The organism is Candidatus Baltobacteraceae bacterium (genome assembly GCA_036559195.1).
GTDB lineage: Bacteria > Vulcanimicrobiota > Vulcanimicrobiia > Vulcanimicrobiales > Vulcanimicrobiaceae > JALYTZ01.
Window position 1 is genome coordinate 1 of sequence record DATBTN010000063.1, and the last position, 55,477, is coordinate 55,477.

62 protein-coding genes, 6 tRNA genes and 1 pseudogene (1 of these 69 cut by a window edge) are annotated in these 55,477 nt (G+C 62.7%); 10 read left to right on the plus strand and 59 right to left on the minus strand.

The annotated features are described in order from the left end of the window. The coding region (locus tag VIG32_10205; GenBank protein ID HEY8298382.1) for a hypothetical protein at positions 1–308 on the plus strand (308 nt) is incomplete at its 5' end. On the opposite strand, the gene VIG32_10210 is transcribed toward VIG32_10205, so the two are convergent. From VIG32_10210 to VIG32_10345, 28 genes and pseudogenes are all read right to left on the minus strand, one after another. Further along, a complete protein-coding gene (locus VIG32_10210) occupies positions 287–877 on the minus strand; it encodes an aminodeoxychorismate/anthranilate synthase component II (GenBank protein HEY8298383.1) in 591 nt (196 codons plus the stop codon). The genes VIG32_10205 and VIG32_10210 overlap by 22 nt on opposite strands. Next, a complete protein-coding gene (locus VIG32_10215; GenBank protein HEY8298384.1) occupies positions 874–2,220 on the minus strand; it encodes a chorismate-binding protein in 1,347 nt (448 codons plus the stop codon). The genes VIG32_10210 and VIG32_10215 overlap by 4 nt, the downstream gene beginning before the upstream one ends. A 249-nt stretch (positions 2,221–2,469) precedes the next feature. Next, a complete protein-coding gene (locus tag VIG32_10220; protein ID HEY8298385.1) occupies positions 2,470–3,111 on the minus strand; it encodes a hypothetical protein in 642 nt (213 codons plus the stop codon). Continuing rightward, positions 3,108–3,569, minus strand: a complete 462-nt coding sequence (fliJ, locus tag VIG32_10225; GenBank protein ID HEY8298386.1) for a flagellar export protein FliJ — start codon at positions 3,567–3,569, stop codon at positions 3,108–3,110. The genes VIG32_10220 and fliJ overlap by 4 nt, the downstream gene beginning before the upstream one ends. Further along, positions 3,569–4,888, minus strand: a complete 1,320-nt coding sequence (gene fliI, locus VIG32_10230; GenBank protein HEY8298387.1) for a flagellar protein export ATPase FliI — start codon at positions 4,886–4,888, stop codon at positions 3,569–3,571. The genes fliJ and fliI overlap by 1 nt, the downstream gene beginning before the upstream one ends. Before the next feature lie 5 nt (positions 4,889–4,893). After that, complete coding sequence (locus tag VIG32_10235) at positions 4,894–5,733, minus strand: FliH/SctL family protein (protein ID HEY8298388.1); 840 nt, start codon at positions 5,731–5,733, stop codon at positions 4,894–4,896. Then, positions 5,734–6,816, minus strand: coding sequence for a flagellar motor switch protein FliG (fliG, locus tag VIG32_10240; protein HEY8298389.1), 1,083 nt, complete (start codon positions 6,814–6,816; stop codon positions 5,734–5,736). Between the two features lie 3 nt (positions 6,817–6,819). Further along, on the minus strand, positions 6,820–8,487 hold the full coding sequence (fliF, locus tag VIG32_10245; protein ID HEY8298390.1) for a flagellar basal-body MS-ring/collar protein FliF: 1,668 nt from the start codon (positions 8,485–8,487) through the stop codon (positions 6,820–6,822). A 151-nt stretch (positions 8,488–8,638) separates the two neighbouring features. Continuing rightward, positions 8,639–9,901: an adenylosuccinate synthase gene (locus VIG32_10250; GenBank protein ID HEY8298391.1), complete on the minus strand. Its 1,263-nt coding sequence runs from the start codon at positions 9,899–9,901 to the stop codon at positions 8,639–8,641. A gap of 24 nt (positions 9,902–9,925) precedes the next feature. Beyond that, the gene (locus tag VIG32_10255) at positions 9,926–11,227 is read right to left on the minus strand and encodes a glycoside hydrolase family 125 protein (GenBank protein HEY8298392.1); all 1,302 of its coding nucleotides are present in this window, start codon (positions 11,225–11,227) and stop codon (positions 9,926–9,928) included. A 28-nt stretch (positions 11,228–11,255) separates the two neighbouring features. After that, positions 11,256–11,768: a hypoxanthine phosphoribosyltransferase gene (hpt, locus tag VIG32_10260; GenBank protein HEY8298393.1), complete on the minus strand. Its 513-nt coding sequence runs from the start codon at positions 11,766–11,768 to the stop codon at positions 11,256–11,258. Beyond that, entirely contained in the window at positions 11,765–12,097 is a 333-nt protein-coding gene (locus VIG32_10265; protein HEY8298394.1) for a hypothetical protein, read from the minus strand. Before VIG32_10265 ends, hpt begins: the two co-directional genes overlap by 4 nt. 10 nt (positions 12,098–12,107) lie before the next feature. Next, on the minus strand, positions 12,108–13,265 hold the full coding sequence (locus tag VIG32_10270) for a HAMP domain-containing sensor histidine kinase (protein HEY8298395.1): 1,158 nt from the start codon (positions 13,263–13,265) through the stop codon (positions 12,108–12,110). Continuing rightward, entirely contained in the window at positions 13,234–13,923 is a 690-nt protein-coding gene (locus VIG32_10275; protein ID HEY8298396.1) for a response regulator transcription factor, read from the minus strand. The genes VIG32_10270 and VIG32_10275 overlap by 32 nt, the downstream gene beginning before the upstream one ends. 40 nt (positions 13,924–13,963) lie before the next feature. Further along, positions 13,964–14,353 (minus strand): hypothetical protein, encoded by a 390-nt coding sequence (locus tag VIG32_10280; protein HEY8298397.1) that lies wholly within the window; start codon positions 14,351–14,353, stop codon positions 13,964–13,966. Positions 14,354–14,635: 282 nt separating this feature from the next. Continuing rightward, positions 14,636–15,121, minus strand: coding sequence for a regulatory protein RecX (locus VIG32_10285; protein ID HEY8298398.1), 486 nt, complete (start codon positions 15,119–15,121; stop codon positions 14,636–14,638). Further along, a pseudogene (gene recA / locus VIG32_10290) lies at positions 15,121–16,158 on the minus strand (recombinase RecA). The gene VIG32_10285 and the pseudogene recA overlap by 1 nt, the downstream one beginning before the upstream one ends. Before the next feature lie 155 nt (positions 16,159–16,313). Continuing rightward, positions 16,314–17,231, minus strand: a complete 918-nt coding sequence (gene ftsY, locus VIG32_10295; protein HEY8298399.1) for a signal recognition particle-docking protein FtsY — start codon at positions 17,229–17,231, stop codon at positions 16,314–16,316. Between the two features lie 4 nt (positions 17,232–17,235). Next, on the minus strand, positions 17,236–17,841 hold the full coding sequence (locus tag VIG32_10300) for a HutD family protein (GenBank protein ID HEY8298400.1): 606 nt from the start codon (positions 17,839–17,841) through the stop codon (positions 17,236–17,238). A 4-nt stretch (positions 17,842–17,845) separates the two neighbouring features. Further along, positions 17,846–18,637: a phytanoyl-CoA dioxygenase family protein gene (locus VIG32_10305; protein ID HEY8298401.1), complete on the minus strand. Its 792-nt coding sequence runs from the start codon at positions 18,635–18,637 to the stop codon at positions 17,846–17,848. Next, the gene (locus VIG32_10310) at positions 18,638–18,955 is read right to left on the minus strand and encodes an EscU/YscU/HrcU family type III secretion system export apparatus switch protein (GenBank protein ID HEY8298402.1); all 318 of its coding nucleotides are present in this window, start codon (positions 18,953–18,955) and stop codon (positions 18,638–18,640) included. Continuing rightward, positions 18,952–20,595 carry a flagellar hook-length control protein FliK gene (locus VIG32_10315; protein HEY8298403.1) on the minus strand — a complete coding sequence of 548 codons (1,644 nt, stop codon included), beginning with the start codon at positions 20,593–20,595 and terminating at the stop codon, positions 18,952–18,954. The genes VIG32_10310 and VIG32_10315 overlap by 4 nt, the downstream gene beginning before the upstream one ends. After that, entirely contained in the window at positions 20,595–20,918 is a 324-nt protein-coding gene (locus VIG32_10320; GenBank protein ID HEY8298404.1) for a hypothetical protein, read from the minus strand. The genes VIG32_10315 and VIG32_10320 overlap by 1 nt, the downstream gene beginning before the upstream one ends. 26 nt (positions 20,919–20,944) lie before the next feature. Continuing rightward, positions 20,945–21,778, minus strand: coding sequence for a FliA/WhiG family RNA polymerase sigma factor (locus VIG32_10325; protein HEY8298405.1), 834 nt, complete (start codon positions 21,776–21,778; stop codon positions 20,945–20,947). A 64-nt stretch (positions 21,779–21,842) separates the two neighbouring features. Next, positions 21,843–22,898, minus strand: a complete 1,056-nt coding sequence (locus tag VIG32_10330) for a chemotaxis response regulator protein-glutamate methylesterase (protein HEY8298406.1) — start codon at positions 22,896–22,898, stop codon at positions 21,843–21,845. Further along, entirely contained in the window at positions 22,888–23,712 is an 825-nt protein-coding gene (locus tag VIG32_10335) for a CheR family methyltransferase (protein HEY8298407.1), read from the minus strand. The genes VIG32_10330 and VIG32_10335 overlap by 11 nt, the downstream gene beginning before the upstream one ends. Before the next feature lie 12 nt (positions 23,713–23,724). After that, complete coding sequence (locus tag VIG32_10340) at positions 23,725–24,747, minus strand: ABC transporter permease (GenBank protein HEY8298408.1); 1,023 nt, start codon at positions 24,745–24,747, stop codon at positions 23,725–23,727. Between the two features lie 3 nt (positions 24,748–24,750). Beyond that, positions 24,751–25,947, minus strand: a complete 1,197-nt coding sequence (locus tag VIG32_10345) for an NAD(P)/FAD-dependent oxidoreductase (GenBank protein ID HEY8298409.1) — start codon at positions 25,945–25,947, stop codon at positions 24,751–24,753. A gap of 92 nt (positions 25,948–26,039) precedes the next feature. On the opposite strand from VIG32_10345, the gene VIG32_10350 reads away from it, so the two are divergent. The 4 genes from VIG32_10350 (at position 26,040) to VIG32_10365 (ending at position 32,000) form a co-directional block, all read left to right on the plus strand. Further along, positions 26,040–26,591 (plus strand): inorganic diphosphatase, encoded by a 552-nt coding sequence (locus VIG32_10350; GenBank protein HEY8298410.1) that lies wholly within the window; start codon positions 26,040–26,042, stop codon positions 26,589–26,591. A 105-nt stretch (positions 26,592–26,696) separates the two neighbouring features. After that, positions 26,697–28,835, plus strand: coding sequence for a sodium-translocating pyrophosphatase (locus tag VIG32_10355; protein HEY8298411.1), 2,139 nt, complete (start codon positions 26,697–26,699; stop codon positions 28,833–28,835). Positions 28,836–28,974: 139 nt separating this feature from the next. Beyond that, positions 28,975–29,868, plus strand: coding sequence for a M48 family metalloprotease (locus VIG32_10360; protein ID HEY8298412.1), 894 nt, complete (start codon positions 28,975–28,977; stop codon positions 29,866–29,868). A gap of 80 nt (positions 29,869–29,948) precedes the next feature. Further along, on the plus strand, positions 29,949–32,000 hold the full coding sequence (locus tag VIG32_10365) for a M13 family metallopeptidase (protein ID HEY8298413.1): 2,052 nt from the start codon (positions 29,949–29,951) through the stop codon (positions 31,998–32,000). A 46-nt stretch (positions 32,001–32,046) separates the two neighbouring features. On the opposite strand, the gene VIG32_10370 is transcribed toward VIG32_10365, so the two are convergent. From VIG32_10370 to VIG32_10435, 14 genes are all read right to left on the minus strand, one after another. After that, positions 32,047–32,823: a TPM domain-containing protein gene (locus tag VIG32_10370; protein HEY8298414.1), complete on the minus strand. Its 777-nt coding sequence runs from the start codon at positions 32,821–32,823 to the stop codon at positions 32,047–32,049. Beyond that, on the minus strand, positions 32,820–33,191 hold the full coding sequence (locus VIG32_10375; protein ID HEY8298415.1) for a TPM domain-containing protein: 372 nt from the start codon (positions 33,189–33,191) through the stop codon (positions 32,820–32,822). The genes VIG32_10370 and VIG32_10375 overlap by 4 nt, the downstream gene beginning before the upstream one ends. Then, the gene (locus tag VIG32_10380; protein ID HEY8298416.1) at positions 33,191–33,811 is read right to left on the minus strand and encodes a LemA family protein; all 621 of its coding nucleotides are present in this window, start codon (positions 33,809–33,811) and stop codon (positions 33,191–33,193) included. The genes VIG32_10375 and VIG32_10380 overlap by 1 nt, the downstream gene beginning before the upstream one ends. A 17-nt stretch (positions 33,812–33,828) precedes the next feature. After that, positions 33,829–34,362, minus strand: a complete 534-nt coding sequence (locus VIG32_10385; GenBank protein ID HEY8298417.1) for a hypothetical protein — start codon at positions 34,360–34,362, stop codon at positions 33,829–33,831. A gap of 70 nt (positions 34,363–34,432) precedes the next feature. Further along, positions 34,433–34,804, minus strand: a complete 372-nt coding sequence (gene rplL / locus VIG32_10390) for a 50S ribosomal protein L7/L12 (GenBank protein ID HEY8298418.1) — start codon at positions 34,802–34,804, stop codon at positions 34,433–34,435. 18 nt (positions 34,805–34,822) lie between these two features. Then, on the minus strand, positions 34,823–35,356 hold the full coding sequence (rplJ, locus tag VIG32_10395; GenBank protein ID HEY8298419.1) for a 50S ribosomal protein L10: 534 nt from the start codon (positions 35,354–35,356) through the stop codon (positions 34,823–34,825). Positions 35,357–35,768: 412 nt separating this feature from the next. Next, complete coding sequence (gene rplA / locus VIG32_10400; protein HEY8298420.1) at positions 35,769–36,476, minus strand: 50S ribosomal protein L1; 708 nt, start codon at positions 36,474–36,476, stop codon at positions 35,769–35,771. Continuing rightward, entirely contained in the window at positions 36,476–36,901 is a 426-nt protein-coding gene (gene rplK, locus VIG32_10405) for a 50S ribosomal protein L11 (protein HEY8298421.1), read from the minus strand. The genes rplA and rplK overlap by 1 nt, the downstream gene beginning before the upstream one ends. A gap of 95 nt (positions 36,902–36,996) precedes the next feature. Continuing rightward, positions 36,997–37,377: a VOC family protein gene (locus tag VIG32_10410; protein ID HEY8298422.1), complete on the minus strand. Its 381-nt coding sequence runs from the start codon at positions 37,375–37,377 to the stop codon at positions 36,997–36,999. 6 nt (positions 37,378–37,383) lie between these two features. Next, the gene (gene nusG / locus VIG32_10415) at positions 37,384–37,899 is read right to left on the minus strand and encodes a transcription termination/antitermination protein NusG (protein HEY8298423.1); all 516 of its coding nucleotides are present in this window, start codon (positions 37,897–37,899) and stop codon (positions 37,384–37,386) included. Positions 37,900–38,126: 227 nt separating this feature from the next. Continuing rightward, positions 38,127–38,408, minus strand: coding sequence for a preprotein translocase subunit SecE (gene secE / locus VIG32_10420; GenBank protein HEY8298424.1), 282 nt, complete (start codon positions 38,406–38,408; stop codon positions 38,127–38,129). A 24-nt stretch (positions 38,409–38,432) separates the two neighbouring features. Then, positions 38,433–38,508 (minus strand) — tRNA-Trp (locus VIG32_10425). Between the two features lie 11 nt (positions 38,509–38,519). Further along, positions 38,520–38,684 (minus strand): 50S ribosomal protein L33, encoded by a 165-nt coding sequence (rpmG, locus tag VIG32_10430; GenBank protein HEY8298425.1) that lies wholly within the window; start codon positions 38,682–38,684, stop codon positions 38,520–38,522. A 135-nt stretch (positions 38,685–38,819) separates the two neighbouring features. Next, a tRNA-Arg gene (locus tag VIG32_10435) sits at positions 38,820–38,893 on the minus strand. 70 nt (positions 38,894–38,963) lie between these two features. Between VIG32_10435 and VIG32_10440 the strand changes: the two genes are divergently transcribed. Both VIG32_10440 and VIG32_10445 read left to right on the plus strand, forming a co-directional pair. After that, positions 38,964–39,896 carry a GAF domain-containing protein gene (locus VIG32_10440; protein HEY8298426.1) on the plus strand — a complete coding sequence of 311 codons (933 nt, stop codon included), beginning with the start codon at positions 38,964–38,966 and terminating at the stop codon, positions 39,894–39,896. Positions 39,897–40,043: 147 nt separating this feature from the next. Then, positions 40,044–41,213: a hypothetical protein gene (locus VIG32_10445; GenBank protein ID HEY8298427.1), complete on the plus strand. Its 1,170-nt coding sequence runs from the start codon at positions 40,044–40,046 to the stop codon at positions 41,211–41,213. Between the two features lie 80 nt (positions 41,214–41,293). Here the strand turns inward: VIG32_10445 and VIG32_10450 are convergent, their stop codons facing one another. The 5 genes from VIG32_10450 to VIG32_10470 all read right to left on the minus strand — a co-directional run bounded on the left by VIG32_10450 (position 41,294) and on the right by VIG32_10470 (position 43,014). Then, positions 41,294–41,650 carry a VOC family protein gene (locus tag VIG32_10450; GenBank protein HEY8298428.1) on the minus strand — a complete coding sequence of 119 codons (357 nt, stop codon included), beginning with the start codon at positions 41,648–41,650 and terminating at the stop codon, positions 41,294–41,296. Positions 41,651–41,673: 23 nt separating this feature from the next. After that, positions 41,674–41,748, minus strand: a tRNA-Thr gene (locus tag VIG32_10455). 560 nt (positions 41,749–42,308) lie between these two features. After that, a tRNA-Gly gene (locus tag VIG32_10460) sits at positions 42,309–42,382 on the minus strand. 8 nt (positions 42,383–42,390) lie between these two features. After that, positions 42,391–42,475: transfer RNA gene (locus VIG32_10465), tRNA-Tyr, on the minus strand. 89 nt (positions 42,476–42,564) lie between these two features. Further along, positions 42,565–43,014 (minus strand): GNAT family N-acetyltransferase, encoded by a 450-nt coding sequence (locus VIG32_10470; GenBank protein ID HEY8298429.1) that lies wholly within the window; start codon positions 43,012–43,014, stop codon positions 42,565–42,567. Between the two features lie 87 nt (positions 43,015–43,101). Between VIG32_10470 and VIG32_10475 the strand changes: the two genes are divergently transcribed. Both VIG32_10475 and VIG32_10480 read left to right on the plus strand, forming a co-directional pair. Further along, a tRNA-Thr gene (locus tag VIG32_10475) sits at positions 43,102–43,185 on the plus strand. 23 nt (positions 43,186–43,208) lie between these two features. Continuing rightward, a complete protein-coding gene (locus VIG32_10480) occupies positions 43,209–43,547 on the plus strand; it encodes a hypothetical protein (protein HEY8298430.1) in 339 nt (112 codons plus the stop codon). A gap of 215 nt (positions 43,548–43,762) precedes the next feature. Here the strand turns inward: VIG32_10480 and sigH are convergent, their stop codons facing one another. The 12 genes from sigH to VIG32_10540 form a co-directional block, all read right to left on the minus strand. Next, complete coding sequence (gene sigH, locus VIG32_10485) at positions 43,763–44,404, minus strand: RNA polymerase sporulation sigma factor SigH (protein HEY8298431.1); 642 nt, start codon at positions 44,402–44,404, stop codon at positions 43,763–43,765. A 152-nt stretch (positions 44,405–44,556) separates the two neighbouring features. Beyond that, entirely contained in the window at positions 44,557–45,360 is an 804-nt protein-coding gene (gene rlmB / locus VIG32_10490) for a 23S rRNA (guanosine(2251)-2'-O)-methyltransferase RlmB (GenBank protein ID HEY8298432.1), read from the minus strand. Then, positions 45,342–46,787: a cysteine--tRNA ligase gene (cysS, locus tag VIG32_10495; GenBank protein HEY8298433.1), complete on the minus strand. Its 1,446-nt coding sequence runs from the start codon at positions 46,785–46,787 to the stop codon at positions 45,342–45,344. Before cysS ends, rlmB begins: the two co-directional genes overlap by 19 nt. Further along, entirely contained in the window at positions 46,768–47,442 is a 675-nt protein-coding gene (gene cysE, locus VIG32_10500; GenBank protein ID HEY8298434.1) for a serine O-acetyltransferase, read from the minus strand. Before cysE ends, cysS begins: the two co-directional genes overlap by 20 nt. 36 nt (positions 47,443–47,478) lie before the next feature. Next, positions 47,479–48,066, minus strand: a complete 588-nt coding sequence (locus VIG32_10505; protein HEY8298435.1) for a hypothetical protein — start codon at positions 48,064–48,066, stop codon at positions 47,479–47,481. Positions 48,067–48,100: 34 nt separating this feature from the next. After that, positions 48,101–48,574 carry a 2-C-methyl-D-erythritol 2,4-cyclodiphosphate synthase gene (gene ispF, locus VIG32_10510; protein ID HEY8298436.1) on the minus strand — a complete coding sequence of 158 codons (474 nt, stop codon included), beginning with the start codon at positions 48,572–48,574 and terminating at the stop codon, positions 48,101–48,103. 3 nt (positions 48,575–48,577) lie between these two features. Then, positions 48,578–49,522: a 2-C-methyl-D-erythritol 4-phosphate cytidylyltransferase gene (gene ispD / locus VIG32_10515; protein HEY8298437.1), complete on the minus strand. Its 945-nt coding sequence runs from the start codon at positions 49,520–49,522 to the stop codon at positions 48,578–48,580. Between the two features lies 1 nt (position 49,523). Beyond that, positions 49,524–50,624, minus strand: a complete 1,101-nt coding sequence (locus VIG32_10520; GenBank protein HEY8298438.1) for a PIN domain-containing protein — start codon at positions 50,622–50,624, stop codon at positions 49,524–49,526. Beyond that, complete coding sequence (gene hemW / locus VIG32_10525; GenBank protein HEY8298439.1) at positions 50,597–51,721, minus strand: radical SAM family heme chaperone HemW; 1,125 nt, start codon at positions 51,719–51,721, stop codon at positions 50,597–50,599. Before hemW ends, VIG32_10520 begins: the two co-directional genes overlap by 28 nt. Positions 51,722–51,724: 3 nt before the next feature. Continuing rightward, a complete protein-coding gene (locus tag VIG32_10530; GenBank protein HEY8298440.1) occupies positions 51,725–52,576 on the minus strand; it encodes a DegV family protein in 852 nt (283 codons plus the stop codon). A gap of 10 nt (positions 52,577–52,586) precedes the next feature. Then, positions 52,587–53,597: a phosphate acyltransferase PlsX gene (gene plsX, locus VIG32_10535; protein HEY8298441.1), complete on the minus strand. Its 1,011-nt coding sequence runs from the start codon at positions 53,595–53,597 to the stop codon at positions 52,587–52,589. Continuing rightward, positions 53,590–55,182 (minus strand): DAK2 domain-containing protein, encoded by a 1,593-nt coding sequence (locus VIG32_10540; protein HEY8298442.1) that lies wholly within the window; start codon positions 55,180–55,182, stop codon positions 53,590–53,592. Before VIG32_10540 ends, plsX begins: the two co-directional genes overlap by 8 nt. A 137-nt stretch (positions 55,183–55,319) precedes the next feature. Here VIG32_10540 and rpmB point away from each other — a divergent pair, with 137 nt between their 5' ends. After that, positions 55,320–55,477, plus strand: partial view of a 50S ribosomal protein L28 gene (gene rpmB / locus VIG32_10545; GenBank protein ID HEY8298443.1) — the 5' portion only. 34 nt of this gene lie beyond the right edge of the window; the window shows 158 of its 192 coding nt (coding positions 1–158); it begins with the start codon at positions 55,320–55,322; the stop codon falls past the right edge of the window.

Below are 55,477 nucleotides of genomic sequence, written 5' to 3' on the forward strand. Positions count from 1 at the left end.
CCGATGGACCGGCGGGGCACCTCGAACTTTTGTCGCTGCGTCTTTATAATCCGCAAACGCGGACGTGGAATCTCTACTTCGCCACGAACCGCGTGGGCGTGGTGAGCGACGCGATGACCGGCTCGTTCAAAAACGGTCGCGGGGTCTTCTTCAGCAACGATACGCTGAACGGAAGGGCCATTTTGGTTCGCTTTAGAGTCGATTCGTTCTCCCCGACCTCGGCACGCTCCGACCAATCGTTCTCAAGCGATGGCGGAAAGACGTGGGAAGTCAACTGGATCAACGATTACACGCGGATCTCACGGTAAGAGCGTAGGAAATTGCGGGCGATGCGGTCGCCGTGCTCGCTGAGGATCGATTCCGGGTGGAATTGCACGGCGACGATCGGCAGCGTGCGGTGCGCGACCGCTTGAATGACGCCGTCGTCGCTGTGCGCGGTCACGATGAGTTCAGCGGGGAGCGATGCGGGCTCGATGCACAGCGAGTGATAGCGCGTTGCGGTAAAGGGCGTCGGAACGCCCCCGAAGAGTCCGGTGCCGTCGTGGTGGATCGGCGACGTCTTCCCGTGCATGAGCTGCGGCGCGTGTCCGATGCGGCCGCCGAAGATCTCACCGACCGCCTGCAAGCCAAGACAGACGCCGAGTACCGGTTTGCGCGTCGCAGCCGCCGCGCGCAGCATAGCAAGCGTCGCCGGAACCTGACCGGGGTTCCCAGGCCCCGGCCCGACGACTAGCGCCGAGTAGTTGGCAAGCAGCGCGGGCTGCAGGCGCGCGTCGTCGTTGAGCATCACGTCGACCGTCGCCCCTTGCGAGACGAGCAGATGCACCACGTTGTACGTAAACGAATCGTAGTTATCGACGAACAAGAGATCGCTCATCGCGCGCACCCGCCCGCGTCGCCATCGAGACCGAGCACGGCGCGAACGATGCGCGTCTTGTGCAGGATCTCGTCGTACTCGGCCGCCGGATCGCTGTCGGCGACGATCCCGGCCGAGGCTTGCCAGTAGGCGACGCCGTCGCGCACGTGCACGCTGCGCAAGGTGATGCACGAATCGAAGTCGCCGCCGTCGGACCAGCGGCCGATGCTGCCGGCATAAAACCCGCGCGCAACCGGCTCGAGCTCGTCGATCAATTGCATCGCTCGAACTTTGGGCGTGCCGGTCACGGTTCCCGCCGGAAACCCGGCGGCGAAGAGATCGAGCCCGTCGCACTCCGCGCGCAGCGTGCCGGTAAGGTCCGAAACGATATGCATGACGTGGCTGTACCGCTCGATCTGCAGCAGTTCGGTCGGGCGGACGCTCCCGTACTCGCAGACCGCGCCCAAGTCGTTGCGGCCCAGATCGACCAGCATGACGTGCTCCGCTCGCTCCTTTTCGTTCGCCAGCAGCTCGGAGGCGATAGCCGCATCTTCACGCTCGTCGGATCCACGCGAACGGGTTCCGGCGAGCGGGCGGATGCGCGCCTTGCGTCCTTCCAGCCGCACGAGAAACTCGGGCGAAGCCCCCAGAACTTCGCCGAACGGCGTCTCCACGTAAAACATATACGGCGACGGATTGATCGAGCGCAGCGAGCGATACAAATCGAGCGCCGTGCCGTCAAAGCGTGCTCCGAAGCGGATGCCGAGCTGCAACTGATAAACGTCGCCGTCGTAAACGCACGTTTTAACCCGAGCGACGAGCGCGAGGTAGTCGTCGCGTGCGATCGATTGCGCGACCGGCTCGACGCCGCGTACGGATGCCGGGAGACGCGGCGCCGTTTCCAGCAGCGACCGCACGTATCCGTCGATGCGCCGTTCCAACGCGGCGGCGTCGTCGCCGCTCGTCCAGATGGTGAGGCGATCGGTAAAGTGATCGAAGATCAGCCAGGTCGCCGGAATCGCCACGTAGGCCGCCGGCATTGCCGGCGCGCTCGCGGCTCGCTCGGGCAATCGCGCGAACGGACGTGCGGCGTCGTAGGCAAACGCAACGAGCGCGCCGCCGAGCGGAGCGCTTTCGCCGATCGCCCGATGCGCGTTCACGAACGCGCGAACCTCGTTCAACAATTCGGGACCGCCCTCGAACGAGCGCGTCTGCCGGTACTCGACGCCGACGAACGAGTACCGCGAGATGCGTCCGCCGGTCTCGACGCTCTCGAGCAAGCACGACGCACCCGGCGTCGCAAGCGCCATATAGGCGGCGATGGGGGTGAACACGTCGGACGCGATCGTCCGCGTAATAACCATACCTTCTCCCTCGACTCACCCTGCAAAAAAGAAAAACGCCGCCCGGCATACCGGCGGCGTTCGATCTTCACCCTCGAAGGCGCGCGGAAATTACCGGCCGGAACGGACCGAAACCTGCCACCACCACGAAAGTACCAAGCGCATCGACGACCAGAATAGCCGATCGACGCCGGAAATTCCTGCGTGGCTAGAGCAGGTGGTTCGGCTCGCGGCTTTCACTTACACCATGCGCCGCACAACGGGGACGAGCTAGCGGCGCAGTTCCGGGTGTTCCTGCGTTAGCGCCGCCGCGTAGGCTGGCGGAACGTTTTCGAGAATCGCGCCGGCTGCGTCGGGCGACATGAGGGCGAAAATGCGTGCGACGTAAGCCAGGGGCAATTTTTGCACGACTTTCGCCGCGGCCTCGGCGTCCATCGATCCCCACTCCTGCGCCGTTCGACGCATGTCGGGCGTTCCGCTTTGGGCCAAGTCTTCGGTTTGCGCCGCCGGCTGCGCGATGGAAGCCCCGGCCGATTGAACGTTGTTCGCCTGCGACTCGCGCGGCGCCGGAGCCTGTGCTTGCGCGGCCCGCGTCTGCGCCTGGTTCAATTGCGTCTGCAGCGAGGAGATGCGTTTGTCGCGATCGGCCGTCTGCGTCTTTTCCACGGCGAGTTGCTTCTGCAGCGCGATGATCTGGCGATTTTGATCGGTGATCGTCTGGTTCTGCGCGGCGAAATGCAGCGGAGCGCCGACTGGGGCGGCCGCGCGCCATGCGGGCGCGAGCGGTCCGGTCGCGATCCAGTGCTGCGATGGCGGCCACGTAAATGCGCCGACTACGATCGCGAGCGCGATAACGGGCACCGCTATCCGCTTCCAGGGGAACTGCTTCCGGCGACGGCGGGTGACGATCACGAGAGACCTCCGGGCGCTTGCTGGGCGCGGCTATAGCGGCGTTCGTTGGCGTCGTCGGCGTCGCGTTGTTCGAGCCGGCTTTCGAGCGCCACGAATTGTTCGTATTTGCGCGTTTGCAGTTTTTCGATCGCCTTGCGATCCTTGCTTGCGTCCACGAGCAGTTCGCGCGCGCGCTCGAACTCGGCGCGGCGCGTTGCTACGACGCGCTCTTGGGCCGTAATCGCGCGATCGAGAAAATCCAGGTGGGCGTAGTGCAGGCGCAGCTGCTCGCTCGTAAACTCGCGATGATCTTCGCGCAAGGTCGTGGTATGGCGGCGAAACTCCGCATTGAGCCGCGCCAGTTCGTCCTGCGCGAGCGTCAATTCGCGCTGCCGAGCCGCCAGTGCTTGCGCGCGTTCGTCTTCGATGCGCTCGCGCTGATCGAGCACGGGTTTTAGCGCGAAGGTGAACTTCTTCATCACGCCACGCCCATCAATTGATTGACGGTCTGTTCGTACGATGACGACTCGTAGACGCCTTGTCGCAGGAAGTGCCGGATCGACTCAATCTTCGAGAGCGCCAAATCGACTCGCGGATTGCTGCCCGGAACGTACGCGCCGATGTTGATCAGATCTTCGGCGTCGCGGTAGGTCGCCATCACGTCGCGCACCGCGGACGCGGCCGAATGCTGGTTTTGATCGACCACGTCGGGCATCACGCGGCTGATGCTGCCGAGGACGTCGATCGCGGGGTAGTGGTTCGCCGCCGCGAGCTGGCGCGAGAGAACGATGTGTCCGTCGAGAATCGAACGCACTGCGTCGGCGACCGGCTCGTTCATATCGTCGCCGTCGACGAGCGTGGAGTACAGCCCGGTGATCGTACCGACCTGCGCCGTCCCCGCGCGTTCCAGAAGCTTCGGCAAGAGCGCGAAGACCGACGGCGTGTAACCGCGCGTGGTCGTCGGTTCGCCGATTGCGAGCCCGACTTCGCGCTGGGCCATTGCAAACCGCGTGACCGAATCCATCATCAGCATGACGTCGAGGCCCTGGTCCCGGAAATATTCGGCGATGGTCGTCGCCACGAAGGCGGCCTTGATGCGCACCAAAGCGGGCTGGTCGCTCGTGGAAACCACGACCACGCTGCGCCGCAGTCCATCTTCGCCAAGATCGCGCTCGATGAAGTCGCGCACCTCTTTGCCCCGCTCGCCGATGAGCGCGATGACGTTGATATCGGCCGACGTATTGCGCGCGATCATGCCGAGGATCGTCGACTTGCCGACGCCGCTACCCGCGAAGATGCCGACGCGCTGGCCCTTTCCGCAGGTCAGCAATCCGTCGATCGCGCGAATGCCGAGCGTCAGCGGCTCGGTGATTCGCTTGCGCGTGAGCGGATCGGGCGGCGCCGCCAAAACGCGCGAGCGCTTCTCTGCAACGATACGCCCCTTGCCGTCGATCGGGCGGCCCAACCCGTCGAGTACGCGCCCAAGAAGTCGATCCGTGCAGCCGATTTCAAGCGGCTTTCCAAGACTCACGACTTCTGAGCCGGCCCCGATACCGCGCAACTCGCCGAGCGGCATGATCAGCACGCGATTGTCGCGGAATCCCACGACTTCGGCAAGGACCGGCTCCGCCGTTCGCTTGTAGCTGATCTCGCAAGTCTCGCCGATCGCCATGTTTGGGCCGAGACTCTCGATCACGACGCCGATCACCTGGCGCACCTTTCCGTTCTGGCGCACGAGATCGACGGACTCGATCAATCCGATGTAGCGGTCCGCGGAAAAAACGGGCAGTTCGGTCACGCGCGTCAGCTCGCTTGAGCGGACGGGTTCAACAGACTCTCTTTGCCCGCCGGCGCGAGCGAGAGGGCTTCCTCAACGTGCAACAGGCGGCGAACCTCGCGCAGCTGCGTTGAAACCTTCGCATCGATGGTGCCGGCTTCGGTTTCGATGACCACGCCGCCGCGATCGACGCGCTGATCCTCGATCACGCGCAGATGTTCGATGTCGTTCATCGACATCATCGTGTCGCGATTCTCGCGCATCGTCTCGATGTCGGCGGGGTTCACGCGAACCGTCACCGTTTCGCGATTGATCAAGCGCGTCAGCGCGGCGCGCGTCATTTCGAGGACCGTTCCCGGCTCGAGCGCCACGTGTTCGTGCAAGATTCGTTCCGCGATGGTGGTTGCGAGGCGCACGATCTCCGGCTCGGCGCCCTCGATAATCTTATGGCGTTCCACCCGTGCCATTTCCACGAGACCGCGCATCGTCGAGAGCATTTCGTCCATCTCGGCCTGCGCCGCGGCCCGTCCGTCGCCGATGCCGACCTCGTGACCGGCGGCGCGCGCGGACTCTTCGATCTGCGCGACGCGAGCCGTCGCATCGTTAATCAAGGCGATTGCCCGCAGGCGCGCCTCTTCGAGCAGCGCGGTCGCGTCCGCGGCGGCCGCCGCGATGAGATTCTCGACCTGGGCGCGGACCGCTTCGCGATCCACCGGCGCTTGCGGACGGGGCTCGGTTTCGAATTCTACGGAACTCGCGGGTTCGACGAGATCGCGGGCGCGCGGCGGCGGCACGCTCATTTGCGGCGGCGCCTTGAGAACGTACGACCCATGCTTGACCAGCGCACCTTTGACGATCTTGCCCATCTAGACGAGTCGTTCGTCCTTTGCGCCGCGGGCGATGATGATTTGACCGTTCTCTTCGAGCGTGCGAATCACGTCGACGATCGACTGTTGGGCTTTGCCGACTTCGCGCATGCGCGTCGGTCCGAGCAGCTCGATCTCTTCGCGCAGCGTCGCGCTCGCCCGCGACGACATGTTTTTGTAGATTCGGCCGAGCATATCTTCGTTGGAAGATTTGAGCGCGAGCGCCAGATCTTTGCCGTCGACCTCTTTGAGGATGCGCTGGATCGAGCGATCGTCGAGGTTGACGATATCCTCGAAAACGAAGAGCAGGTTCTTGACTTCGGTCGCAAGTTCGGGATCGCGCTTTGAGAGCCCGTCGAGAATGTTTTTTTCCGTTTCGCGATCGACGAAGCCCATGACCGTCGCGAGCGACTGCACGCCGCCCGCCATCGAAAAGTCCGCGCCGCTCACGAGCAGGCGGCGGCCGAGAAGTTCGTCCAATTGTTCCAATACTTCCGGTGCGGTCTTCTGCAAAATGGCGATACGCATCGCGACCTCGGCCTGCAATTCCGGCGGCAGTGCGGAGAGCACGGCGCCGGCTTGATCCGGAGCCATGTAGACGAGGATCAGCGCGATCGTCTGCGGGTGTTCGTCTTGAATGAACTGCAGCAGTTGCGCCGGTTCGGTCTTTTTGATGAGTTCGAGTGGATTGCCGTGTTTGAGCGCCGCGAAGAGCCGGTTGGTCATGTCGTCGGCCTGACCCGCACCGAACGACCGCTCGAGAATCTCCTTCGCGTACTCGATTCCGCCCTCGTTGATGTACTTGAGCGCGATCGCGCGTTGGTACGCCTCCGTGATGACCGAATCGCGTTTCTCGATCGAGACCGTCGAAATTTTGGCGATTTCGAGCACGATGCGCTCGACCTCGTCCTGCCGCAAGAACTTGAAAATCGTTGCGGAGAGTTCGAGCCCGAGCGTGATGATCAGAATCGCGGCTTTTTCGGGCCCCGAGACCTCGACGATCGGATATTCGGGAGCGAACGCGCTCTCCGGCATGCCCGCCTCCATTCCGGCCAAGTTGACGATCGGACTATCGTGTTGCATGAATTACTCCGCCAACCAGAGTTTGACGAGCTTGGCAATGCTGTCGGGGTTCTCTTGCGCGACCGTCGTCACGTACTCGATCATCTGCTCGCGCGTCAGGTCGGCGGCCGACCGAATCGGTGCGGCGATGCCCGGCGCGCCGTCGAGCATCGGGTGCTCCTCGAACGGCGGCAGTTCTTCGGCGAGCGACGAGTCGAATGACGGCAACTCCATATCGGGGCGGAACGAGGAACCGCGCCGGCGCATCCGGCTTGCCAGCAGGCCGAGCAGGATCAGCGCTCCGACGCCGCCGAGTGCGAGCAGCGCCCAGAGCGGGACGCCGAGAACCTGCGTCGTGCCCTGACCGAACGTGGCCGGGGTCGTCAACGCGGGGTTAAACGGAATCGCTTCGACCGAGATTTGATCGCCGGTATTGAGGTTCAAGCCGGCAGCGGCGATCACCAAATTGCGAATCTGCGCGACGTTTGCGGGCGAGACGGCGTACTGCTGCGCACCGGTCGGCGCGGGCTGGCCGGGATTCTGCGCGCTCCCGGTATTCACGACCACCGCGACGCTGGTTTGCAGCACCTTGCCCGGGGCGTCGATGTGCTTGGTGTCCTGAACCGAGATGTTGTAGTTGGTCGTCGCTTCGGCTTTGTTGTACTTCCCCGACGACTGCGTGTTCTGAAGGCCCTGATACGTTGCGATGTTGCTGGTAGTTCCGGGAACGCCGGCCGCCCGGTTTTGCGGTTGCGAGCCGTTGTACGATTCGCGCTTCGTCTGCTGCGAGAGGACGGTGCCCTGCGGTGCGTAGGTCTTCGCTTCGGTCGAGTTCGCGTCGAAATTCATCTTGGTCGATACGCGGGCGACCGCGTGACGCGGCCCGAGCGTTTGATCGAGCATCGACTGAATGCTCTGCTGCAGGCCGGCCTCGTAGCGCTGCTTGGCGACGAGTTGCTCTTGCGTGAGGCTCAGCGCGTCGGGCGATCCGCCGTTCTCGGCGGCGTTCGCCGACGGCAGCAGCACCTGACCGTCTTGGTTGACGATCGTGACGTTTTCAGGTTTAAGTCCCTCGACCGCGCGCGACACGAGCATCGTGATGCCCTCGACCTGCTGCGGAGCGAGCGTCTCGCCGTCCTTCGTGGTAATTGCCACCGACGCGGTCGTCGGCGATTGCGTCGTCGAGTAGAGCGTGTCGTCGGGCTGCGCGATGTGCACGCGCACGGCCTGCACCGGCGAGAGCCCGCCGATCGTGCGTTCCAGCTCGCCTTCGGTCGCGCGCGTCTTGTCGAGCTTCTGCTCGAACTCGGTCATGCCGAAATTGGTCTTGTCGAACAGTTCGTAGCCGGTGCTGCCGCCTTTGATGACGTTGGAACCCGCGATGGCGACGCGCTCGTCGGAGAGATATTGAGAAGGAACGTACACGGTCTTGCCGTCGGACGAAAGCGTGTAAGGTACCTTGTCGTCTTTAAGATGCTGGGTGACGGCGCTCGCATCGGCCGGCGCGAGATTCGAGAAGAGCACTTCGTAGGGCTGCTTGTGGCCAAAATACAGAAAAGCGACGGCCAGCAGTGCGAAGAGCACCACGCCGATTCCACCGACTGCCAGACTGCGTCCCTGGCGGTTCTGTGACGCCCACATCGTGTCTATGCGGCCGGCAAGATCGTTCCACATCGCGGAGATGCGATCCACAAAGTCACCCTAGCAAAATATTTAGGCCGGCCTTGGCCATTGCATCGAACGTCCGTGCTCGACGGCAAAGGTCCACAGCGATTAGATAAATCGTATGGACTACTCAAAAGCTAGTATCGGAGATTATCCACAGGGTTTTAGGCGCGTCCGTTTAGCTGGCGAGCGCCGAGCGCTCGGGGCCGACCGAAACCAACTCGACGGGAACGCCGAGAAGCTCCGCGAGGCGGGCGACGTAGGCCCGCGCCGCAGCCGGCAAGTCGGCAAGACGCCGGATTGCGCCGAGATCGTCGGGCCAACCGTCGAGATACTCGACCTCGAGTTCGAGGCCCGGCAGACCGGCGGCTTCGAAGCCCACCGCCTTGCCGCCGAGGCGATAGCCGGTCACGATGCCGATGCGATCGAATCCGCTCAACACGTCGAGTTTCGTAATCGCGGCGGCGGTGAGTCCGTTGAGCCGGACCGCGTACTTTGCGGCAACGGCATCGAACCATCCGCAACGCCGCGGACGGCCGGTCACCGTGCCGAACTCGCCGCCGTTGCGGCGAAGCTGCTCGCCGCGTTCGTCGTGCAGCTCCGACGGGAACGGGCCGGCGCCGACGCGGGTCGCATAGGCCTTGACCACGCCGATCACGCGGCCGATGGCCGTCGGCCCGATGCCCAGACCGATGCAGGCACCACCGGCAAGCGTATGGGAGCTGGTAACGTAGGGATAGGTGCCGTATCCGACGTCCAACAGCGTGCCCTGGGCGCCTTCGATGAGGATCTTGCGACCGTTCTCGAGCCCGTCGTGAACGTACGAGACGCCGTCGACGACGTGCGGCCGAATGCGTTCGGCGGCCTCGAGCGTCTGGGCGATGAGTTCTTCTTCGGAGGGCAAGCCCGCGGAGGCGCCGAGCGCCGAGGCCCGGCTGTGCAGGTTGAAGCGGATCCGGTCGGCTAGAACTTCGCGCCGGGCGAGATCTCCGAACGTGATGCCGTTGCGCGCGACCTTATCCACGTAGGCAGGCCCGATGCCGCGCCCCGTCGTGCCGATCGCGGCGTCGCCGCGCGCGATTTCGTTCGCACGGTCCGCCGCCGCGTGATAGGCGAAGACCACGTGCGCGCGATCGGAGATTTTTACGCGCGAAACGTCGATGCCGATCTTCGCGAGGTTGTCGAGCTCGGTCGTTACGCCCGCCAAGCTCACGACGGTCCCGCCGCCGATGAAGAGGTCGCAGTGCGGCTGCAGGACGCCCGACGGCACGATCCGCAGCGCCAGTTTTCGATCGCCGACCTGAATGGAATGCCCGGCGTTGTCGCCGCCGCCGAACCGCGCGACGACGTCGAAGTCGCGCGCGTAGTAATCGACGATGCGGCCCTTGCCTTCGTCACCCCATTGGATGCCTACGATAATATCAGCGGTCTGTGCGGGCACGGCGAACTTTCTACGGACGAAGCGTTATTCGGAGCGGAACTCGAGATCGGAAGTATCGCCCATTGGGATCTCTCCGATGCCTTCGAACGACGTCATGATGTACTCCGAGAATAGCGCGTTGGGCCAACCGAAATCCTGGCGCGTAAACCGTTTCGGATCGTTCGGATCGAAGGATTCGTGCAAGAGGTGATCGCCGGGATCGCTATTGAGCAGTTCGGTGAGTACGTCGAGCTTCTCGCCGCGGCCGCCCGCGGTCAGGCCTTGCATAACGAGCGCCAGCGGCCAGATCCAGTGGTCGGGCGTGTGGTAGCTGCCGATCCCGCGCGCGATTCCGCCGGTGTAGTAGGCGGGATCGTCGGCCGAGAGCAAAAACGCCCGCGTGTTCAGGTAATTGCGATCGTTCGCGGTCGTGTATCCGATGTACGGCGCCGAAAGCAAGCTCGGGACGTTCGCGTCGTCGGTGAGGATCGCATGGCCGAGCCCGTCGACTTCGTAGGCGTAGACGTACCCGTATTTCGGCACGTTCACCAGACCAAACGTCTGGATCCCCTTTTGTACTTCGTCGCGCAGCGCTTTGGCTTGCTGAGCTTTGATCACGTTGTGATAGACGTCGCGTTCGATCTCGGCCATATCGCCGAGTGCGACGACGGCAAACATCTCCGACGGAATCAAATAGTTGTAGTAACAGGCATCGTCCGATGGCCGAAACCCGGTCCAGATCATGCCGGTGTAGCCCACGGGATTTCCGCGCCCGTCCTTGGGCAGTTCTTTGTGCGTGTAGTGCGAGTTGCGCGGGTGGTCTTGTTCGCGCTGCATCGTCGCGAGCACGGCGTCGAGCGCCTTGGCCTCATCGGGCGTAAAAACCGACGCGTCGCCGGTCGTCTTCCAATAGCTCCACGCGAGCGTTACCGGGTAAGCCAGCGAATCGAGTTCGAATTTCTGCTCCCACACGCGATAGTCGAGCGTAAAGGCGTTCGCGTAGGGGTCGACTTGAAGGTATTTCGATTCGCGCGCGACGATCGCTTTGAGGAGCGTTCGCACTTGCGGATCGTCCTTGGCATAGTATAAGTAGGGACGAACTTGAGCGCTGGCGTCGCGCAGCCACTCGGCGGGGATATCGCCGGTTTTTACGTACGCCGTTCCGTCGGGCGCAAACTGCGCGAGTTTCGTGGTGTCGAGCAACGCCGCGCGGAACATCTCCTGGAGATGCGCGTTGGGATTTTGATAATCCGCCGCGGCTTTTTGAATGGAGCCGATATCGAGCGACGAGGCTCGCATCGGCAGCACAAACGTACTCGCGATCGCAACGACAGCGAGCGAGCGCATGACGCATCGGCGGATAGAGCGGTTCACGTTATTGCGGCCAACTTCCATGAGCGTACAACGCAGGCAACTCGCGATAACGTCCCTTAAATCCGAGCCCGTATCCGACCACGTAGACGTCGGGGATCTCGAAACCGCGATATTTGAGTTCGATCGCCGCTAGACGGCGGTGCGGCCGGTCCAGCAGCGCGCAGACGGCGAGCGAAGCCGGGCCGCGAGCGCGCAGGCTCTTGAGCACGTACGAGAGCGTGAGCCCGGTATCGATGGTGTCCTCGACCAGGAGCACGTGCCGGCCCTCAACCGAGGCCGACGTGTCCTTTTCGAAACGAATACCTTCGGAGCCGGTATAGCGCGTGAGCGCGATAAAGTCGAACTCGCTTGGAATCTCGATAGCTCGCGTGAGATCGGCCACGAAGACGGCCGATGCATCGAGCACGCCGACGATCATCGGCAGCTTGCCCGCATAATCGCGCGAGATGGCCGCACCTAACTCGCCGACCCGCGCTGCGATGGTCTGCTCGTCGAAGAGGATGTCGGCGATCACGAAGCTTTTCCGAGTCGCTGTGCGAACACGCGCTCGACGTCGCGCTTGGTAAAGAGTTTGATGTTTATCTCCGGGTAGGCATCGCGCAGCAAACGCAGCTTTCGGTTCTTGCGCGTCTGCAGACGGGGCCGGATCACGGTCATCTCGAGATAAAGATCGAACTCCGGAAGGTAAAAATCCGGGGTGAACGACTCGAGAACGCCGCCTTGCGCGTCCCAGAGAATCGGGAAACTGCGCGGTTCGTACCGCCAGTCCACGCCGTAAAAATCCAAGAGCCGGGCGAGATCTGCTTCGCTGCAATGGGCGAACCGGGCCGCATACGTTGCCACGGACCAATTCCTACGACACGAGCGCTCCCGATTCCGCCCACACCGGGAGCGTTAACTCGAAGCGCGCGCCTCCCAGGCTAGACTCAGCAACGGAGATTTCGCCGCCCGCCCGCTCGACGATCAGCTTCACGATCGCGAGACCGATGCCCGTCCCCGGGCGCGACGCCGTCGAAGCTCCGCGAACGCGCAAACCGAAGATCGATTCACGCTCAACCGCACAGACGCCGGGCCCGTCGTCTTCCACCGTAATCACGACGAACGGATCGCGCACGCCGGAGCGAACGCGAACGCACCCGCGATCGCGCCCGTATTTGACGGCATTTTCCAGCAGATTGACCAGTGCTTGCACGCACGTGTCCCCTTCCATGGCGACCCGCACGTCACAGACGCTCGCATCTATCGCGATGCCGCGGGCGCGCGCGAAGGGCTCCACGCTCTCGGCGGCACGCTCGGCCGCTTCGCGCACGTTGCAGACCGCGCGCACGAAGGTGTCGGCCGAAAGATCGAGCAGCGAGAATTCGAACATTCCATCGAGCAGGCGGCCAAGACGCAGCGCCTCGCGGCGCGCCGTTTCCAGGAAGCGCCGCGAGGTGGCGGCGTCGGCCTCTCCCTCGAGCAGCGTATCCAGGTAGCCTCGTATCGAGGTGAGCGGCGTTCGCAGTTCGTGACCGATTGCGGCGAAGAATTCGTAACGCTCGCGTTCGCGCGCGCCGCGTTCCAACGCCGCTTCGATCTCGCGCTGCAAGCCTAGGAGCGGATCGTAATGCCGTAACATCGTCCACCCGATCTCGATGCGCGTATCGCAAACCAGCGAAATGCCGGCAGCGATACGTTCGAGCACCGCCCGGCAGTCGACGGGCGAGAGCGTTCGCTCTTCGCGCGACGGTGCGGCCATAACGATCGCGAATATGTCGCTGCCCGGATCGTGACCGAAAAGGTCGCCGGCGCGTAACGATTGCCGCGCCGATTTCACGAGCGCCGCGATCGTGCGCCGCTCGACGCGCAATGCGGCGCGCCGCCCCTCGCGCCACGCGATTCGTTCGAACTCCGGTAACCGGACGACCAAGAGCGGGACGGGGCGTGAGGCCAGCGCCGACTCGATCTCGCCGGCTACCTCTGCGAGCGGCAGCGGGCGTTTACGCGCGAGCGAACTTGTAACCGAAGCCATGGATCGTCTGCACCATCGCCGGCACGTTCGGTTCGCGTTCGATCTTCAACCGCACTCTGCGCACGTGTACGTCCACGGTCCGTTCGTCGCCCTCGAAATCGAATCCCCAAACGCGCTCGAGCAGCACGCGGCGCGAGAGTGCGACACCCGGATTGCTGGCTAGCGCGAAGAGCAGCGCGAACTCGCGGGGCTTGAACCGTGCATCGATTCCGTCGATGCGCACTTCGCGCGCGGCTTCGTCGATCTCGAGCCGTCCGAACGTCAGCACGGCCGGCGGTGCGTCGTAGACTTGTCCCGTTCGCCGTACGATCGCCTTCACGCGCGCAACCACTTCGCGCGCCGAAAACGGTTTGAGGATGTAGTCGTCGGCACCGAGTTCCAATCCGACGATCCGATCGATCTCATCCGTTCGCGCGGTCAGCATCACGATCGGAATCTCCCGCCGTTCGCGCCGAAGCGTGCGCGCCACATCGAATCCGTCGACGCCGGGCAGCCCCACGTCCAGCAGCAACAGATCGGCGAAGCTGCGCGCCGCGCGCAGAGCCGCGTTTCCGTCGCCGACTGCGAGAACCTCGAAGCCTTCGCGTGCGAGGTGATGCGTTAAGAGATCGCGGATCGACGGATCGTCCTCGGCGAGCAAAACCTTTAGGGCGGACATGCCTGACGTAGTGCCCGAGCACGGTCCGCCCCGGACACCGCTACGAGCTAGCGGCCTTCGTGACGAGAAGCGGCGCAAAGTGCGAGCGCAGCGGCAGCGCGACGAGCAGCCAGAGCACCGTCACCACGATGGGTGCGGGTAGGCCAATCGGCGCCATGGTGAGATGGAAGATATAGATATTAAAGATCACCGCGGCGAGCGCGGTTAATGCGAGCGGTACGAACCGATTCGCCAGCAGCAAGAGACCGGTGATCATTTGGATTGCATCGACGAAGAGCACCCATCCCGACTTGAAGAACACATCCTGGAAAGCGCCCGCTAGTCCCGGCGGCGCCTGCGGTGGATTATGGAAGATCAGAAATCCTGAGAGCCCGGCCGCGACGAATATGAGGCCTAGCAAGATGCGCGCGATCGTGGAAGCCGTCTTCATGATCCTACTCCTTAACGTCTTAGTGCAGCGCTAGGGTATCATATGTTACTTGCTAAAAGCAAGTGGTTAGCTTAAAAGAAAGTGGCAGGGCCGTCCTTCGACAAGCTCAGGATGACAACAAGGGGATGCGTCCTGCTTTTTTTGTCGCCCCCCCTTGTCATGCTGAGCTTGTCGAAGCATGAGCTTGTCGAAGCATGAGCTTGTCGAGGCCTAGTCCCCCTCTTGTCAAGCGATGGGCGCCGCTTTTTTTGCCACAGCGCGAGGGGCCTGATCCCGCTTGGATTATTCGGTTTCGAGGGCGTTTGCGAATGGGCCGTAGGTTGCGGCATGTTCGCGTAGTTTGCGGTAGATGAGCGATGCGGGGAAGCCTAGGCGTTCGAGGGCGCGTGCCGCCGAAGAATAATTCGTCTCGGGTTTGGTTCGAAAGAGTTTCTCGAGCGCGAGCGCGATGCGGACGGACTCGTCGGTCTCGCTCTGCTGCACCGCGCGATGGGCGGCGTCGCGATCGATGCCTTTGCGAACCAGTTCGCCGACGAGCCGCACGTTGCCCACGGCCTTGCGTTTCTGCTCGACGTAGAGTTGCGCGTACAGGCGGTCGTCTACATAACCGTCGGCCGTGCAGCGGTCGAGCGCGCTGCGGATCGCCGCGTCTTCGTACCCTTTGCGTTCGAGTTTCTGCCAGAGCTGCGCTTGCGTAAGACGGCGTTGCGCGAGCATGCGCAACGCCGTTATGTAGCACTTCCGAAGCGCGCCGTCGCGCTCGTCCATTACTCTGCCGAGATGGGCTGCGCTTGGCCGTTGCGGGAGACCGCGCCGGCGAGCTGTTCGCGAATCTTCGCCGTGATCTCGTCGGCGAGGTCGAGGTGCTCCTCGAGATATGACTTCGCGTTCTCGCGGCCTTGACCGATGCGCGTGTCGCCGTAGGTATACCACGATCCGCTCTTGCCGACGATGTTCTGCTCGAGCGCGACGTCGAGAATCGAACCCATTTTGCTGATGCCGCGGCCGTAGGTGATGTCGAACTCGGCCATCCGGAATGGCGGGGCGACCTTGTTCTTCACCACCTTGACGCGCGTCCGCGTACCGACGACGTCGGTGCCGATCTTGATTTGCTCGAGCTTGCGAACGTCGAGACGAATCGACGCGTAAAACTTCAGCGCGCGTCCGCCTGAGGTGGTCTCGGGACTGCCGAACATTACGCCGACTTTTTCGCGCAGTTGATTGATGAAGACCATGACGGTCTTACTGCGCGAGATCGCCGCGGTGAGTTTGCGCAGCGCCTGCGACATCAAGCGCGCCTGGAGGCCGACGTGCGTATCGCCCATATCGCCTTCGAGTTCGGCCTTGGTCACCAGGGCCGCGACCGAGTCGAGCACGACAATGTCGACCGCGTTGGAGCGGATCAGCATCTCGGCGATATCGAGCGCCTGTTCGCCGGTATCGGGCTGCGAGACGAGCAGATTATCGAGATCGACGCCGAGGGCCGCCGCATACGTGGGATCGAGAGCGTGCTCGACATCGATGAACGCAGCGGTACCGCCGGTCTTCTGCGCCTCGGCGATCGCGTGAAGCGCGAGGGTCGTCTTACCGCTGGATTCCGGCCCGTAGATCTCGACGATTCGGCCGCGTGGAAACCCGCCGACGCCCAGTGCCAGGTCGAGCGCGATCGAGCCTGAGGGGACGACCTCAAAAGCCATCCGCTCTTGAAAATCGCCCATTCGCATGATCGAGCCCTTACCGAACTGCCGCTCGATCTGTGCGAGGGCGTTACTGAGGGCGACCTGCCGTTCGTCTTGCGCTGCCATTATTTACCATCTCCGTCTCAACAACAAATGCTCTTTGTGCCATCACTCTATGGCCTGCCGGTGCCAAGTGGGTGGCATCCGGCATGTCATCTTTAGCCGTTGGTATACGGCACCGCCAATCGAACTCCTGTTCGATTGGCAGGCAACGCGAGCCGCTACGGACGCGCGTCCTCGAAGAGGGCGTCGACGAACTCGGCGGGCTTAAACGGACGCAGCGCCTCCGCCGTCTCGCCCAAACCGATGAACTTGATCGGGATCTCCAGCGTGTCGACGATCGCGACGAGGACGCCGCCTTTGGCCGTCGAGTCGAGCTTAGTGACCACGACGCCCGTCAGCGCGGTCGTATCGTTGAAGAGCTTGGCTTGGGAGATCGCGTTTTGACCGGTCGTACCGTCGACGACCAGCAGCGTCTCCGCGGGCGCCGCGCCGGTCTCGCGTTCGATGATGCGGCGCATCTTCTTGAGCTCTTCCATCAAATTGATCTTGGTCTGCAGCCGGCCCGCCGTGTCGACCATAATGACGTCCGCGCGGCGCGCTAGACCCGCCTGCACGCCGTCGAAGACGACCGATGCCGGATCGGCGCCTTCTTTGCCGCGCACGAAATCCGCACCGCTACGCTCGGCCCAGATCGCGAGCTGCTCGGCGGCCGCGGCTCGAAACGTGTCGGCGGCGACCAGCAGCACGCGCTTGCCGTCTTTGCGAAAGCGCGTCGCGAGTTTGCCGATGGTCGTGGTTTTCCCGCTTCCGTTGACACCGACGACGAGGACGACTGCCGGGCGTTTCGCGAGATCGAGTTCGGCGCCCGGAAGCGTGAGAAAACGCTCCACGTCTTTGCGAAACCGCGCCACGACTTGATCGCTCGTTCGCCACGCTTCTTGCTTGGCGACCGTCTTGAGCCCGGTGAGAATCTTTTCGGTGGTCGGGACGCCGAAATCGGCCAGCAAGAGCAGCTCTTCGAGTTCGTCCCAAACCTCGGGCGTCAGCGGTTTCTTCGCGCGCCCCAGGGTCTCGACGCCTGAGAGCGTTTCGCGCGCGCGTCCGAAGGACGTCTTGAGTTTCGTAAGCCAGCTCACGGCGTCAGAGGGTTCGGGACGCTCCCCTCGGGCCCTGTCGTGATTGTACCGCCGCATCGAGTCGAATCAAAGCCAGACTCGCTTCGCCGCCGTTCGCGCGCATTTCGACCGGACCGTCGACGCGGATCGTATCGCCGGCCCGCGCTCGCTGCGGCCGGCGCAGGTCCGGCGTCGTTACGTCGACCGCTCCGTCGATCACGTAGCTGAACTGAGGGCCATCATCTTCGCCCGTTTTCAGTGTTTCGCTGACGCGCCGTACGTCGATGCTATGGCGCCACTGCGCGCGGCGCGTCATGATATTGAGATCGCGAACCGGCCCGTCGAGTAAGCGGCATCGCGTCTTCCATTCACCCATAAATGCAAACGAACGGTGCGCGCGATCGAGCGTAACGGTCTTGCCGTTTTCAAACGTTAGCACGATACCGTTCCCATCGAGCGGCAGAATCGTGCGGTCGTAGCCGGCGAAATCCGAGAACGGTCCGTCGCATTCAATCGTCGCAAGCGTTAGCCGCCACCCGCCGTCGAGTTCGACCGCGATCTCGCGTGTGGTGCCGCCGCCGTTCTTCCACGGTACGACCGGATATGCGGAGCCGCGCAGGATTGCGAACATGGATCTAGATCAACAGCGGGTTTAGCGCGGAGTCGGCCGGCTCGCCGGGCTGGATTCCCGGCATAAACGCTTCCCAATCCGCATAGTGCTGCTTGCGCGTAGGCGCGCAGAGCCGAATTCCGTCCTCCATATAAATCACCGTCATGACCGAGCGCGGTGCGTCCGTGCGGTTGGGACCCGTATGATGAAAGACCCAACCCGAATGGAAGCTGACGTCTCCGAGTGCGAACGGTTCGCAGACTTCCCGGTAATGGCCCGCGGCTAGGGCTTTCGAGAGGCTACGCTCGCTCGCATCGGAGATCTCGAGATCGCGGCCGAAACGCATGCGCTGACTTCCCGCCGCAAACGCGAGGGGGCCCATGACGACCGGCGTCGCTTGCAGCGGCACCCAGGCCGTCACCACCTTGTCGCTCGAGAGCGGCCAATAAAACTGGTCCGCATGCCACGGCGTGAATCCGCCGCCCGGCTCTTTGTAGAGCGCTTGATCGTGATAGAGCCGCACGCGCGCGACGCCGAGCAGTTGCGCGGCGATTCCCGCGAGCCGCTTTCCGAACACGAACGAACGAGCGAGATCGCTGGTACGCCACAGGTTGGTCACCTGCAGAAAGGCCTGGTGATACGTGTCGCGGTCGTGCACGGCTGCCGCCGGCGGATTGCGCCGCAGCACTTCTTCTTCGATACCGGCGCGATACGTATCGAGCGCTGCGGGCTCCAAAATCCCCGGCATGCGTACGAATCCGTCGCGTTCGTAGTTCGCGCGCGCCGCCGGATCGAGGCGCAAGGGAGTATCGATCATCTACGGCGTGTGACTGCGCTTGGCGGCTTGTGCGTCCACGCGGAAAACGTACGCCAGCACTTCGGCGACGACCGCATAGAGTTCGCGCGGGATATGCTCGCTCAAATCGAGCCGCGCGAGCGCTTCCACCAGACCCGCATCCTCGTGCAGCGGAATGTTCCGCTCCTTGGCAACGCGCACGATCTCGTCGGCGATCAGTCCGCGCCCTACGGCCACGATCTCCGGCGGATCGCTGCCCACCGGATCGTACTTGAGCGCGGCCGCAGCCGGACGCGGTCCGACTTTCTTGCGAAAATCGTAATAGCGTTGATCGCTCACGCGCGCAGATCCAAACCGGCCGCGCGTGCGGGAGAACCGTTTGGTAACGGCAGCGCGCCGGGCGTCGCCGCGACGGCCGGCGTTGCGGCGACGGCCGCGGTCATCGACGCGATGCGGTAACGCAGATGCTCGAGCCGGCTTTGGAGTTCGGGCAGCGTCGTCGCGAAGCGATCGGCCGCGCGCTGACGTTCGGTTTTAACGTCGACTTGAACCTGACGTCCGACGGTTTTGAGATCGATCGCGACCGTGCCGAGAGTCGCCGTGTCGAGCACGAACGCGACGTGAAAGTTATCCGCATCCAGCTTCTCCCGGCGTGCGGGCGCATCGCGGTCGACGCGAATCTGCGCCGGCGCCGCGCCCTCGTAAAAGAACACGGGCAAACTCAAGGAAAACGCCTCCGGCGTCTGCGCGTTGGCTGCAAGGGTGTTGAGCTGCGCGCCGGTCAGCGTCGTCAACACGTCGCCGAGCGCCTGCGCGAGTGCCGGCGACGTTTGCGCCGGCGGTTGACGCACGAGTGAGAGGACCAGCGATTTCACGTCGTGGTCGAGCGCTGCGTGCTGCACCACGGCTTTCGCTTCCGCGACGACCGGCGGCACGACGGGAGCGTTCTGCGGGGAAGCCGGCTTCGCGTCGGGTGCGGATGCGGCCGACGCGGCGCCATGAGCGCGTACGAGCCGCACGAGTTTAGCCTCGGCGCCTTCGAGGACGTTCGAGACGAACGACGCGAGTTGCGCCGGAAACGTGCGCTCGTTACCGGGCTCCAGTCGCGAGACGAATGCGAGCATCGTACGCAGCGTCGAGATACGAGCGTCCGTGCTCGCGCGCGGCAGGAGCGCGTCGAGGCGCGCGAAGACCTTTGGAATCGTGGCGACAGCCCGCGCGGCGATTCGCGCGGCGGCGAGGGTCGGCGGCGTACTCGGCACGCGCAGCGACGCGAGCAGCGCCTGCGGCGTTCGCGACACGTTGGCAAGGTTCGGCGCCGCAACGCCGCGCGGCGTCGACACCGTTCGCGGCGTGACGAGCGGACGAAGCGCCGCCGCCCGGCCCGAAGCGGCCGGAACCTGTGCGAGCGACGTTGCGGCGGCGATGCGAACGTCGAGCTCGCCGACGGCCTGCATGTGCGTCGGCACGGCAGGCGGCGGAACCGTCCGCACGGAGGCGGCGACGAAAACCGCGCGCGGGGGGGCGAGCGGCGGCGTTTGCGCCGGTGTTTGCGGCGGCGTTTGAGCCGGCGGCGCGGCTTGCGCTCTGGAAGTATCGATAGTCGTAAGCGTTGCCGTCTGACCGTTGCGGGGTGCGACTTGGATCGTGGCCGTCGGCACGGGATTCTGTGGGTCGGGCCGGCCCAGATTGTGAACGAGAATCTGATTGCCCGAAAAAGCCGTGACTTGCAAGAGCAGCGTTTCGCCCGGAAAGACGTCGGGCGGCAACTGCGCGACAACCTGTTGGCCCAGGATGTCGAGGAGATCGTGGCCGTTCTGCGGGGGAAGAACCGTCGCGGCGAGCACGTCGCCGACGCTGAGTTGCGCTTGTAAAATTTCGAGTGGTATGCCGAGCGTGAGCGCGGCATCGGCAAGCGCGGCTGCGGCGGCCCCCGCCCGTTGCGCGAGCAGACCGGCCAGTGGATCGATGGTAGACACTACGCCGAAACGTCGATGAAGTGGCCGCCATCGCCCGCCAAGCCGAGCGGCCCGGCTTCCTCGCCGGCGTCGCCATCGGCCTTTTGGCGGCCGCGGCCGCCGGGCTGCCGATCGGGTTCCCCTTCGGAACGAGCCTTGACGCGATTGCCTTCGCTCTTGGCGGTCTCGTCGATGTGTTCTTCGCGCTCTTTGAGCTGCGCGGCAAAGGCCGCCTGAGCGGCGCCCTGGGCGGCGGCGGGCGCGTTTTGGGCGTGATCGGCTATCGCCGCATTTGCTGGGGCGGCTAAATAGGCGAGCTGAAGATCGACCGGCCGAATCGCCATGGCGTCGGATTCCCCCTGGTTACTCTCTACTCCACTATATCGGCCGGCGGGGCCGGCTTGCGCAGGTACTTTTGTTTGACGTTCGGGTCGCCCTCACGGTATCCGAGGTCGGAGCTGAGCTCCTTGAGCTTCTGCCGGAGATGGATGACCGCTTGCGCGTGGATCTGCGAGACGCGCGACTCCGAGACGTTGAGCGCGCCCTTGATCTCTTTGAGCGTTTGACCTTCGAAGTAGTAGAGCGAGATGACGATCTTCTCTTGATGCGAGAGTTCCTCGACCGCTCGAACGAGAGATGCCTTGATCTCGCGCTGCTCGACCGCCGAGGTGACGTCGTTCGAGCCGTCCTTGAGCGTGTCGACGAGCGGAATCTCGTAGCCCTTCTCGTTGGGCAAGAACTCCTCGAGCGAGAGCACCGAGGTCCCTCGAACGCGCTGCATCAGCTGGTCGAGTTCTTTACGGGTGATCCCCATGCGATCGGCGACCTCGTCTTCGGTCGCACCTCGGCCGTATTCGATCTCGAGTTCCTGATACGTGCGCTCGAGCTCCCGGGCGCGCTGGCGTACCGCGCGCGGAACCCAGTCGAGCGACCGCAGCGCGTCCAAAATCGCGCCGTTGATGCGAGTGATCGCATACGTCTCAAACTTTACGCCGCGTTCGTCGTCGTATTTTTCTATCGCATCGATCAATCCCAAGATACCGTCGTTGATGAGATCGTTGATCTCAACGTTCGGCGGTAAGTTTACCGAGATGCGTCCCGCAACGTACTTGACCAAGTGCAAGTATTTGTGAACGATCTCTTCTCGAGAGAGTTCGACGCCGCCGATGACGTAGCGGTGCGAACTACTACGGGCCAGCTTCATCCACGCTCCGGATGGCGGGTCCGATTCCCGCCGGTTGCTCACAGAAGTTACGCATACCGATAGATCATCCTACTAAGGAGACTCCCGTCAGCTCGCAAAGCGCGGGTGCGACGTCCTCGAGCGCGGCGACTCGATCGACGACGCCGGCGAGCGCGGCCGCTCTCGGCATGCCGTAAACCACGCACGACGCAGCGTCCTGACCGACCACATAACCGCCCGCTTCCTTGATCCGCCGCAGACCCGCCACGCCATCTTGGCCCATGCCGGTAAGGATGACCCCAATCGCCGCGCTTCCGTAGACGTCGGCGACCGACGCGGTCATGCAATCGACGCTCGGCACGTGCAGCGACGCTTCCGCATCCGCCGAGAGCAGCACCTCAACCTCGCCGGCGCTGCGACGCAGGGTCAGTTGTTTGCCGGCCGGCGCGATAACCACCAGACCGGGCCGCAGACGCAACCCGTCGCGACCTTCCGTGACGCTGAGTTTGCTTTGAGCGTTGAGGCGCTCGGCAAGCGGGCGCGTGAAGCCCGGCGGCATGTGCTGAACGACGACGATCGGCACCGGGAACGAGGACGGCAGACGCGGGATAACCTGCGAAAGCGCCACCGGGCCGCCGGTCGAAGTGCCGATCGCGACGCACTCGAACGTACCGTTTCCGGCGAGTCGGGCGATCTCGGCTCCCGCGACCGGCGTCGCGGCGAGTTGGGGCCGCACCGAACGCACCGAGCGCTTTGCAAAGACCCGCACTTTTTCGGTCAACTCGCGCGCGACGTCTTTGATATTAACGTAGGCGGAGTCCGGCTTCGGAATGAAATCGACCGCACCCAAATCCAGCGCGCGAAAGGTAATCTCCGCGCCTTGCTGCGTCAGCGCGCTCACCATGATGATCGGCGTCGCCCGCTTGGCCATGATCTCGCGCACGGCGTCGAGCCCGCTCATCCCGGGCATTTCGACATCCATCGTCACGACGTCGGGTGCGAACTGCTCGACTTTGGCGACCGCCTCCACGCCGTTGCGCGCCGTAGCGCAGACGACGATCTCGGGCTCGCTTTCGAGCATCTTCGAGATCGCGCGCCGCATGAAAGCCGAATCGTCGACCACGAGAACGTTAATTGGCATGTGATTTAAGCCTGTAGTAGATTGCTTTTGGTGTGATGACCGGTTCGTAGAGATCCGTCAAACGCATGATGGACTCCGCATGACCGAGGAAGAGGTAGCCGCGCGGGCGCAACGCGCGCGCGAACGCTTCGACGACCCGCTTTTGCGTCGGTTTGTCGAAATAGATCAGCACGTTGCGGCAGAAGATCGCGTCCACCGGTCCGACGCCCGCCACGGAATCGGCATCTAAGAGATTCAATCGGAAAAATTCCACCATCCGCTTAACCTCGTCCGAGATGAGAAAGCCGGCCTCGAACGGCTTGAAGTAGCGCTGGATGACCGGCGGCTCCGTGGCTCGGAAACTCAACTCGCGGTAGAATCCCATCGCGGCGCGCTCGAGCGCGCGCGGCGAAACGTCGCTCGCGCGAATGTGCAGTTGCGCCGGCGTCACCCGCTTCGTCTCGAGCAGCATCATCGCGAGCGTAAACGGTTCTTCTCCCGTCGAACATGCCGAAGACCACACGCGTAACCGGCCGCGCGCGCGCAGCGCGTCGTCCAGCACTTCGGTCGCGAGCACTTCCAACTGCGCGCGTTCGCGAAAAAAATACGTTTCGTTGTTGGAGAGCACCGAAGCCAGCTCGTTCCATTCGCGCTCGCGTTCCGCGTTGCTTGCGAGATACCGGCGATAGGCGGCGAAGTCCGGCAGGCCGTTTTTGACCAGCCGCGTTTGGAGGCGGCTCTGCAGCAAGAATTGCTTGGTATCGTCGTAATAGATCCCGAACCGTTCGCGAATGAGGTCGCGCAATGCGCGAAACTCCGCTTCCGAAATGAGCACGGTAGACATACCTTAGGCGCCGTATCGAATTCGCGGATTAGCCGCGGCATAGAGCACGTCGACGATCGCGTTCACCACGACGAAGACGACCGCAAAAAGGAGAATGCAGCCGTTGATGAGCGGCATGTCCCGATTCTCGATCGCGTCGAACGCGAGGCGCCCCACGCCGGGCCACGCAAAGATGTGTTCCGTGAGCACCGCACCGCCCAGCAGCAGCCCCGTCTGCAAGCCGACGATGGTGAGGATCGGCACGAGCGCGTTGCGCAGCGCGTGGCGAACGATGACGGCCCATTCGGTCAGACCCTTCGCTCGCGCGGTGCGAATGTAGTCGCTGCGCAGCACGTCGAGCATTCCGCTTCGAGTGATCTTCGCGACGATCGCGAGCGGAATGGTGCCGAGCGTGAGCGCGGGGAGCACCAGATGCCAGAGCGCGTCGAGCGCGGCGCGCCCGTCGCCTTGGAGCAGCGCGTCGAGGACGAGCAAATGCGTGATCGGCATCACGCTATACTGCAGCGAGATGCGCCCGGAGATCGGGAAAAGATTCAAGCCGAAATGCGCCGGCACGACCGAGAGCAGATAGACGAGCATCCAGCCGAGCCAAAAGACGGGAATAGAAACGCCCAGAAGCGATAGGCTCATCGCGAGCGCATCCCAGCCGGAACGAAAGCGCATGGCCGCGAGAATACCGGCTGGGATTCCGAATAGCACCGCTACCAGCATCGCCGCAACCGCCAGTTCGACCGTCGCCGGAAAATACTGCGCGAGCTTGGAGACGACGGTCTGATTATCTTCGATAGAGGTTCCCAGATCGCCGCGGGCCGCGTGTTCGAGGTAGATTCCCAGTTGCACGGGCAGCGGTTTGTCCAACCCGAGCGATCGGCGCAATGCCGATACCTGCTCGGTCGTCGCGCGATCCCCCAAACGAATCGCGACCGGATCCCCCGGAATAGCCTTCATGAAGAGAAAACTGACGATCGTAATAGCGAAGAGCACGGCGACCAAGCGGACGAGTCGCGTTACCAGGAAAAGCGCCACCGCTTAGGCTCGCGCTCCCCGTGCCGCAAATCGCAGCGCTTGCCCGTAGAGATAGATTCGATCGCTCATCGTTCGTTCGTGATCTTCACGCTGGAGAATATCGGCAAAACGCTGCGCGTTAGCCAGTTGTTCGAAAAGTACGCCGTAGCGTGCCGGCCGCGATTCCAGATAGCGCATCAGCGTTACGCGATGCCGCAACCTTCTATAGAAGCGGCGCTTCGTGCGCTCTTCATACTCCTGCGGGGCGGCGCGCCGGCCGGCCCGCGCGCCCGCCACGGCCGCCGCGGCGAACCGGCCCGTCATCGCCGCTTCGTAGATCCCTTCGCCGTTGGTGGCATCGACCAAACCGGCCGCCGTGCCGCCGACCATCGCCCCGGCCGTCCCGATATGCGGCCGAGGCAGGCCGCCGTACAACAGGTGCCCTTCCAATTTGACCGCGTGGCCGATTCCGGGATAGAGCCGATCGCGTACGCGCTGCGTGAAACGATCGAGTTCTTCGCGCAACTGCGCGCCGGCCATCTTGCCCACGAACCCGAGTCCGATCGCCAGATGGTCGCGCTTGGGAAACATCCACGCGACGATCTGACGGCCGTCGTCCGCGCCGTAATAATGAAGTTCGAGCGTCTGGTAGACGACGGCGGCCGCAGGGCGCGCGAGGTAGACCCGATACTGCAGCGTCGTCATCAATCCGTCGCGCCATTGCCCGAACGCAAATGCGCTCTCGCTTTCGAGCTTCGCCGTCGATCCCGGCGCGAGAAAAACGTTGCGCGCCGCGATCGTCTTGCGCTCGCCCGATCGCAAGTCCGCGTAGTCGACCACCACCCGCTCGCCCTCGCGACGCAGGCCGCGAAAGAGGGACGACGTGCGAACCTGCGCGCCGTCGGCTTGCGCGAGCCGCGCGATGGTTCCGTCGAGCTCCTCGCGCGTCGTCGTGTGGCCGGGCCCGAACATCACGACGTGCTCGCGCCCGCTCGCATCGAAGAGCGCGAGCCGCGGCGTATCGCAATGGACGATCGAGCGCGGCAGATCGAAGGCCTCGCAGAATCCCGGGCGCAGACCGGCCGCGCAGACGCGCTTGCTTCCCACGACCGCATCCTTATCCAAGACGACGGTCGCAACACCCGCGCGCGCGGCTTCGCGCGCCGCCGTCCCGCCCGCCGGTCCGCAGCCAACGACCAGAAACTCGACCTCCTCGACCATACGTTCGCTGCTTCGAGCCTACGCCTTAGGTCACCCCGCAGACATTTCTCGTCAAGGGAGGGTCGCGCGAAAACGGGAAAGCGTCTGCCGTTATGGCAGTCCCAGCACCGAGAAACTACCTGCATCTTCCACTTGGGGATCGCACTCCCGACGAGATCAACGTCGTCGTCGAGATCCCCGAACGCTCGCGCAATAAGTACGAGTACGACAAGACGCTCGATATCTTTCGGCTCGATCGCAAGCTGCACTCGCCGATTCATTATCCGGGAGATTACGGGTTCGCGCCGCAGACGCTCGCGCTCGACGGCGATCCGCTCGACGTGCTCATCCTCACGATCGAACCGACGTTTACCGGCTGTCTGGTCGTTGCGCGCCCGATCGGGTTGCTCAAAATGATCGACGAAGGTGCCGAAGACGACAAGGTCCTCGCGGTGCCCGTTGGCGAGCCCGCCTTCGACGGTATCCATAACTACACGCAGATTTTCCCGCACACCATCCGCACGATCTCGCACTTCTTCGAAACGTACAAGCTGCTCGAAGGCAAGAAAACCTCCACGCAAGGCTGGCAGGACGCGGCTGCGGCGCGACACATCATCGAAGAAGCGTCGCAACGCTTCATCGAGCAAGACGAGAGCGCCGGCTGATCGCTCTGCGACGTTAATCGCAGGACTCACTCGCTTTCCTAACCAACCTGAGGGCTCACCACCCCCCCAACCGGGGGCGTTTATCTGCACTCTACGGGGATTTGAATGAGTTCTACGATCGGGAGCGGTTCCTTGACGGCCATTTACTTTGGCCTTGGAACCGGGGTCTTGGCCATCCTTTATGGCCTCGTTCTTATAAGTTGGGTCTTGCGCCAGTCCGCGGGTAACGCACGGATGCAAGAGATCGCCGCGGCGATTCAAGAAGGCGCGATGGCATTCCTTAAACGCCAGTACACCACGGTCGGCATCGTGGCAATCGTACTGGCGATTATTATTTTCTTCGCCCTCGGCTGGGAACCGGCAGTCGGCTTCGTCATCGGCGCGATCCTTTCGGGCGCGGCCGGGTTCATCGGCATGACGGTCTCGGTGCGTGCCAACGTGCGCACGGCCGAAGCCGCGCGCGGCGGCCTCAAACCGGCGTTGAACGTCGCGTTCCGTGGAGGAGCGATCACCGGTCTGCTCGTGGTCGGTCTCGGCCTCATCGCCGTCAGCGGATACTATTGGATTCTGCTCGGCGTCAACAGCGGCGACGCGGGGAAATCGCTCGCGGCTATGATCGGGCTCGCGTTCGGGTGTTCGCTCATCTCGGTCTTCGCGCGCCTGGGCGGTGGTATTTATACGAAAGCCGCCGACGTCGGCGCGGATCTCGTCGGCAAGGTGGAGATCGGCATCCCCGAGGACGATCCGCGCAATCCGGCGGTTATCGCCGATAACGTCGGCGACAATGTCGGCGACTGCGCCGGCATGGCGGCCGACCTCTTCGAAACGTACGTCGTTACGACGGTCGCAGCGATGCTGCTCGGCAATTTGATTCTCGGGAAGATTCCGGGAGCGGTCGAGTTTCCGATCGTGCTGGGCGGCTGGTCGATCATCGCATCGATCATCGGCACGCTCTTCGTCGGTGTCGGCAAAGTAGACCGCAGTAAAATCATGAACTCGCTGTATTCCGGACTCGTTATTGCCGGCGTCTTGTCGGCGATCGCGTTTTATTTCGTCACGGCAAAAGAATTCGCGAACGGTATTCCCGGCGCGTACTTGGGTCTGGGACACGACGTGGCGGCGTGGGCCGTGTGGGTTTGCGCGGTCATCGGGCTGATCATCACCGGCGCGATCACGCTCATCACCGAATACTATACCGGAACGCAATACGCACCGGTGAAGAACATCGCGAAGGCCTCGGTCACCGGACACGCGACCAACATCATCAGCGGCCTCGCGGTCTCGATGCAGTCGACGGCACTCCCGGGGCTGGTCATCGTCATCGGCATCATCGTCTCGTACGCGCTCGTGGGGCTTTACGGCGTCGGCATCGCGGTCATGGCGATGCTCTCGATGGCCGGCATCATCGTCGCGATCGACTCGTTCGGGCCGATTACCGATAACGCCGGCGGTATCGCCGAGATGGCGGAGCTTCCGGCCGACGTGCGCGGCGTGACCGATCCGCTCGATGCGGTCGGCAACACCACCAAGGCGGTAACCAAAGGTTACGCAATCGGGTCGGCGGCACTGGCCGCGGTCGTCCTCTTCGCATCGTTCATCAAGGAGCTTGGCGATAAGTGTCAGGCCATCGGCGCGCCGTGCGCGACCAACACCGGAACGTATTTCGCGATCGGCGATCCGTACGTGTTGACCGGCCTGCTCATCGGCGGCATGTTGCCGTACCTGTTCTCCTCGCTTTCGATGGAAGCGGTCGGACGCGCCGCGCAGTCGGTGGTGGAAAACGTCCGCCAGCAATTCCGCGACAATCCCGGCATCATGGCCGGAACGAGCAAACCCGACTACGGAGGCACCGTTTCGATCGTCACCGCGCACGCGTTGCGTGAAATGGTGCTGCCGGCACTGATCCCGGTCGGCGTGCCGATCATCGTTACGCTGCTCTCGGTCTTTCACATCTTGCCCGGATTTGCCGGCGCACAGATGATGGGCGGCATTCTCGTTGGCTCGATCGTCACCGGCCTCTTCGTCGCGATCTCAATGACCAGCGGCGGCGGCGCCTGGGACAACGCGAAGAAATACATCGAAGACGGCAATTACGGCGGCAAGGGTTCGGACGCGCACAAAGCGGCCGTGACCGGCGATACCGTTGGGGATCCGTACAAAGATACGGCGGGACCGGCGATCAATCCGATGATCAAAGTCCTCAATATCGTCGCGCTGCTGCTCGTGGCCTACCTCGTGCATTAGCTGGGCGCCCGGTCGCTAGAATCGGCGGGAACGCGCGGTCCGGCAACGGGTCGCGCGTTCTTTTCGTTTTCTTATGGAGATGTGGGGGTAGAAGCCAAATCAAGCAAGCCCACACTACAGAGAGGAACGCGCACGATTCATGAAACGCATTTTGGCCGGGGTTATCGCGGCTACGCTGGTCTTGTCCAGCGCGCTGCCGGCGCTTGCCTACACGCAAGAGCAACAGCAAGAGCTGCAAATCGGCCAGCAAGTCTATCAGCAACTCGCTCAAAAAGGCGAGATCATTCGAAGCTCGCCCTACTACACGACTCTTAATTCGATCGCCTCGCGCATCAAACGCGTCGCCGATCCGCAATATTTCGTGCCGTTCCATTTCATTCTGGTGCACGAGAGTCAGCCCAACGCTTTCGCCGTTCCCGGCGGCAACGTCTACGTCACCGACTCGATGATGACGTTCGTGCAAAACAAGGAAGAACTCGCGGGCGTCCTCTGTCACGAGACTTCGCACGACATCAATCACGACGTCATCAACAACATGCGTAAGGATCAAAACCTCGCGATCGGCGCGACGATTCTCTCCGTGCTCCTAGGCGGCCATAGTCAGCTCGCAAATACGGCGATCAATCTCGGCGCGAACTTGGAGGCGTTGACGTTCTCCCGCGCCGTCGAACACAACGCCGACCACAAAGGCGCGATCACGTGCGCGCAAGCCGGCATCAATCCCTGGGGGATGGTCTGGCTCTTCGACCACTTTATCGCCAATCCGACCGGAGGAAAGCCGCCCGAAGCGCTCTCCGATCACCCACGCGACGACCATCGCGTCTCGGACCTAGAGAGCGAGTTTCGAGCCAATCCGTCGCTGTTTGCGAAGTTCAACCCGGATCAGTGTTCGGCTACGCCGATCGGTTACTCGGGCTTCCGCTACCAATACGGCCATGGATGCGGCCCGGCCCGTCGCCAAAGCTCGCCGGTGCATCACGCCACATATCATCGCAGCACCAGCAAATGCCCGCGCGGCTGGAAGTTCTGCTGACAGCAAGTTGGCACATAGGAACCTCGTGGGGGAAGCGGTAGTACGCGTACTACCGCTTCTTCGTTATCGTGGGAGAGTCTATGCGTTTGACGTTTTCGCACGCCTTGCGACTCGGGGCCGTCGCCGCAGCGATCGCCCTGGCGATTACGAACGGACACGTGCGGGCTCAAACGAGTGCGTCGCAGAGCGGCATCGATCTGGGAAACCTCGATCGCACCTGCAAGCCATGCAGCGATTTTTACCGGTTCGCCAACGGCGGTTGGATCAAGAATAACCCAATTCCGGCAGCGTACCCGGGAATTAGCAATTTTCAAAAACTCGCGGATCGTAACCAAGAGGTTCTTCGCCTCATTCTCGAGGACGCCGCAAAAACGCCGGCCGCACCAGGCAGCAACGCACAGAAAATCGGCGACTTCTACGCCAGTTGCATGAATACGAACGCAATCGACGCCGCCGGAACGAAGCCGATCGCGCAATTGCTCGCGACGGCCGCTGCGGCCGACCCGCAGACGCTTGGGACGACGCTCGCCGGTTTGCAAGCCGACGGGGTCGGAGCGTTTTTCGGCTTCGGAGCGGGAGCCGACAGCCGAAACAGCGCGATGAATATCGCCCAACTGCGCCAGGGCGGCCTCGGGTTGCCCGATCGCGATTATTACCTGGCCGACGATGACAAGACGAAGGCGATTCGAGCGGCGTATCTCACGCACGTTGGAAACATGTTCGGTCTGCTCGGCGATACTCCAGCGATAGCCGCAAAAGAGGCGCAGACGGTTCTGAGCGTAGAAACCGCACTCGCGAAAAGTTCGAATTCGCGCGTCGAAAATCGCGACCCGTTCAAAACCTACAACAAGACGACGTTTCGAGAGCTTCAAACGCTCGTTCCGGAATTCAACTGGAGCGCCTACTTCGCGCAGCACGGAGTCGCCACGACGGCGCCGATCAACGTCGGACAGCCGGTCTTCTTTAAAGCCCTCGCCGCCCAACTCGCCTCGATGAGCCCCGAGAGTCTCCGCACCTACCTGCGCTGGCACGTCGTCCATTCATATGCGGCCGAACTTTCGAAGCCGTTCGTCGACGAAAACTTCGACTTTTATTCGAAGACGCTGCAAGGAACGCCGCAGCAGCAAGAACGCTGGAAGATCTGCGCTCGGGCGACGGACGGAACGCTCGGCGAGGCGCTCGGCCAGTTCTACGTGGCTAAAACCTTTCCGCCGGCGGCAAAAGCGCAAGCCCTCGCGATGGTGAAGAACATCAAGCAGACCTTGCGCGACGATCTCTCGACGCTGAGCTGGATGACCCCGCCAACGCGCAAACGCGCCGTCGCAAAGCTCGATGCGTTCGTTCTAAAAATCGGCTATCCCGACAAGTGGCAAGACTACGGCGCGCTGCCGATCGAACGCACGTCGTACGCGCAAAACGCGATCGCGGCCGCTCGTTACGAAACCGCGCGCAGCTACGCTCGCATCGGCAAGCCGGTGGACCGCAGCGAATGGGGCATGACTCCGCCGACGGTCAACGCCTACTACAGCCCGAGTGTGAACGAGATCGTCTTTCCCGCGGGCATTCTGCAGCCGCCATTCTACAACAAGGACGCCGACATGGCCGTGAACTACGGCGGTATCGGAGCGGTTATCGGTCACGAGTCGACCCACGGCTTCGACGACCAAGGACGTCACTTCGACCTGCACGGAAACCTCGTGGATTGGTGGACGCCCGCGGATTCCACACGCTTCGACAAGCGCGCGCAATGCGTGGTCGATCAATGGAACCAGCTCACGCCGCTTCCGGGCGTGCACGAGATCGGGGCGCAGGTTGAGGGCGAGGAGATCGCCGACCTCGGCGGCATGACGATTGCCTATAAAGCATTCGAGAAGTGGCAGTCGCACCACCCGCGTCGCACGATCGATGGCTTCACGCCCGAGCAGCGCTTCTTCATGGGCTGGGCGCAAGTCTGGGCCTCGCAGTACCGCGACGCGACGGTGGCCCTACGCGCAAAGACCGACGTCCACGGCTTCGATACATTCCGCGTGAATCAAACCCTCGCGGATATGCCGGGTTTTGCAACCGCCTTCTTCTGCAAACTCAACGATCCCATGACGCTTCCACCAACCAAACGCTGCCAAATCTGGTAGCAGCCTCGTGGTTCGCGGTTCGACAACTCACAACGACAACGCCCCTTTACCAGCCGCCCGACGCGCCTCCGCCGCCGAAGCCGCCTCCGAAGCCGCCGCTAAATCCGCCGCCGCCCGAACCTCCGCCGCCGCCGAATCCGCCGAGCGACCAGCCGATGCCGGCGCCCGTCGCATACCAACGGTTCCACGACTGACCGGCCGCGCGCGGTCCTTGCCGCGCGTAGACGTAGACGTAACGAATAAGCGGAACGATAAGCCCGAGCGCGACGAACAGGACCCAGAAAAACACGTCGCCGCCATTCGTATTGCCGCTTTCGCTCGATCGCGTCTGCTCCGGCCTAACCGCATGGCCGATGGCATAATCCGGGGTGATCGTCAGCAGCATGCGGTCGACCCCGGCCCGAATCGCGCCATCGACATCGCCGCGGCGCATGAGGGGCGTCATATCGCGCGCGATGATCTGCGCGGATCGGGCATCGGTGAGAACCGGCTCGAGCCCGTAACCCACCTCGATGCGGATGCGATGGTCTTGCATGAATGCGAAGAGGATCGCGCCGTCGTCGGCGTTCTTGCGCCCGATCTTCCATTTTTCGGCGGCGCGAATCGTCCAATCCTCGAGCGCCGCGTCGCCCGTCGTCTGACCGATCCACACGATGATGTGGTGCCGGGTCTTTTGCTCGTATTCGCGCAGTTCCGCATTCACGGAGGCGGTCGTGGCCGGGTCGAGCACTCGCGCCGGGTCGGTAACGTAGGCCGTCGGCGTCGGGGGGATGGGCGTGTTTCCAAGAGCCGCCGCGATGAGAAGCGCAAACAGGAAGCTCATTTTGGAAAGTGCTCGCGTAAGACGGCGCCCGCGCGCGCGATGCCGTGAATCAAGCCTTCGGTGGGCTCCCCGTTGCGAAAATACGGCGTCATCTCCGCAACGACGTCTTTCCAAAATGTCTCACCGACCCGCTCGTGGATTCCGCGGTCGCCGTAGACGGAAAAGCGCCGGGCCTTCGGTGCGACGAGAAAGACGATCGCATTGCGATCGTCCCCCTCGTGAAGCTCTGCGGCGTGCAGCGCCGCGCGCGCATCGGCAACCGGATCCTCGGGAACGTGCGGAACGATACGCACGGCGATACGGCCCGTCGTCGCTCGCTCCTGCGACTCGATCGCCTGCGTGATGCGGTCGCCGTCGAGCGCTCGCATCAGAACGTAACCGTCGGCGCGTTCTGCGACTGCGGGCCCGCTTGGAAGTAGGCTTTCGGCGGGAAGCGCGAACCGAACATTCCGGCGACGATGGCGGTCGGGAAGGTGCTGCGGCGCGTATTATACGATTGCGCGGCGAGGTTGTACCGCCGGCGTTCGACCGCGATGCGATTCTCAGTGCCTTCCAACTGCGACTGGAGCGTGAGGAAGTTCTGGTTCGCTTTCAAGTCGGGATAGCGCTCGACGACCACGAGCAGCCGCGAGAGCGCCGACCCCAGCGTATCTTGGGCGTGCTGGTATTGCGCGAGCGCCGCCGGGTCATTGGCCGCGTTCTGGACCGCGGACGGCGATAGTTGCCCGACGCTCGCACGCGCCTGCGCCACCGCCACGTACGTGCTCTTCTCAAAATTGGCCGCGCCTTTTACCGTTGCGACGAGGTTCGGCACGAGATCCGCGCGGCGCTGATAGACGTTCTGCACCTGCCCCCATTGCGCGTCGACGGCCTGACTCGACGCGATCAGACCGTTGTACGACGAGAAAACCCAAATCCCGAGGATGACGATAACGGCGATCGCGATGATGCCGGCATACGAACGGTTCGGTCGTGACTGCTCTTGCATGCTGCTTCGTACTCCCGCTAGACTGCCGGAGTTTCGGCGACGAATTGGGCTCGCGTTTCAAGGGCCCGATATTTCATGTAAATCGCGTAGTACGAAACCAGGATCATCGCGGCTGCGAAGGCGAGAACGCCGTCGCCGATCGCCGTCCCGGCAGGACTAAACGGCGGGAAGAGCACGCGCAGCAGGTAGCGCACGACGAACGCGCCGGCGTAAATGGCGAAGGTTTGCCAGGACGCCTCGAGGATCATCACGTTGGCTCGGTCGGTCGCGCGGACGTTGCTGTGCTTACCGCGCAGCAGGCCCATCGGAACGCCGGCGAGCGCGCCGACGACGAGAGCCGCCACGACTTCCCACACCGGTGCCGGAGCGAGGCTCTGGTAAATGAAGACGGTGTATGCGACGACGACGGCCAGCAGTACCGGCGTGACGAAGAGCCGGGTGACGCTGATTTTCTGCGGTCGAAGGTTGCGCCAAACCAAAAGCGCGACCGCGATGACGATAACGACGACCGTATTCCAACCGTAGTGCGGCTGGGTGGCATAAGGCTGCATCGGTCCTCCACAAACGAAAACGGGACGCGTCTTTTGACGCGCCCCGTTTCTTCGCGTAAGCGAGGCGAGATTACTTGATCTCGACCTTCGCGCCGGCTTCCTCGAGCTTCTTCTTGACGCTCTCGGCTTCGTCTTTGCTGACGCCTTCCTTGACGGCCTTCGGGGCGCTCTCCACGAAGGTCTTGGCTTCGGTGAGACCGAGGCTCGTGATCTCGCGAACGGCCTTGATGACCTTGATCTTCTCGGCGCCGGCCTCCGTGAGGACGACGTCGAATTCGGTCTTCTCGGCGGCGGGAGCGGCGGCGGCGCCGGCACCGGCGGCCATCATCGCGACCGGGGCCGCGGCGGAGACGCCGTACTTCTCTTCGAGCTGTTTGACCAGATCGGCGAGTTCGAGGACGGTGAGTTTATCGATTTGCTCGATGACTTCGACTACTGCCATGATGGGTGAACTTCTCCTTTAGGCGTTCGAACCCGCGGCTTCTTTTTGCTCGCGGATCGCATTGAGTGCGCGGACGAGTCCGCTCTGATTGCCCGACAGGACGGTAACGAGTCCACGCAGCGGGCTGGCAAGCGAACCGATCATCTTGGCGATCAGTTCGATCTTCGGCGGCAACGCGGCGAGCGCGTTGACCTGCGCCACGTCGACGACCTTGCCATCGATGTAAGCGGCTTTGATTTCGAGCGATTTGTTCTCGTCGGCAAACGTTTTGAGCGCTTTTGCCGGCGCTACGGGATCTTCGCCGGCAAAGACCACGCCGGTCGGACCGGCGAGAAATTGCTCGATTTGGGCGGCGAGTTCGTCACCCGCAGCGATCGAGAACAGGGTATTTTTTACGACCGAGTACGAGCTGCCGTCTTTGCGCAGCTCACCGCGAAGTTTCGTGATCGCTTCGACGGTCAAGCCCGCGTAGCTGGTGAAGAACAGATTGGTCGACTCGGAGAGTCGCACTTTCAGTTCCGCAACGGCGGTCTCTTTTCTAGCGGTTGGCATTCGCTTTTGTCCTTAAAAACAAGAAAAGCGCTCCATCCGTCCGGAGAGCGCTTCAACGTCCTTCGCATGCCCCGCAAACGTCAACGTTCGTCGTCGCTTATGGTGCATGAAGCAGATTCGTTTCGCGTCCTCGGTAGGCGCCCTGGTGAGGCTTTATTCTCGCTTGCGCGAGAACCTACGGTCTTCGGAGCCGTGGGAGATTGTAACAGACTCTCGATCTTAGATCAAGTACCCTTGTCATCCTGAGCCGGTCGAAGGACGGACTCGTGCTTCGACAGGCTCAGCATGACAAGACGATGTGGGCGATTAGCTCAGCATGACAAGGATGCAGGTCCCACTCCTGTCATCCTGAGCTTGTCGAAGGACGGGCTCGTGCTTCGACAGGCTCAGCTTGACAAGACGATGTGGGCGATTAGGCGTTGACTTGAACGCGGACGCGATTGGGGTCTACTTTGACGCCCGGGCCCATGGTGCTGGTCAGCGTGATGCTGCGCAGGTACGTGCCCTTCGCGGCCGGCGGTTTCGCGCGGATGATCGCATCGAGCAGCACGCCGACGTTCTCCGCTAATTGCGCTTCGTCGAAGCTGGCCTTGCCGACGATCGTGTGCACGATGCCGGTCTTGTCGAGGCGATATTCCACCTTACCGGCTTTGATGTCTTTGATCGCCGAACCGATGTTCGCCGAGACCGTGCCCGATTTCGGGTTCGGCATCTTCTGCGCGAGCACGCGACCCAGTTCTTTACCGACGGCAGCCATCATATCCGGCGTTGCAACCGCAACGTCGAACTCGGTGAATCCGCCCTTAACCTTTTCGATCAAATCCGCTTCGCCAACGAGATCGGCACCCGCGGCCTCCGCCTCGCGCGCTTTATCGCCCTTGGCGAACGCGATGACGCGTACGGTGCGTCCCGTGCCGTGCGGCAAGAGCACCGTGCCGCGCACGTTTTGATCGCTCTTCTTCGGGTCCACGCCTAGACGGATGTGTGCTTCGACGGTTTCGTCGAACTTCGCATTTGCGTTCTTCTTCACGAGCGAGACGGCCTCGGCTGCGTCGAAGAGCTGCTTGCGGTCGAACGTTTTGACGACGTTGTCAAACCGTTTGCCATGAACGCGCGCCATTATGCGTCCACCTCTACGCCCATCGAGCGCGCGGTGCCGGCGACGATCAGCTTCGCAGCCTTCATGTCGTTAGCATTGATGTCCGGCATCTTGATTTTCGCAATCTCTTCGAGTTGCGCGTTGGTCAGCTTCCCGACCTTATTGCGATTGGGCTCTTTCGAACCGGATTCGATCTTGAGCGCCTGTTTGATCAGGAACGATGCCGGCGGCGTCTTCGTGATAAACGTGAACGTGCGGTCTTCGTAAACCGTAATCTCGACCGGAATGATCATGCCCGCCTGCGAGGACGTACGTTCGTTGTACTGCTTGCAGAAGTCCATGATATTCAAGCTGTAGGGGCCGAGCGCCGGACCGATCGGCGGTGCCGGGGTCGCTTTACCGGCCGGGATCTGCAGGCCGATTTTGCCTACGACCTTCTTTGCCATGTTGTCTCCTAACGAAGCGTTGCCGCTTCTTCCCCCTTGAAACTTGACTGCCGGACGCGGGGGTTAGCGTCCGGGTCAAACTTTATGCGAGCGGTTTAACCGTTCGCGGGCGCCTGACTGTGCAGGCCGAACTCGTTACCTTCCGAGTCCTTGAACTGCGCCCAGCCGCCGTAAAACTGCACGCTCGGCGCCTCGGTGAATTCGACGCCCTTCGCGCTCCAAGCCGCATTCGTCGCGAAAACGTCGTCGACTTCAATCACCACGCCGGTCCAGCCGCCGACCTTCTCTTGCGACCAGTTGCCGAAGCCCTTCACCAGCACGAATGCCGTTCGCGCATCCGGCGGCGCGACCGTCATCCAGCGCATCCCTTCGCCCATCGGATCGTTGCGCTTGAGTTCCCACCCAAGTTTCTCGGTGAAAAACGCTGCCGCGCGATCCGTGTCGTTGACGAAGAGGCTGATCGCCGAGATATACAAGCGAGGCTAGACCTTTTCGATCTGATAGAACTCCAGCTCGACCGGGGTTTCGCGACCGAAGATCGAGATGAGCGCGCGAACTTTCTCTTTTTCCGGGGCGATTTCGTCGACCACGCCCGTGAAGTCGAAGAACGGTCCCGACGTAACTTTGACGCGATCGCCCTTTTTGAAGTCGATCTTGAGCTTGGGCGTTTCGATGCCCATCTGCTTGAGGATCGTCTTGACTTCTTTGTCTTGAAGGGGGACCGGCTTCTCGCCCGCGCCGGGACTGCCGACGAATCCCGTCACGCCCGACGTGTTACGAACCACGTACCACGACTGGTCGTCCATATCCATCTCGACGAGCACGTAGCCGGGGAAGACTTTCTTCGGGGTGATCTTGCGCTTGCCGTCCTTGAACTCGACTTCGTCTTCCATCGGAACGAGCACGCGGAAGATTTTATCCTGCATGTTCATCGAGTGAATGCGCCGCTCGAGATTGGCTTTCACCTTGTTCTCGTAGCCGGAATACGTGTGGATCACGTACCACTGCTTGCGCGCGTCCTTCGGATTGACCGGAGCTTTCGCGCGTTCGGGGCGATCGGCGCCTTCGGTCTCGGATTCGGTTTCGGCTACGGCCTCGACCGCGGCTTCAAGATCGTTCGAGCCCGCCGATTCCGTGAGCGCCTGCGCCTCGGACTCGTGGGCCTCGTGGGTGATCTCGATCTCGGAGTCGTGCACGTGTTGTTCCTGGGTGAATTCCATACTGTTTACTGTGGGTGGATCGTCGAAAAGAGCAACGTGAAGAGCTGATCGCAAAGCCACGTAAAGAGCCCGATGCCGACTACAAGCAGAACGGTGAGTACGGTTGCCGAGACCCATTCGTCGCGGGTCGGCCAGGTGACGCGGCGCAACTCGAGCACGATTCCGCGCACGAACTCCTGCGGTCCGACGCGATTCGTGCGCTGGTTCGCGGTTGCCGCGCTCCGGTTGAGCGCGCTCGGTTTTTTACCGCCGTCACGATTTTTCGTGCCGCCGGAAGCCTTGTTCATCACGACGTTCTCTCCTGGAAAAACTGGCAGGGCGGACAGGACTCGAACCTGCAACCCGCGGTTTTGGAGACCGCTACTCTACCAATTGAGCTACCGCCCTTTAGGTGCGCCCTACTTCGTTTCGCGGTGCGCTTTGTGACCGCGGCAGAAGCGGCAATATTTGCTCAACTCCATGCGATCCGTTGTCTTTTGCTTATTTTTTTGCGTGTTGTAGTTGCGGCGCTTGCACTCGGTGCACGCCATCACAACCATAACGCGATTCTCTTTTTTAGCCACTTCTCAGATACCAGAGCCTTACAGAAGGGACGACATTAAATAAACGGACCGGCAGGGTCCGTTTGACAGCTAATCCTAGCATAGAGTGCGGTTTTAATCAACCGACTTTTCCCGCCGCCCTGGGGGGGCGGGTCGTGCGCCCGGCCGGAATCGAACCAGCAACCTTGGGCTTAGGAGTCCCCTGCTCTGTCCAGTTGAGCTACGGGCGCGCTGACCGACGGGCCGAGTCTCGGAGTTCGCGGTAGGGGCCCGGTACCCATCGCGAAAAGGTAGGACCCGATGAGCCCTTCCGGTCAGCACGCCGTTTATCCGGTCGACTACGATCTCCTCGAGCGCCAGGTCGGCTCTTTGCTCGAGGGGGAGCGCGACTTCATCGCCAACGCGGCGAACTTCGCGGCGTTCCTCTTTCACGAACTGCCGGCGGTGAACTGGGCGGGGTTCTACTTCCCCGACGAGGATGGCCTCGTGCTCGGGCCCTTCGGCGGGAAGCCGGCCTGCACGCGGTTACCCGAAGGGCGCGGCGTTTGCGGGGCGGCCTTCGCGCAGGCGCGGGGCGTGATCGTTGACGACGTCGCCGCGGTCGCCGATCATATCGCCTGCGACTCGGCGTCGCGCTCCGAACTCGTCGTGCCGCTCCTGCTGGACGGACGCGCAGTAGGCGTGTTTGACGTGGATAGCCCCGTGGTCGGCAGGTTCGCGCCGGCCGACCTCAACGGACTCGAACGCCTGACTGCGAGATTCGTGGGACTCGTCTCGGTTCCCGAACGCTATCGCCGTTCGCAAGCCGCCGCGACGCATCTCAACGAGCGCATCGACATCCAAACCTGTCGCGATCATCACGTGGTCATTCGCTACCTCGCCGACCAGTTAGGCGCGGCCGGCGCCACCGACGCCGCGCTGCCGCTGCTCAAGCGCCTTCGCGCGGTGCTCGTCACGCATTTGAAACTCGAAGACGATTGGCTCTATCCAAATCTCGCGAAGAGCGATAACGAATTCGTGCGCCGCAAGGCCGAACGCTACGGTCGCGAGATGGGTGGTTTGCGAGATCACTTCCACGCGCTGTGGCAAACGTGGCAAAAAGACGGAGCCATTGGCGAGAGCGCGCCGGTATGGCTTCGAGAGTGGGCGATCTTCCAACGCGCGCTCGTCGCGCGCATCGCGAATGAGGATCACGATCTCTACATGGCCGCGGAGGCGGATTTCGGCGTCTAAGGCGCGCTGCGTTTCGCGCGCGCACCGATTCTCATAAAATTCGCTGTCTATTCTCAGAGCGCTCTAATGCCCCTATGCCTGCCCGACGCGTATGCTCGGAGCGACGGAACACTTTGTTGCTTCTCGCTTTTTGAAGGATCATACGCAATGCGAATTTCTGCACCACTCATCGTACTAGCGGCACTCACGCTCGCGGCTTGCGGCGGCGGGTCCGGCTCGTCGCCGATCGTGCCGCCTTCGGGCGGGTCCGGAAACGGCGGATCTTCGACGCAATCCCAATCGGAATCGGCAATCGCGACGGCTAACGCGTTCGGCAGCCCGGTTAAGGACTTCTCCAACTACGAACACACGACGTCGGCAACGAGCGGCGCATCGAGCATGTCGATCGGCCGCTCGACGCAGTCCGTGCCGCTCGGCACGTGCAACAACGGAATCGAGTTCTTCGCACCCGATAAGAACGGCGACCCGAACTCGACCGAACGCCAATACTTCTACGACGGCGCCTGCACGCAATTGGCGCGCGACATCGTGCGAATCTATACGCAATCGAGCCCTTCGAGCGAGACGGTCAACCGGGCCACGAAACTCTACGCTCCGAACAACGCCACGCCGATCGCCGACCGCAGCGATTCGGACACCATTTCGAACGCGACGTTTGACAAATATGGAGATCCGATCGCCGCCAACGGTTTCGACCGCGTGGATTCGGGCTATCTCAATATCAGCGGCAGCCGAACGATCAACTCCGACGGCGAACTCGTAATGCTCGCGGCCAGCAATGGCGTCAACGCCTTCTGCCGCGATTCGGCGGGCTTCAACGCCACCGGGATTGCCAAACTGAACGAGACGTTCGGTTGGCAGGGCGGCGCACTGTCGGGCGGAACGCGCACCGCGAACGCCGACGGTTCGGTCACGTACAGCTCCACGAGCGCCGGCTCGACGTTCAAGGGCGCGATCGGCTCGCTCTCAATTAGCACCGGCGTGCAAAACACGGCCTGCCCGATCTCCACGCCGATGTTCGGCTTGACCGGCGGTTCGCAGATCGGCGCCTACAGCATCCCGATCACGGTTACCTACCTGCACGGAGCGCTTCAAAGCCTAACGATCGCCAACGCGACGCTGGCCAACGGCACCACGCTCAACGTCACGACCAATTCAAGCGCCGGACCGACGAGCAATCAGTTCATCACCGGAACCGTCGCTCAAAACGGCACGCAGCTCGCAACCTTCGGCGTGGACTCCTTCGGAAACGGAACGCTGACGGTTACCTCCAGCGGCGCGCAATTCGTCATCACGGACTGGCACGTCGTTAAATAACCCTCGCGCATCCCACGACAAGAACGAACCCGCTGCGCGATGCGCCGCGGGTTCGTTGCACTTTCGAGAAGCTCGCCGCGCTAGCGGGGCTTCGACTGGTGCAGCCAGATCTGATTGCCGTCGGGATCGCTCACCATCGAGATAAAACACAGCGGCGTTTCGTGCGGCTCGCTCGATTCAACTCCGCGCTCGGAAAGCAGCTTGCGAAATCCAGGCAGATCGGCAATCTCGAGCGCGAGCGACTGCGCCGTCCCCGGCTTGCCCACCTGCTCGAAGTCTCCGATGCCGAAGGTCGCGCCCCCAACCTCGAACTCGACCCAAGACTCCCAGTTCAGACCGGACGGCTTGAGGCCAAGCACCTCCCGGTAAAACGCGAGCGAGCGCGGCATATCGGTTACGGGATACATCGCAAACGCGATGCCGGAGACTTCGGCCATGCACGTCACTTTCTGCAAAACAATGGAGCCGTTGACGGGGATTGAACCCGTGGCCTCCACTTTACCAAAGTGGTGCTCTACCACTGAGCTACAACGGCGACGTCCTGGCGATACTCCGCGCCCCTGCGACGTTCCTACCTGGCGGGGAGGTCGTTGCCGACACGAGGTAGTCGGCCGCCCAGCGAACTCCCTTGATTTGGGCGTTCTTCGTTGTAGCGAGGCGCAGGGCGCCCCGTGTCGCCGCTACGTCGCTTGCAGGCACGAGATACGTTCCATCGTTATCTCGGCAATACACACCAAAATATTCGACCTCGCCGCAATACGACCGATGTGACGCTCGCCCGCGACGAACATGCGTGCTGTAGCAGTTGAACCATATGACGCCCAAACGCAATCGCCCGCTCTTCACCTGTACGCGTGCAAAAGCGTCCTCGCTCTCGAAAATTAGATCGTAGCGATTGTTCTCGCCCCACGGAATCGAAACGTGGTATCCGGCGCGCACCAATGCGGCAAGGACCATGGCTTCCGCCACGTCTCCAACACGCTTCGTATCGCGTCGCACCGATTCCATGTTACCAATTTTGCGAAACCACGGTGCCAGCAGTGTGGCATTTCCGATTTTTTATTTTTGCGCGAATGCGAGGCAGCGCAAAAATCTTGGAGCGGGCGGCGGGAATCGAACCCGCGACTCTTGCTTGGAAGGCAAGGGCATTACCATTATGCAACGCCCGCGAAATATTTGGGCAGGGCTGGATTCGAACCAGCGTACAGCGTTAGCTGGACAGATTTACAGTCTGTTGCCTTTAACCACTCGGCCACCTACCCATTGAGGGCCGCGCCGTCACACGACGTGACCACACGGCTGACGAGGGTACGACTTCGTCGCGCGGGACTCCTCCGGCTCGTTTAATCTCTTACAAGGGCGCGTTATACTTGAGGAAACGCCCCTCGCGCGTCCAACCGAGCCGCTCGTAGAGTGCTTGGGCAGGCGCGTTGTCGCTCGCGGTCTCCAGGAACATTCCGACCGCTCCATTCTCGTGCGCATGGTTCAGAGCGCGCTCGATCAGCGCGCCGGCAACGCCTCCCCGGCGCGCCTCCGGCACAACGAAGAGATCCTCCAGAATGTATCCGGTGCCCAGCTGTACGGTCGACGCCGTCGCAAAAAGTTGAACGAATCCGACGGCCACGCCGTCAATCGCTGCAAGGAACACGACGCTCGTTCGATCGCGCAGATGGGCGGCGACGAACGCCCGTTCGCGCGACGGCGCGCTGCGCTGGTTGTAAAATTCGCGGTACGCAGCGACCAGGGGCAACACTGCCTCGAGATGCGCGGGGTCCGCGCGAACGATCGTTATGGCGGCCATGGCGCCAACGTTTGCAGCCGCGAGAGCCGGGTCCTTGACTAGGGTTCGGATTTTTGAAGTTGAACAATGCGACTCGACCCGTTCATCGCCGACGTTCCCTAGTGGTCGATGGGACCGGTTTTGTAAACCGGACGCGCAAGCGCAACGTGGGTTCGAATCCCACCGTCGGCTCATAGAACGCAGAACGGACAACGATGCAACCGATCAAACCCAAATGGATGGAATCCGGCCTCGTGCTAGTCTGCGAGCGCTGCTTCAAAGAACGCATTCCCGAGGAGGATCCCGACAAGGCCGCGGAGATCGGCGACTTCAACCTTCGCGATTGGTTGAAAGCGAAGCTCAAAGAAGACGGCCACTGGAAACGAGTTCGCGCGATCACGACGAGCTGCATGGACGTCTGCGCGCGCCGCAGGGTAACCGTCGCAATCGCTCCGCAAGACGGCCGCCCCGCCGAGCCATTCACCGTCGACCCGCTCGCCGATCGCGAAGAACTCTACCGCACGATCGTCGCCCGCCTCCACCTGTCATCCTGAGCTCGTCGAAGGACGGATAATCGGCGCGCTCCGTGCTTCGACAGGCTCAGCATGACAAAGACGCGCCGTTGCCATTTTGTCATCCTGAGCTTGTCGAAGGACGAGCTTGTCGAAGGACGAGCTCGTCGAAGGACGACGCATGACAAAGGCGCGCCGTTGTTGCCATTAAAAAAGAGACGCCGATAAGCGGCGTCTCTTTTATTGTTGCGGGTTTATTACGGAAGTTCGATTTCGGAGAGGTTTTTTTCGATCTTGCGTTTGACGCGTTGGAGGGCGTTGTCGATTGACTTCACGTGGCGGCCGAGGTCGCGCGCCATCTCCTGATAGCTCTTGCCTTCGAGATACGAAAGCAGAACCTGCGATTCCAGCTCCGAGAGGTTCTCCTGAATGCGTTCTTTGATGTCTTGCGAGACCTCCTGATTGATCACGAGTTCTTCGGGATCCGAGGTCTTCTGCGATGCCATCACGTCGAGCAGCGTGCGTTCGCTGTCTTCGTCGTAGATCGGCTTGTTCAGCGAGATGTATTGATTGAGCGGGATGTGCTTCTGGCGCGTCGCGGTCTTGATCGCGGTGATGATCTGGCGCGTGATACACAGCTCGGCAAAGGCACGAAAGCTCGAAAGTTTGTCGGCCTTGAAGTCACGGACGGCCTTATAGAGACCGATCATGCCCTCTTGAATGATATCTTCGCGATCCGCACCGATGAGAAAATAGCTCTTCGCCTTGATACGCACGAAATTCTTATATTTGTTGAGCAGAAACTCCATCGCCAGATTGTCGCCCGATTTGGCGATGGCGACTAAATCCTCGTCCGCCCGCTCGTGGTATTCCAAACCATCCGTCGCTGGATGGGTCATTGCCATTCGTCTTGCCCTCAGGGAGTGGGATGTGCGCAAATCGCGGGCCGCAGTCCGTCGAGCGCCGCACATCCCGAACAGTATAGGAGGGTCCTCCTTGCGCGTCAACCCTAAAGGTTGTCTTAAGGCGAGGCGGCCGAGCTAGCGCTATTTTACCCGGCTAAGCGCCTTTGGCGGACCGCTTCATACAGCAGAACCCCCGCTGCAACCGAGGCGTTGAGCGAGTCGATACGGCCGAGCATCGGAATCGTTACCAAGTAATCGCACTCTCGCTTGACCAGGGAAGAGACCCCCTCCCCCTCCGCTCCGATGACGAGCGCCAAGTCGCGAGCGAGGTCGGCCTTGGTGAAATCGACGGCGCCCTCACCTACATCGGCCCCCGCCACCCAGACGTTGGCCTTCTTAAGCTTGCGGATCGCGTCGGCGACGTTCGCCACGCGCGCGATCGGAATGTGCGCGGCGGCACCGGCGGCGGCCTTACGGACGGTGGCGTTCACCCCGGCCGCGCGCCGCTCCGGCATGATGACCGCGTCCGCGCCCGCACACTCGGCGCTGCGAATGATCGCTCCGGCGTTGTGCGGGTCCGTGATGTGATCGAGAATCACGTAGAGCGCCGGACCCTGCCCGCGCCGTTGACCGATCGCTTCTTCCAACGTGACGTACGGAAACGGCGCGCCGAAAGCGATGACGCTCTGGTGCGCCTTGTACGGAAATTGGGTGAAGAATCGCGGCTCTTCGAAGCGCACGTTGACGTCGAGTTCGCGCGCGCGCTCGAGCATGCGCCGCACGATGGGATCGCGCCGACGGTCCTCACCGATATGGATCTTGCGCAGCTTCTCCCCCGCGGCCAACGCCTCGTCGACCGCGTGAATCCCGTACATCACGTCGTCGAGGTCGGGCAATTCGCGGCGCGCCGGTCGCGGGCTGCTGCGGCCGGTTATCCGGCGACGGTCCACGTGGTACCCTCTTTCGAGTCTTTGAGTGCGACGCCGCTGCGCAGCAGCGCGTCGCGTAGACGATCCGACATGGCCCAATCTTTCCGAGCACGCGCCTGCGTGCGAAGGTCTATGAGATGTTCGATCGCGTCGGCCGCTCGTTGCGAGCCGTTCAACGAAATATCAGCTCCCACCTCAGTGCGCAACCGTTCGATGAAATCTGCGGGCAATTCGGCGACGGTCTCGTGCTGCCAGGCCGCGGTCGGCTCGAGGCCGAGCAGCGCGAGCAGATAGGCGAATTCGGCGAAAGCGGCGCCGTTCGCTTGCCCGTTTTCGGCATTGGCGGCAAACACGTGCAGCTCCGCAAGAGCGCCCGCCGTATTCATATCGTTCTCCAGCGCGGCGTTCACGCGCGCCGTAAGATCGCCCGGCGTATAGGGCGGCGCGTCGGCGCGGGCGAGTTTGCGATAGGCGGCCTTCAACCGGTCCAGCGAAACCGTCGCACCGGCGATCGATTCCTCGGTCAAGTTCATCACCTTGCTGTAGCCGGTCTGCAAAAAGAGCAGCCGGATCGCCTGCGGATCGTGCCGCGCGAGCAGCGCGGAGAGCGGCTCGAAATTGCCGAGCGACTTGCTCATCTTCTTATTGTCGAAGAGCAGTAGGCCGCCGTGCACCCACAGGTTGGCCATCGGCGGATGCGCCATCAGCGGCTCGCTTTGCGCGATTTCGTTCTCGTGATGCGGAAAGATCAGATCGGCACCGCCGCCGTGGATATCGAACCCGGCGCCGGCGGGATCGAGCAAGTCGTGCGACATCACCGAGCACTCGATATGCCAACCCGGCCGGCCATCGCCCCACGGTGAAGGCCAGCGCGGCTCGCCCGGTTTGGCGAACTTCCAAAGCGCGAAATCGAGCGGATCGTCCTTGTGCTCGTCGATCTCGATACGCGCTCCCGATTCGAGTTCGTCGATCTTCCGATTGCTCAATTTACCGTACCCGGCAAACTTCGAAACGCGGTAATAGACGCCGTCCCTGGAAACGTAGGCGTATCCGCGCGCGATTAGCGCTTCGATCGCTTCGACGATCTGCGGGATGAATTGCGTCGCGAACGGCTCGTGGTCGGGCTCGCGAACGTCGAGCTTGCGCATCGACGTTTTGAAGTCCGCATAGTAGCCGGCCACGATCTCGTGCCAATCTTCGCCGGTCTCGATACCGCGGTTGATGCTGCGATCGTCGATGTCGGTCACGTTCTGCACGTAGGTTACGGCGTACCCGCAGTGCGCCAGATAGCGACGCAGCACGTCGAAAAAGAGAAACGAGCGCGCGTGTCCGAGATGCGCTTGCGCCGAGGGAGTCAATCCGCAAACGTACATGCGTACCTGCCCGGCGCGTAGCGGCGAGAATATCTCGACGCCGCGCGTGCGCGTGTTATACAGCTTTAGCGGCATCGTCGTTCCCCGTGGTAAGTTCGTTCAAGCGGCGTTCGAGTTCGGCGATTCGCTCTTGCAGCGTGGCGATCAACTGCGCGTTGGGATCGGGCATGTCCACTTGCGGACGCTCCGGAATCGAACGAACCGGCAGGCCGTCTTGGAAGACGACGCGCGCCGGCACGCCGACGACGGTCGAATTCGGCGGCACGTCCTTCACTACGACCGAGCCGCCGCCGACCTTCGAGTTCTCGCCGATCGTGATCGCGCCGAGCACCGCGGCGTTGACGCCGACGGTAACGTTCGCACCGAGAGTCGGGTGGCGCTTGCCGTGCGACAGACTCGTTCCGCCAAGCGTGACACCCTGATAGATCGTGCAGCCGTCGCCAACCTCCGCCGTCTCGCCGATCACGACTCCCATCCCGTGATCGATAAAGACCCCGCGCCCGATCTTCGCGCCGGGGTGAATCTCGATGCCGGTCAAAAAGCGATTGACGTTCGAGAGCCAACGCGGAAGTATCGGAACGCCCACGCCGTGCAGCGCGTGAATCGCCCGATGCGCCGTCAACGCGTGAAATCCCGGATACGAGAGCAGAACGTCGAGCCAGCCGGTCGCCGCGGGGTCGCGCTCGAGCGGAGCTTTGAGATCGCTTCGTACATCGCGAAGGAAAAACATGATTCTAGAAGTGTAACCGGCGGCGTCAAGCCGAGGTTACGCTTCCTCCGGCTCCTGCGGCCGGCGGCCGTGGATCGGCTCGAACGGTTTGCCGTCCGGGCCGAAGGCGATCGGCTCGAGTCCGCGGCCGTGCAGCAGCCGCGAATTCACCGCTCCCACGCGAATCAAGATGCGGTCGTGGCCGAGCAGCGGGAAAAGCAATTCCAACGGCGGACCCGCCGCGCGGCCGGTCAGGGCCATGCGCACCACGTGCAGCGCGTCTGCACGGCTCAGCCCGAACTCCTCGCCGATCGCCGGAATATCGTGATCGAGCGGCAGCCCGCGCAACTCGGACTCGTGATCGACGTACTGTGCGACCGCATCCAAAAAGAAGAGCGCTTCGCGCGAGCGCAGCCGCTCGAGTTCGAGTGCCGGAATCGTGCACGACTCGGCTCGCAGATCGGCCAGTAGCGGGCGCGCCTGCTCGAAATCGCTTAGCTGCGCCCCGAAGGCCTCGATGAACGTATCGATCCAGCGCAGCGCTGCCGGCGGAGCCGGGTCTTCGAGATAGCCCCAGCGCTGCATGTGGTGCGAAAGCTGATGCACGAGCGCCTCGCGCGGACGGGTCGGATCGAAGGGTTCCACTTGTCTGCTCGTATCCTTAAAAACGCACGCCGCGCTAGAGCGCTTGGATGCAGGCGACGGCATGAGCTGCGATACCGCTTCCATCGCCGGTATAGCCCATCCCTTCGGTCGTCTTCGCTTTGACGCTGACCTGATGGAGCGCTAGGCCCAGCCGGCCCGCAAGGTTTTCGCGCATCGCATGAATGTGCGGCGCGAGTTTCGGCAACTGCAGAACGATGGTGGCATCGACGTTTTCGATTTGAAAACCGGCGCGCCGAACTTCCGCGACGCAGAACTCGAGCAGATCGAGCGAATTCGCGCCGCGCCAGCGATCGTCGGTGTCCGGGAAGTGCCCGCCCAGATCGCCAAGGGCCGCCGCGCCGAGAAGCGCGTCGGCGAGCGCGTGCGCCAGCACGTCGGCGTCGGAGTGGCCAAGCGGTCCGAACTCGGCGGGAACGTTCACGCCGCCGAGGATCAACGGTCTTCCGGCGACGAGCTTATGCGCGTCGAATCCATGGCCGACGCGCACGGGCTAGACGGTTTCCGTTCGGCCGGCGTAGTGCGAGAACCGCGTGGTAAACGTCATCGATCCGTCGCCAATCGCTTCGAAGCGCTCGCCGAACCCTTCGAAGTGTTCGGCAGCCACGTACGCTCGAATCGCCACGCCGCTGGGCAGGTCGCGATCGAGACCATCGACGGTGCCGCCGCGCGATTCGATCTCGGTGCAAACCGCGTCGATAAGGTTCGCATCGGTGAATATTTCGACGAGCAGCACTTCTTCTTCGCCCGGCATCTGTTCGTGGCGGTCGCGTAAGAGCTGTTCGGCGCGCCGCAGATCGTCGGGAACGGTGATCTTGAAATTTTCGCGCGATGACTCGACGAGCTCGACCTCTATGCCGGCGCGCTCCAGGAGCATCGCCTCATCGGTTCCGCCGACGCCGTTACGCGCGGCCTCGGCGTGCGCGCGGCGCAGATCGCGTACGGTCGCGGCCTGTGGCGTCTGCGCGGCCCATAGTGCCTCGCGGTCCAGCGTTCGCGTTACGAGCCGGCTCGCGTTATCGACGACTTTAATCGTGTCGACCACCGGCACGCCGAGTACGGCGGCGTGACCGTCGCGCACGACCCGCATCGCATTACGAACGTCGTTCGCCTTGACGAGCGGACGAGCGCCGTCGTGAACGAGCACGCCCGCAACGCGCTCCGGCAACGCGTCCAGACCCTTGGCCACCGAGTCTTGGCGCCGTTCGCCGCCGCCGACAACCGTAACCGGCTTGCTCGAAAGTTGGGCGGCCATCGCCCGCACCGTATCGATCCATTCGTCCTCGGTCACGACGACGAGATCGACGATCTCCGGCATCTGCGCGAACGTGCGCATCGACCACGAAAGCATCGGTGCCCCCGCCAGCTCCACGAGCTGCTTCGGGCGCCCGAATCGAGTCCCGCGGCCCGCCGCTACGATAATCGCTCCCCACAACATGTTAGTGTAGTTCCCTTTTTGGCCGGGCGAAAATCATTCGGCCGGCGACCGTCTGCAAAACGCTCGTCACGACCACGTCGACGGCCTCGCCGATCAGGCGACGACCGTTCTCCACCACGATCATCGTGCCGTCGTCGAGATAGCCCACGCCTTGATGGGCTTCTTTGCCGTCGCGAATAATCTGGACGTGCATCTCTTCGCCCGGCAGCACGACCGGTTTAACGGCGTTTGCGAGCTCGTTGATGTTGAGTACCGCGACGCCCTCGACGTGCGCGACGCGATTGAGATTGTAGTCGTTGGTGAGCAATTTGCCGCCGAGTTCCTGGGCTAGCCGCACGAGTTTCGCGTCGACCGCGCCTTTGAGATCGTCGTAGTCGCGCTCGCTGATCTCGAAGATCCCCAGCTCTTGCATCTTGTTGAGCACCTCGAGGCCGCGGCGGCCTCGCGTGCGCTTCATCGAGTCGGTGGAGTCGGCGATCTGCTGGAGTTCGCGTAGAACGAAACGCGGCAGGATCAGCGGGCCATCGAGAAAGCCGCTCTCGATGATCTCCACGATCCGGCCGTCGACGATCACCGACGTGTCGACGATCTTGGGCGTCACGTTGCCGCCCATCGGCGCCGCCAGCGGCACGATGCGCATCTTCGCACCGACGCGCGCGCCGAGAAAAGCGGCGAAGATGCTCACCACGATATAGAGTAAGATCGCGATGTAGCTCCCGGCTTTACCCGTGACCGAGATGAATTCGAAGAGAATGCTGCGGATCAAGAACGCGATGATCAGGCCGGCGATCAGGCCGATCGCGCCGCCGGCGAGTTCCGATGGAGCGAGGCGTTCGATCGAATTTTCGACGAGGTTGAGTTCGTCCTCAAAGAACGACTGCGCTATCGGAGCGAGCGCGACCCCGATCACCGCGCCGACGACCGGTGCGAGGATCGTCAAGACGATCTGCATCGGTTCGTTTGCGAAGTGCAGCGAAAAAATGTGAATGTAGGCTTCGCGCCCGAGCAAGAATCCAGTCACGCCGAAGATGACGGCAAAGAGCACTCGCAGCGCGGCTCCCGCGAGACTCGATCCTACGCGAATGTTACGAACGCCCCGCATACGTCGTTAGCGACGAAGCGGCCTCGTTTGGTGAGCCGAACGCGCTCCGCGTCGACCAGCAGCAATCCGTCGCCGGCGAAACGGCGCACGACCGGCGCATAAAAATCCAGAAAATCAAGACCGTATCGCTCTTTGAACCCCGCGAGCGAGACCCCTTGCGCCGTCCGCAAAGCGAGCATCACCGCTTCGCCGGCCCGTCGCGCGCCTTGGAGCTTTTCGCTCTCCGACGGAATGGGGGTGGCTTCATCGATCGCCTGGAGGTAGGCTTGCAGATCGCGGGTATGCACGCTGCGCTCGCCGTCGATATACGAAGCCGCGCCTACGCCGAGGCCCACGTACTCACCGTTTTCCCAGTAATTCTCGTTGTGAACGCAGCGGTGACCCGGCCGGGCGAAGTTGCTTATCTCGTAGTGCTCGTAGCCGGCCCGCTCGAGCGTTTCGATGGCGATCTCGTAGAATTCGGCCTCGGCGCCGTCATCGAAAAACGCCGACGGCTCGCGCTGCTGCCAGCTCGCGTACGGCGTCCCTTCTTCGACCGTGAGACCGTACGTCGAGATATGATCGACGCCGAGAGCGATCGCCGCGTCGAGCGACTCGTGCCAAGATCGCGGCGTCTGACCGGGTACCGCGAAGATCAGATCGAGCGAAACCGAGTTCATCCCGGCCGTCCGGGCCGCGCCGACGACTCCCTCGACTTGGGCGGGCGTGTGGCGCCGTCCGAGCGTCGCGATCTCGGCCTGCGCGAACGACTGCACGCCGATCGAGACGCGATTGATACCGGCGGCACGATATGCGCCCAGATCGCCGTCGCGCACCAGCTCGGGATTCAATTCGGTCGTAATTTCACATTCGCCGTGAGTGGGGAACCTCGTTTGAAGGTGCGTCAAGAGGCGCGCAATTTGCTGCGCTTCGTACGTGTTCGGCGTGCCGCCGCCCAGAAAAATACTGCCCGCCGGGCGCGGACGTTCGCGCTCGATCTCCGCGCTCAGCGCTGCGAGATAGCGCGCCGCGGAACTCGCGCGATGCGGCCATTTCGCGAAGTCGCAATACGGACAGATGTACGGGCAAAACGGGAGATGGACGTAGATGCCGAGCACGGCTTAGTCCTGCGCCGAGAAGATACCGACGGCGCCGGGACCACCGTGCGTTGCGATGACCGGCCCGGCCTCGAGCACTTCGAGCAGCTTCGGTTGCGCGCCGCCGAATCGTTCGAGCAAACGCTCCCGAACGCGCTCGGCAGCGTCGGGCGCGTTGGTGTGCATCACCAGAAATCGCGAGGTCGCGACGTCGTCGACGTTCTTCATCGTGAGATCGAGCATCGTCTCTTGAGCGCGCGCGAGCGTTCGCACTTGCGCTTCGGCGGCGACCGCCCCGTCTTTGAGGCAGAGCACCGGAACGATCTTCATGAGCGTGCCGATCGCCGCGCGGGCTTTGCCGATGCGCCCGTTGCGCACCAAATGCGAAAGATCCGGCAGGATCGCATAAAGCCGCTGCGCGCGCTTCTCGCGCTCGATCGTCGCGACGATCTCGTCGACGCTCGCTCCGGCGCGAGCCGATTCGAGCGCATGCAGCACGATCATTCCCAAGCCGCCGGCAACGCTCTGCGAATCGACGATCGAGATTTTCGCCGTTGGGAATCGCTGCGCGGCGGCGCGCGCTGCGTTGATCGTGCCGGAGAGTTTGGCGCTGATGGCGATAACGAGGATTTCGTCGCCCGCCTCGACGTGCGGCGCGTATGCGTCCTCGAACATTTTGGCGGTCGGCTGGGAAGTCGTCGGCAACTCGCTCTCGCTTGCGAGTTTTGCATAGAACTCGCCGCGCGAAAGATCGACGTAATCGCGGTAGCTGCGGTCGCCCCACAGCACGAAGAGCGGCACGACGTCGATGCCGAGCGCTCGCGCCCGCTGCGGTTCGATATCCGACGTGCTGTCGGTGACGATGGCGATGGCCACGGCGGTGTTTTTACGCTTCTTTTGCGAGATGCGGTTTGACGAGTTCGGTGATCTTTCCGATCACGTCGTTCTCGACTTCATCTGCGGCGGCCCGCACGGCATGTTTGATCGCGTTGCGGGACGCGCGTCCGTGCGTGACGATGCAGTTGCCGCGCAGTCCGAGCAGCGGCGCGCCGCCATACGTCTCGTAGTTGAACTTCGTGCGCAGGTTACGCAGCGCCGGCGCGATGAGCGCGGCACCGATCTTGGTGAGTAGATTGCCGCCCAGAATCGTCTCTTTGAGCACGCCGCCTAGCGCGGCGATGATGCCCTCACCGGTCTTGAGCACGATGTTCCCGACGAACCCGTCGGCAACGATCACGTCGGCGGCATTGTGAAAGATATCTTTGCCTTCGATGTTGCCGATAAAATTGATCGGCGCCTGTTCGAGCAGTTTGAACGTTTCGAGTACCAGCGCGTTGCCTTTGGTCGATTCTTCACCGACCGAGAGCAAGCCGACCGTCGGATTCGATTTCTTCAGGACCGCTTTCGCGTAGGCGGCGCCCATCAACCCGAACTGCTCGAGCCACTCCGCGCGGCAGTCGACGTTTGCTCCGGAATCGAGCAGAACGGTCGGCCCGTCGAGAGCCGGCCACACGGTCGCGATGGCCGGGCGCGCGATACCGGGAATCGTGCGCAGCTTGATCAGGGCGATCGCCAAAAATGCGCCGCTGTTGCCCGCCGAGACCACGGCGTCGGCGCGGCCTTCCTTAATCATGTTGACGGCGACGCCTAAGGACGTACGGTCGGCGATGCGCAGCGCTTGCGACGCATGCATCTCCATGGGAACGGCATCGTCGGCATGAACGATTGCGATCTTCTGCGCGTGGGGACCGCTCAGCAGCGGACGAATCTGCGCTTCGTCGCCGACCAGCGTTAAATCGGCGTAGTCGAGTGCGGCCGCGAGCAGCGCGCCGGCCACGATCTCCGCGGGTGCGTGATCGCCGCCCATGGCGTCGATCGCGATGCGGGGCCTACTCATCGAGCGAGATCCAGTATTCGGCGCCCTTTTGGCCGCCGTAGTAATACTCGACGTCGGCTCGGGGGAACGCCGCATGAAGCTCTTCGCTCAACCGCTTTGCGTCGCGCTCTTTTTGCGCTCCGCCGTAATATAACGTAATCAGTCCTCCGTCGTTCGCGCCCATCTCGGTGAGAGCGGCGCCCGCTGCCTGCGCGAGCGTTCCGCCGCCGAAGAGCGTCCCGTTGCTGCTGGCGACCGGTTTCCCGCGCGCAACGGTCGTTCCACCAACGGTCGCGTCCTTCCCGGCGAAGAAGACTTGCGCGCTGCGCGGACGCATCGCGTAAGCCATGACGCTCGCGGCCTCCGGAAGTGCCGCTTCGCCCGCCGACCGCAACGCGAAGAGGCCGGCGATCCCGCCGACGACGTCGCGGGTCGGCAGCACGTGCACCGTCTTGTCGGTGAGTTTGGCCACTTCTTGCGCTGCGAGCTTCACGTTCGAATCGTTCACGAAGAGGTAAATCGTATCGGAGAGGCACTTGTTGATCGCCAGCAAGAGATCGCGCACGCTCGGGTTCTTCTGCCCGACGATCGTAACTTCGGCTCCCAGCTCCTTCACGATCGTCTCGAAGCCCGGTCCCGGCACCACCGCGACGACCGAGTACGGCACGACGGGCCGCTCCACGACCAGCACGTTATGCTGCTGCTCCATATTGTCTACTTTGACGCGGGTAAGCGCGCCGTGCTTGGCGGCGAGCGCCTGGATGCCGTCGGGATTGTCGGTGTGGATATGGACTTTAATCGTCGGCTGCTCGCCGGCGACGATCAGCGACTCGCCGCGCGTCTGAAGCAATTCGCGCAACTCCGCGACCGAGAGGTTCGCGCTCTCGAGAATGAACTCGGTGCAAAACTTATTCTCGCCGACCACTTGCGCCGAGGTGAAGGCGCTGGCGCGCGCGGGTCGCCGCGGAAAGACCGTGGATCGCGCCTTGCCATCGGGAAGAAACCGCAGCGCGCCCTCGATGAAATACACCAAGCCGGCCCCGCCCGCATCGACGACTCCGGCTTCCTTGAGGATCGGCAGCTGCTCGGGCGTCCGGTCGAGCGCCTCGTTGGCCGCGCGCAAGATCCCGGCTCCGAGCCGGTAGAAATCGGCCTCGTGCAGCGCGAGGTGGTAGGCGGCTTCGGCGGCGGCCTCGGCGACCGAGATGATCGTGCCGTCGACCGGCTTGAGCAGCGCTTGCTTGGCCGCCGCAACCGCCTCGCGCATGCCCGTCGCCAGTACGAACGTGTCGATCTCGGTTCGATGGCGCACGTGGTGGGCGAATCCGCGCAGCATTTGCGAGACGATCACGCCCGAGTTGCCGCGGGCGCCCATCAGGCTCCCCTCGGCGGCGGCGGCCGCCACGACCGAGAGCGCGGAGCCGCGCACCTTGCCGGCCTCGAGGGCGGCCTGGCGAGCGGTCAGATACATGTTGGTTCCCGTGTCGCCGTCGGGCACGGGAAACACGTTGAGGTCGTTGAGGACCTGCCGGTATTTTCGCAGAAAATACGTCCCGGCCGTGATGAACTTGGCATAGGCGCGGCCGTCGAGGGCAGTGACATCCATCGGCCCCCGGACTTCGGGGTTGCTTGAGGAATCCTTGTCAACGCTCCCCGGGCGTGATATTATGCCGGGGTTGCCTCGGACTCGATCGGTCCTCGGGCGGCATCACACGTTTTTTTTGGTAAAGAGGGTCTCTGATAATGGCGAAGCGCTGCGAAGTGTGTGGGAAAGGTCCGATGGCGGGCAACAATGTCAGCCACGCGATGAACAAGACCCGTCGCCGCTGGCTGCCCAACCTGCAGGCCATCAAAATCGACGATAAGGGTACGCACCGCACCGCGCGCGTCTGCACCGGCTG

Bases quoted from the DNA above. Each gene is read 5' to 3' on its own strand.
- VIG32_10215 (HEY8298384.1), bottom strand. From the start codon at position 2,220: ATGGTTATTACGCGGACGATCGCGTCCGACGTGTTCACCCCCATCGCC.
- VIG32_10320 (HEY8298404.1), bottom strand. From the start codon at position 20,918: ATGGCGATTCGGCCGGTCGATCTTCAGCTCGCCTATTTAGCCGCCCCA.
- VIG32_10375 (HEY8298415.1), bottom strand. From the start codon at position 33,191: ATGCGAGCGCTCGACGGCGACCGCATCACGCAGGCGATCGAGTCGCAG.
- rplK (HEY8298421.1), bottom strand. From the start codon at position 36,901: ATGGCAAAGAAGGTCGTAGGCAAAATCGGCCTGCAGATCCCGGCCGGT.
- rplJ (HEY8298419.1), bottom strand. From the start codon at position 35,356: ATGCCAACCGCTAGAAAAGAGACCGCCGTTGCGGAACTGAAAGTGCGA.
- VIG32_10325 (HEY8298405.1), bottom strand. From the start codon at position 21,778: ATGAAGCTGGCCCGTAGTAGTTCGCACCGCTACGTCATCGGCGGCGTC.
- VIG32_10345 (HEY8298409.1), bottom strand. From the start codon at position 25,947: ATGGTCGAGGAGGTCGAGTTTCTGGTCGTTGGCTGCGGACCGGCGGGC.
- plsX (HEY8298441.1), bottom strand. From the start codon at position 53,597: ATGAGTAGGCCCCGCATCGCGATCGACGCCATGGGCGGCGATCACGCA.
- VIG32_10540 (HEY8298442.1), bottom strand. From the start codon at position 55,182: ATGGATGTCACTGCCCTCGACGGCCGCGCCTATGCCAAGTTCATCACG.
- VIG32_10235 (HEY8298388.1), bottom strand. From the start codon at position 5,733: ATGGGCAAGATCGTCAAAGGTGCGCTGGTCAAGCATGGGTCGTACGTT.
- VIG32_10275 (HEY8298396.1), bottom strand. From the start codon at position 13,923: ATGTCCGCCCTAAAGGTTTTGCTCGCCGAGGACGATCCGTCGATCCGC.
- VIG32_10365 (HEY8298413.1), top strand. From the start codon at position 29,949: ATGCGTTTGACGTTTTCGCACGCCTTGCGACTCGGGGCCGTCGCCGCA.
- VIG32_10270 (HEY8298395.1), bottom strand. From the start codon at position 13,265: ATGGCTTCGGTTACAAGTTCGCTCGCGCGTAAACGCCCGCTGCCGCTC.
- VIG32_10385 (HEY8298417.1), bottom strand. From the start codon at position 34,362: ATGCAGCCTTATGCCACCCAGCCGCACTACGGTTGGAATACGGTCGTC.
- VIG32_10370 (HEY8298414.1), bottom strand. From the start codon at position 32,823: ATGAGCTTCCTGTTTGCGCTTCTCATCGCGGCGGCTCTTGGAAACACG.
- secE (HEY8298424.1), bottom strand. From the start codon at position 38,408: ATGAACAAGGCTTCCGGCGGCACGAAAAATCGTGACGGCGGTAAAAAA.
- VIG32_10360 (HEY8298412.1), top strand. From the start codon at position 28,975: ATGAAACGCATTTTGGCCGGGGTTATCGCGGCTACGCTGGTCTTGTCC.
- VIG32_10520 (HEY8298438.1), bottom strand. From the start codon at position 50,624: ATGCGGGGCGTTCGTAACATTCGCGTAGGATCGAGTCTCGCGGGAGCC.
- VIG32_10440 (HEY8298426.1), top strand. From the start codon at position 38,964: ATGAGCCCTTCCGGTCAGCACGCCGTTTATCCGGTCGACTACGATCTC.
- cysS (HEY8298433.1), bottom strand. From the start codon at position 46,787: ATGCCGCTAAAGCTGTATAACACGCGCACGCGCGGCGTCGAGATATTC.
- rplL (HEY8298418.1), bottom strand. From the start codon at position 34,804: ATGGCAGTAGTCGAAGTCATCGAGCAAATCGATAAACTCACCGTCCTC.
- VIG32_10480 (HEY8298430.1), top strand. From the start codon at position 43,209: ATGCAACCGATCAAACCCAAATGGATGGAATCCGGCCTCGTGCTAGTC.
- VIG32_10470 (HEY8298429.1), bottom strand. From the start codon at position 43,014: ATGGCCGCCATAACGATCGTTCGCGCGGACCCCGCGCATCTCGAGGCA.
- VIG32_10210 (HEY8298383.1), bottom strand. From the start codon at position 877: ATGAGCGATCTCTTGTTCGTCGATAACTACGATTCGTTTACGTACAAC.
- VIG32_10300 (HEY8298400.1), bottom strand. From the start codon at position 17,841: ATGTTCGCAATCCTGCGCGGCTCCGCATATCCGGTCGTACCGTGGAAG.
- VIG32_10450 (HEY8298428.1), bottom strand. From the start codon at position 41,650: ATGGCCGAAGTCTCCGGCATCGCGTTTGCGATGTATCCCGTAACCGAT.
- rplA (HEY8298420.1), bottom strand. From the start codon at position 36,476: ATGGCGCGCGTTCATGGCAAACGGTTTGACAACGTCGTCAAAACGTTC.
- cysE (HEY8298434.1), bottom strand. From the start codon at position 47,442: ATGTTTTTCCTTCGCGATGTACGAAGCGATCTCAAAGCTCCGCTCGAG.
- sigH (HEY8298431.1), bottom strand. From the start codon at position 44,404: ATGACCCATCCAGCGACGGATGGTTTGGAATACCACGAGCGGGCGGAC.
- VIG32_10305 (HEY8298401.1), bottom strand. From the start codon at position 18,637: ATGATCGATACTCCCTTGCGCCTCGATCCGGCGGCGCGCGCGAACTAC.
- ispD (HEY8298437.1), bottom strand. From the start codon at position 49,522: ATGTTGTGGGGAGCGATTATCGTAGCGGCGGGCCGCGGGACTCGATTC.
- fliG (HEY8298389.1), bottom strand. From the start codon at position 6,816: ATGCAACACGATAGTCCGATCGTCAACTTGGCCGGAATGGAGGCGGGC.
- fliJ (HEY8298386.1), bottom strand. From the start codon at position 3,569: ATGAAGAAGTTCACCTTCGCGCTAAAACCCGTGCTCGATCAGCGCGAG.
- VIG32_10355 (HEY8298411.1), top strand. From the start codon at position 26,697: ATGAGTTCTACGATCGGGAGCGGTTCCTTGACGGCCATTTACTTTGGC.
- VIG32_10285 (HEY8298398.1), bottom strand. From the start codon at position 15,121: ATGGACGAGCGCGACGGCGCGCTTCGGAAGTGCTACATAACGGCGTTG.
- VIG32_10445 (HEY8298427.1), top strand. From the start codon at position 40,044: ATGCGAATTTCTGCACCACTCATCGTACTAGCGGCACTCACGCTCGCG.
- VIG32_10350 (HEY8298410.1), top strand. From the start codon at position 26,040: ATGGCAGTCCCAGCACCGAGAAACTACCTGCATCTTCCACTTGGGGAT.
- VIG32_10330 (HEY8298406.1), bottom strand. From the start codon at position 22,898: ATGCCAATTAACGTTCTCGTGGTCGACGATTCGGCTTTCATGCGGCGC.
- VIG32_10280 (HEY8298397.1), bottom strand. From the start codon at position 14,353: ATGAAGACGGCTTCCACGATCGCGCGCATCTTGCTAGGCCTCATATTC.
- VIG32_10380 (HEY8298416.1), bottom strand. From the start codon at position 33,811: ATGCAAGAGCAGTCACGACCGAACCGTTCGTATGCCGGCATCATCGCG.
- VIG32_10255 (HEY8298392.1), bottom strand. From the start codon at position 11,227: ATGCGCTCGCTCGCTGTCGTTGCGATCGCGAGTACGTTTGTGCTGCCG.